The organism is Actinoplanes aureus (assembly GCF_015704865.1).
In the GTDB taxonomy this organism is placed as follows: domain Bacteria; phylum Actinomycetota; class Actinomycetes; order Mycobacteriales; family Micromonosporaceae; genus Actinoplanes; species Actinoplanes aureus.
Map to the genome: position 1 here is coordinate 55,702 of NZ_JADQTO010000029.1, position 55,526 is coordinate 111,227.

At 70.6% G+C, this 55,526-nt stretch carries 56 protein-coding genes and 1 tRNA gene (2 of these 57 only partly in view); 34 read left to right on the plus strand and 23 right to left on the minus strand.

Annotated elements, in window-relative coordinates:
* The 5 genes in view from I4J89_RS40210 to I4J89_RS40230 are tightly spaced (at most 57 nt apart) and all read right to left on the minus strand, a layout consistent with a single transcriptional unit that may run on beyond the window.
* Nucleotides 1-833, minus strand: partial view of a glycosyltransferase 87 family protein gene (locus I4J89_RS40210; RefSeq protein ID WP_196419460.1) — the 5' portion only. 343 nt of this gene lie to the left of the window's left edge; 833 of the gene's 1,176 nt are visible here — the first part of the coding sequence; the start codon lies at nucleotides 831-833; its stop codon lies off the left edge, out of view.
* Nucleotides 834-890: 57 nt separating this feature from the next.
* Nucleotides 891-2,045, minus strand: coding sequence for a hypothetical protein (locus I4J89_RS40215; protein ID WP_196419461.1), 1,155 nt, complete (start codon nucleotides 2,043-2,045; stop codon nucleotides 891-893).
* Nucleotides 2,046-2,085: 40 nt separating this feature from the next.
* Nucleotides 2,086-3,210, minus strand: a complete 1,125-nt coding sequence (locus I4J89_RS40220; RefSeq protein WP_196419462.1) for a sensor histidine kinase — start codon at nucleotides 3,208-3,210, stop codon at nucleotides 2,086-2,088.
* Nucleotides 3,207-3,863: a response regulator transcription factor gene (locus I4J89_RS40225; protein ID WP_196419463.1), complete on the minus strand. Its 657-nt coding sequence runs from the start codon at nucleotides 3,861-3,863 to the stop codon at nucleotides 3,207-3,209. The genes I4J89_RS40220 and I4J89_RS40225 overlap by 4 nt, the downstream gene beginning before the upstream one ends.
* 36 nt (nucleotides 3,864-3,899) lie before the next feature.
* Nucleotides 3,900-4,160: a hypothetical protein gene (locus I4J89_RS40230; protein ID WP_196419464.1), complete on the minus strand. Its 261-nt coding sequence runs from the start codon at nucleotides 4,158-4,160 to the stop codon at nucleotides 3,900-3,902.
* On the opposite strand from I4J89_RS40230, the gene I4J89_RS40235 reads away from it, so the two are divergent.
* Genes I4J89_RS40235 through I4J89_RS40250 form a run of 4 tightly spaced genes read left to right on the plus strand, consistent with a single transcriptional unit; the run spans nucleotide 4,159 to nucleotide 7,418 of the window.
* Complete coding sequence (locus I4J89_RS40235) at nucleotides 4,159-4,527, plus strand: hypothetical protein (protein ID WP_196419465.1); 369 nt, start codon at nucleotides 4,159-4,161, stop codon at nucleotides 4,525-4,527. The two genes, I4J89_RS40230 and I4J89_RS40235, sit on opposite strands and share 2 nt — an antisense overlap.
* Complete coding sequence (locus I4J89_RS40240) at nucleotides 4,524-5,576, plus strand: peptidoglycan-binding protein (protein WP_196419466.1); 1,053 nt, start codon at nucleotides 4,524-4,526, stop codon at nucleotides 5,574-5,576. The genes I4J89_RS40235 and I4J89_RS40240 overlap by 4 nt, the downstream gene beginning before the upstream one ends.
* Nucleotides 5,573-6,232 (plus strand): ABC transporter ATP-binding protein, encoded by a 660-nt coding sequence (locus I4J89_RS40245; protein ID WP_196419467.1) that lies wholly within the window; start codon nucleotides 5,573-5,575, stop codon nucleotides 6,230-6,232. The genes I4J89_RS40240 and I4J89_RS40245 overlap by 4 nt, the downstream gene beginning before the upstream one ends.
* A gap of 1 nt (nucleotide 6,233) precedes the next feature.
* The gene (locus I4J89_RS40250) at nucleotides 6,234-7,418 is read left to right on the plus strand and encodes an ABC transporter permease (RefSeq protein WP_196419468.1); all 1,185 of its coding nucleotides are present in this window, start codon (nucleotides 6,234-6,236) and stop codon (nucleotides 7,416-7,418) included.
* Here the strand turns inward: I4J89_RS40250 and I4J89_RS40255 are convergent.
* Nucleotides 7,415-8,164 (minus strand): class I SAM-dependent methyltransferase, encoded by a 750-nt coding sequence (locus tag I4J89_RS40255; protein WP_196419469.1) that lies wholly within the window; start codon nucleotides 8,162-8,164, stop codon nucleotides 7,415-7,417. The genes I4J89_RS40250 and I4J89_RS40255 overlap by 4 nt on opposite strands.
* Before the next feature lie 92 nt (nucleotides 8,165-8,256).
* On the opposite strand from I4J89_RS40255, the gene I4J89_RS40260 reads away from it, so the two are divergent.
* The gene (locus I4J89_RS40260) at nucleotides 8,257-8,895 is read left to right on the plus strand and encodes a winged helix-turn-helix transcriptional regulator (RefSeq protein ID WP_196419470.1); all 639 of its coding nucleotides are present in this window, start codon (nucleotides 8,257-8,259) and stop codon (nucleotides 8,893-8,895) included.
* A 219-nt stretch (nucleotides 8,896-9,114) separates the two neighbouring features.
* Here I4J89_RS40260 and I4J89_RS40265 read toward each other — a convergent pair whose 3' ends face one another.
* From I4J89_RS40265 to I4J89_RS40275, 3 genes are read right to left on the minus strand one after another with little or no spacing between them, the layout of a single operon-like run.
* Nucleotides 9,115-9,999 carry an SPFH domain-containing protein gene (locus I4J89_RS40265; protein ID WP_196419471.1) on the minus strand — a complete coding sequence of 295 codons (885 nt, stop codon included), beginning with the start codon at nucleotides 9,997-9,999 and terminating at the stop codon, nucleotides 9,115-9,117.
* A gap of 5 nt (nucleotides 10,000-10,004) precedes the next feature.
* Nucleotides 10,005-10,238 (minus strand): hypothetical protein, encoded by a 234-nt coding sequence (locus I4J89_RS40270; RefSeq protein ID WP_196419472.1) that lies wholly within the window; start codon nucleotides 10,236-10,238, stop codon nucleotides 10,005-10,007.
* Between the two features lie 28 nt (nucleotides 10,239-10,266).
* Nucleotides 10,267-11,091, minus strand: a complete 825-nt coding sequence (locus I4J89_RS40275) for an SAM-dependent methyltransferase (RefSeq protein WP_196419473.1) — start codon at nucleotides 11,089-11,091, stop codon at nucleotides 10,267-10,269.
* 347 nt (nucleotides 11,092-11,438) lie between these two features.
* Between I4J89_RS40275 and I4J89_RS40280 the strand changes: the two genes are divergently transcribed.
* From I4J89_RS40280 to I4J89_RS40290, 3 genes are all read left to right on the plus strand, one after another.
* Nucleotides 11,439-11,801 (plus strand): hypothetical protein, encoded by a 363-nt coding sequence (locus I4J89_RS40280; RefSeq protein ID WP_196419474.1) that lies wholly within the window; start codon nucleotides 11,439-11,441, stop codon nucleotides 11,799-11,801.
* Complete coding sequence (locus tag I4J89_RS40285) at nucleotides 11,798-12,784, plus strand: WXG100 family type VII secretion target (protein ID WP_196419475.1); 987 nt, start codon at nucleotides 11,798-11,800, stop codon at nucleotides 12,782-12,784. Before I4J89_RS40280 ends, I4J89_RS40285 begins: the two co-directional genes overlap by 4 nt.
* A 111-nt stretch (nucleotides 12,785-12,895) precedes the next feature.
* Nucleotides 12,896-13,180 carry a hypothetical protein gene (locus I4J89_RS40290; protein ID WP_196419476.1) on the plus strand — a complete coding sequence of 95 codons (285 nt, stop codon included), beginning with the start codon at nucleotides 12,896-12,898 and terminating at the stop codon, nucleotides 13,178-13,180.
* A 117-nt stretch (nucleotides 13,181-13,297) separates the two neighbouring features.
* Here the strand turns inward: I4J89_RS40290 and I4J89_RS40295 are convergent.
* Nucleotides 13,298-13,373, minus strand: a tRNA-Arg gene (locus I4J89_RS40295).
* A 13-nt stretch (nucleotides 13,374-13,386) separates the two neighbouring features.
* The gene (locus I4J89_RS40300; protein ID WP_196419477.1) at nucleotides 13,387-14,469 is read right to left on the minus strand and encodes an alpha/beta hydrolase; all 1,083 of its coding nucleotides are present in this window, start codon (nucleotides 14,467-14,469) and stop codon (nucleotides 13,387-13,389) included.
* Between the two features lie 179 nt (nucleotides 14,470-14,648).
* Between I4J89_RS40300 and I4J89_RS40305 the strand changes: the two genes are divergently transcribed.
* The 9 genes from I4J89_RS40305 to I4J89_RS40345 all read left to right on the plus strand — a co-directional run bounded on the left by I4J89_RS40305 (nucleotide 14,649) and on the right by I4J89_RS40345 (nucleotide 24,575).
* Complete coding sequence (locus I4J89_RS40305) at nucleotides 14,649-15,302, plus strand: single-stranded DNA-binding protein (RefSeq protein ID WP_196419478.1); 654 nt, start codon at nucleotides 14,649-14,651, stop codon at nucleotides 15,300-15,302.
* A 250-nt stretch (nucleotides 15,303-15,552) separates the two neighbouring features.
* Nucleotides 15,553-16,020 carry a hypothetical protein gene (locus I4J89_RS40310; protein ID WP_309238684.1) on the plus strand — a complete coding sequence of 156 codons (468 nt, stop codon included), beginning with the start codon at nucleotides 15,553-15,555 and terminating at the stop codon, nucleotides 16,018-16,020.
* Nucleotides 16,020-17,024: a cobalamin biosynthesis protein gene (locus I4J89_RS40315; RefSeq protein ID WP_196419479.1), complete on the plus strand. Its 1,005-nt coding sequence runs from the start codon at nucleotides 16,020-16,022 to the stop codon at nucleotides 17,022-17,024. The genes I4J89_RS40310 and I4J89_RS40315 overlap by 1 nt, the downstream gene beginning before the upstream one ends.
* Nucleotides 17,021-18,547: a cobyric acid synthase gene (locus I4J89_RS40320; protein ID WP_196419480.1), complete on the plus strand. Its 1,527-nt coding sequence runs from the start codon at nucleotides 17,021-17,023 to the stop codon at nucleotides 18,545-18,547. Before I4J89_RS40315 ends, I4J89_RS40320 begins: the two co-directional genes overlap by 4 nt.
* A gap of 115 nt (nucleotides 18,548-18,662) precedes the next feature.
* Complete coding sequence (locus I4J89_RS40325; RefSeq protein ID WP_196419481.1) at nucleotides 18,663-19,742, plus strand: M48 family metallopeptidase; 1,080 nt, start codon at nucleotides 18,663-18,665, stop codon at nucleotides 19,740-19,742.
* A 62-nt stretch (nucleotides 19,743-19,804) separates the two neighbouring features.
* The gene (locus tag I4J89_RS40330) at nucleotides 19,805-21,157 is read left to right on the plus strand and encodes a dipeptidase (protein WP_196419482.1); all 1,353 of its coding nucleotides are present in this window, start codon (nucleotides 19,805-19,807) and stop codon (nucleotides 21,155-21,157) included.
* 13 nt (nucleotides 21,158-21,170) lie between these two features.
* A complete protein-coding gene (locus I4J89_RS40335) occupies nucleotides 21,171-22,643 on the plus strand; it encodes an FAD-dependent monooxygenase (RefSeq protein ID WP_196419483.1) in 1,473 nt (490 codons plus the stop codon).
* 110 nt (nucleotides 22,644-22,753) lie between these two features.
* Nucleotides 22,754-23,002, plus strand: coding sequence for a hypothetical protein (locus tag I4J89_RS40340; protein WP_196419529.1), 249 nt, complete (start codon nucleotides 22,754-22,756; stop codon nucleotides 23,000-23,002).
* Between the two features lie 34 nt (nucleotides 23,003-23,036).
* Nucleotides 23,037-24,575 carry an ATP-dependent DNA ligase gene (locus I4J89_RS40345; RefSeq protein ID WP_196419484.1) on the plus strand — a complete coding sequence of 513 codons (1,539 nt, stop codon included), beginning with the start codon at nucleotides 23,037-23,039 and terminating at the stop codon, nucleotides 24,573-24,575.
* A 3-nt stretch (nucleotides 24,576-24,578) separates the two neighbouring features.
* Here the strand turns inward: I4J89_RS40345 and I4J89_RS40350 are convergent, their stop codons facing one another.
* Nucleotides 24,579-25,001, minus strand: a complete 423-nt coding sequence (locus tag I4J89_RS40350) for a hypothetical protein (protein WP_196419485.1) — start codon at nucleotides 24,999-25,001, stop codon at nucleotides 24,579-24,581.
* Nucleotides 25,002-25,072: 71 nt separating this feature from the next.
* Entirely contained in the window at nucleotides 25,073-26,020 is a 948-nt protein-coding gene (locus I4J89_RS40355) for an SURF1 family cytochrome oxidase biogenesis protein (protein WP_196419486.1), read from the minus strand.
* 137 nt (nucleotides 26,021-26,157) lie between these two features.
* Here I4J89_RS40355 and I4J89_RS51785 point away from each other — a divergent pair, with 137 nt between their 5' ends.
* Both I4J89_RS51785 and I4J89_RS40365 read left to right on the plus strand, forming a co-directional pair.
* On the plus strand, nucleotides 26,158-28,281 hold the full coding sequence (locus tag I4J89_RS51785) for a cobyrinic acid a,c-diamide synthase CobB (RefSeq protein ID WP_309238685.1): 2,124 nt from the start codon (nucleotides 26,158-26,160) through the stop codon (nucleotides 28,279-28,281).
* Between the two features lie 129 nt (nucleotides 28,282-28,410).
* Nucleotides 28,411-29,049, plus strand: coding sequence for a TIGR03086 family metal-binding protein (locus tag I4J89_RS40365; protein ID WP_196419488.1), 639 nt, complete (start codon nucleotides 28,411-28,413; stop codon nucleotides 29,047-29,049).
* An 890-nt stretch (nucleotides 29,050-29,939) separates the two neighbouring features.
* Here the strand turns inward: I4J89_RS40365 and I4J89_RS40370 are convergent.
* A complete protein-coding gene (locus tag I4J89_RS40370) occupies nucleotides 29,940-32,084 on the minus strand; it encodes a transglycosylase domain-containing protein (RefSeq protein WP_196419489.1) in 2,145 nt (714 codons plus the stop codon).
* Nucleotides 32,085-32,219: 135 nt separating this feature from the next.
* Here I4J89_RS40370 and cobC point away from each other — a divergent pair, with 135 nt between their 5' ends.
* From cobC to cobA, 3 genes are read left to right on the plus strand one after another with little or no spacing between them, the layout of a single operon-like run.
* Nucleotides 32,220-33,272, plus strand: a complete 1,053-nt coding sequence (cobC, locus tag I4J89_RS40375; protein ID WP_196419490.1) for an Rv2231c family histidinol phosphate aminotransferase CobC — start codon at nucleotides 32,220-32,222, stop codon at nucleotides 33,270-33,272.
* Nucleotides 33,269-34,321 carry a nicotinate-nucleotide--dimethylbenzimidazole phosphoribosyltransferase gene (cobT, locus tag I4J89_RS40380; RefSeq protein WP_196419491.1) on the plus strand — a complete coding sequence of 351 codons (1,053 nt, stop codon included), beginning with the start codon at nucleotides 33,269-33,271 and terminating at the stop codon, nucleotides 34,319-34,321. Before cobC ends, cobT begins: the two co-directional genes overlap by 4 nt.
* The gene (gene cobA, locus I4J89_RS40385) at nucleotides 34,318-35,526 is read left to right on the plus strand and encodes a uroporphyrinogen-III C-methyltransferase (protein WP_196419492.1); all 1,209 of its coding nucleotides are present in this window, start codon (nucleotides 34,318-34,320) and stop codon (nucleotides 35,524-35,526) included. Before cobT ends, cobA begins: the two co-directional genes overlap by 4 nt.
* Before the next feature lie 74 nt (nucleotides 35,527-35,600).
* Here the strand turns inward: cobA and I4J89_RS40390 are convergent, their stop codons facing one another.
* Nucleotides 35,601-37,010, minus strand: coding sequence for an alpha,alpha-trehalose-phosphate synthase (UDP-forming) (locus I4J89_RS40390; RefSeq protein ID WP_196419493.1), 1,410 nt, complete (start codon nucleotides 37,008-37,010; stop codon nucleotides 35,601-35,603).
* A gap of 126 nt (nucleotides 37,011-37,136) precedes the next feature.
* Here I4J89_RS40390 and I4J89_RS40395 point away from each other — a divergent pair, with 126 nt between their 5' ends.
* The 5 genes from I4J89_RS40395 to I4J89_RS40415 all read left to right on the plus strand — a co-directional run bounded on the left by I4J89_RS40395 (nucleotide 37,137) and on the right by I4J89_RS40415 (nucleotide 41,268).
* Entirely contained in the window at nucleotides 37,137-37,652 is a 516-nt protein-coding gene (locus I4J89_RS40395; RefSeq protein ID WP_309238686.1) for a hypothetical protein, read from the plus strand.
* Nucleotides 37,653-37,749: 97 nt separating this feature from the next.
* Nucleotides 37,750-39,426 carry an energy-dependent translational throttle protein EttA gene (ettA, locus tag I4J89_RS40400; RefSeq protein WP_196419495.1) on the plus strand — a complete coding sequence of 559 codons (1,677 nt, stop codon included), beginning with the start codon at nucleotides 37,750-37,752 and terminating at the stop codon, nucleotides 39,424-39,426.
* Nucleotides 39,427-39,478: 52 nt separating this feature from the next.
* On the plus strand, nucleotides 39,479-39,898 hold the full coding sequence (locus I4J89_RS40405; protein WP_309238687.1) for an acyl-CoA thioesterase: 420 nt from the start codon (nucleotides 39,479-39,481) through the stop codon (nucleotides 39,896-39,898).
* Nucleotides 39,895-40,554, plus strand: a complete 660-nt coding sequence (locus I4J89_RS40410; protein WP_196419496.1) for a DUF8185 domain-containing protein — start codon at nucleotides 39,895-39,897, stop codon at nucleotides 40,552-40,554. Before I4J89_RS40405 ends, I4J89_RS40410 begins: the two co-directional genes overlap by 4 nt.
* 129 nt (nucleotides 40,555-40,683) lie before the next feature.
* Nucleotides 40,684-41,268 (plus strand): type III secretion system chaperone family protein, encoded by a 585-nt coding sequence (locus I4J89_RS40415; protein ID WP_196419497.1) that lies wholly within the window; start codon nucleotides 40,684-40,686, stop codon nucleotides 41,266-41,268.
* A 10-nt stretch (nucleotides 41,269-41,278) separates the two neighbouring features.
* On the opposite strand, the gene I4J89_RS40420 is transcribed toward I4J89_RS40415, so the two are convergent.
* The 4 genes from I4J89_RS40420 to I4J89_RS40435 form a co-directional block, all read right to left on the minus strand.
* Nucleotides 41,279-42,550 (minus strand): delta-60 repeat domain-containing protein, encoded by a 1,272-nt coding sequence (locus I4J89_RS40420; protein ID WP_196419498.1) that lies wholly within the window; start codon nucleotides 42,548-42,550, stop codon nucleotides 41,279-41,281.
* A 66-nt stretch (nucleotides 42,551-42,616) separates the two neighbouring features.
* Entirely contained in the window at nucleotides 42,617-43,030 is a 414-nt protein-coding gene (locus tag I4J89_RS40425) for a globin (protein ID WP_196419499.1), read from the minus strand.
* Between the two features lie 29 nt (nucleotides 43,031-43,059).
* Nucleotides 43,060-44,439 carry an MFS transporter gene (locus I4J89_RS40430; protein WP_309238688.1) on the minus strand — a complete coding sequence of 460 codons (1,380 nt, stop codon included), beginning with the start codon at nucleotides 44,437-44,439 and terminating at the stop codon, nucleotides 43,060-43,062.
* A 201-nt stretch (nucleotides 44,440-44,640) separates the two neighbouring features.
* A complete protein-coding gene (locus I4J89_RS40435) occupies nucleotides 44,641-45,732 on the minus strand; it encodes a mechanosensitive ion channel family protein (protein ID WP_196419501.1) in 1,092 nt (363 codons plus the stop codon).
* Between the two features lie 189 nt (nucleotides 45,733-45,921).
* Between I4J89_RS40435 and I4J89_RS40440 the strand changes: the two genes are divergently transcribed.
* Nucleotides 45,922-46,467, plus strand: coding sequence for an HNH endonuclease (locus tag I4J89_RS40440; protein WP_196419502.1), 546 nt, complete (start codon nucleotides 45,922-45,924; stop codon nucleotides 46,465-46,467).
* A gap of 10 nt (nucleotides 46,468-46,477) precedes the next feature.
* Here the strand turns inward: I4J89_RS40440 and I4J89_RS40445 are convergent, their stop codons facing one another.
* Nucleotides 46,478-47,278, minus strand: coding sequence for a class F sortase (locus tag I4J89_RS40445; protein ID WP_196419503.1), 801 nt, complete (start codon nucleotides 47,276-47,278; stop codon nucleotides 46,478-46,480).
* 7 nt (nucleotides 47,279-47,285) lie between these two features.
* Nucleotides 47,286-47,789 (minus strand): hypothetical protein, encoded by a 504-nt coding sequence (locus I4J89_RS40450; protein WP_196419504.1) that lies wholly within the window; start codon nucleotides 47,787-47,789, stop codon nucleotides 47,286-47,288.
* Between the two features lie 228 nt (nucleotides 47,790-48,017).
* Here I4J89_RS40450 and ctaJ point away from each other — a divergent pair, with 228 nt between their 5' ends.
* On the plus strand, nucleotides 48,018-48,260 hold the full coding sequence (ctaJ, locus tag I4J89_RS52250; protein ID WP_444876226.1) for an aa3-type cytochrome oxidase subunit CtaJ: 243 nt from the start codon (nucleotides 48,018-48,020) through the stop codon (nucleotides 48,258-48,260).
* Nucleotides 48,247-48,642 (plus strand): DUF5130 family protein, encoded by a 396-nt coding sequence (locus tag I4J89_RS40455; RefSeq protein ID WP_196419505.1) that lies wholly within the window; start codon nucleotides 48,247-48,249, stop codon nucleotides 48,640-48,642. The genes ctaJ and I4J89_RS40455 overlap by 14 nt, the downstream gene beginning before the upstream one ends.
* A gap of 4 nt (nucleotides 48,643-48,646) precedes the next feature.
* Here the strand turns inward: I4J89_RS40455 and I4J89_RS40460 are convergent, their stop codons facing one another.
* Nucleotides 48,647-49,198, minus strand: a complete 552-nt coding sequence (locus I4J89_RS40460; RefSeq protein ID WP_196419531.1) for a Uma2 family endonuclease — start codon at nucleotides 49,196-49,198, stop codon at nucleotides 48,647-48,649.
* Nucleotides 49,199-49,328: 130 nt separating this feature from the next.
* Nucleotides 49,329-51,884, minus strand: coding sequence for an aminopeptidase N (pepN, locus tag I4J89_RS40465; RefSeq protein WP_196419506.1), 2,556 nt, complete (start codon nucleotides 51,882-51,884; stop codon nucleotides 49,329-49,331).
* A 101-nt stretch (nucleotides 51,885-51,985) separates the two neighbouring features.
* Here pepN and I4J89_RS40470 point away from each other — a divergent pair, with 101 nt between their 5' ends.
* From I4J89_RS40470 to I4J89_RS40485, 4 genes are all read left to right on the plus strand, one after another.
* Complete coding sequence (locus I4J89_RS40470; protein ID WP_196419507.1) at nucleotides 51,986-52,615, plus strand: mycothiol-dependent nitroreductase Rv2466c family protein; 630 nt, start codon at nucleotides 51,986-51,988, stop codon at nucleotides 52,613-52,615.
* 288 nt (nucleotides 52,616-52,903) lie between these two features.
* Nucleotides 52,904-54,100: a DUF1015 family protein gene (locus I4J89_RS40475; protein ID WP_196419508.1), complete on the plus strand. Its 1,197-nt coding sequence runs from the start codon at nucleotides 52,904-52,906 to the stop codon at nucleotides 54,098-54,100.
* 14 nt (nucleotides 54,101-54,114) lie between these two features.
* Nucleotides 54,115-55,017 (plus strand): alpha/beta hydrolase, encoded by a 903-nt coding sequence (locus I4J89_RS40480; protein ID WP_309238689.1) that lies wholly within the window; start codon nucleotides 54,115-54,117, stop codon nucleotides 55,015-55,017.
* A 28-nt stretch (nucleotides 55,018-55,045) separates the two neighbouring features.
* A protein-coding gene (locus tag I4J89_RS40485; protein ID WP_196419510.1) for a ribose-5-phosphate isomerase crosses the window boundary here: on the plus strand, nucleotides 55,046-55,526 show its 5' portion. It continues 5 nt past the right edge of the window; only the first 481 of its 486 coding nucleotides appear in the window; the start codon lies at nucleotides 55,046-55,048; the stop codon falls past the right edge of the window.

Here is a 55,526-nt window from a genome sequence, read left to right on the forward strand (position 1 = left end):
ATGACGAGCGCGGTCCGGGGGTCGCGGAGCCCGGCGACCCGCCACAGTGCGATCGCGGCGATCGTTCCGGCCAGGAGCGTGGCGAGCAGCGGGCGATGCGGCACGTCGAGGCGGAGCAGCGCGCCGTTGAGGGACTGGTTGCCGACCGAGGTGATGAAGCCCAGGCGGGACACGTCGTGGACCTCGGTGCCCCAGTATCGCCAGGAGTCCTGGGGGAGGAGGACGCCGGCGAGTGTGGTGCACGCGAGGAACGTGGCGGTGGCGACCGCGGCGGCGCGCCGGCGGCCGGTGAGCCAGAGCATCGGTATGAAGATCAGCGGAGTCAGCTTGACGGCCGCCGCGAGTCCGATCAGGACACCCTGGTGGCGGCTGTGCCGCAGGGCCAGTACGTCGGTGGTGACTAGGACGGCCAGCAGCAGACTGACCTGGCCGTAGCGGAAGTTCGACGAGACCGGCGCGGAGAGCATCAGCACGAGGGCGAGCCAGGGCGCTGCCCGTCGGTCGAACAGCCGGGCCAGAGCGACGGCGGCCAGGCCGGTGCCCAGTGTCCAGGCCGCATACAGCACCGTGAGCGGCAATTGGGCTGGGACGAGCAGGAACAGCGCGGCGAACGGCGGGTAGGTGAAGGGTGCGTTGCCGTTGCGGATGTAGTCGTAGAGGCTGCCGCCGTCTCGCAGGGTGTCGAGGGCGCCGAGGTACACCTGGAGGTCGGTGAGGCGCAGGGATTCCGGGCGTCGGAGTGCGATGACGCCCGTTGCCACCGCCACGAGCGCGGCCGGTGCCCAGAGGAGGAGGGGGTGGTGACGCTCGTTCCGGCGTGCTCCACTGATCATTGTTGTTTCCCTACATAGGGTGCCGCAAGGGGTGATTTCCGCGGCGCGGTCAGTGGGTCAGGCTCGCCGCTCGCGCGCGGCCAGGTGGTGTGCGATCAGCAGGGCCACGGCGAAGGCGAGCGCGGCGCGGCCGGCGGGGTGGGCGAGGAAGCCGAACCCGAACACCATCGAGTTGTCGACGAGCCGGGGCAGGGCCGCCTCGGCGGCGACGGCGCGTGGCATGTGCCCGGCCAGGAGCAGGACCGCGGCGGCAGTCCCGGAGGCAGCGACGATCAACGGATCGGCGCGGCCGTGAAGGCGTGCGATCAGGGGGCTCGCCGCGCGACCTGGGCGGCGGGAAGGGGTGAGCGCGGCCGCGCACAGGAAGGCTGAGCAGAGCAGCAGCGGCCCGCTGAGTGCCGCGGTGTTGGCCAGCAGGATGTCGGAGGCATGGAACGCCGGTCCGGAGCCGGGCAGGCCGCTGATCGCGGGCTGCCCGCCCGCGAAGTACGTACCGAAGCCGCCGGTGCCGCCGGGCAGCATGGCCAGCGGGAACCAGGCCGGCGCGGATCCGCTGGAGAGGCCCAGCGTGGCAGCCGCGTGCAGCGAGCCCGCGGCGGCGGCCGTGTGGAGGGCCAGCAGGCCGCCGCCGACCGCGACCACCGCGGCCCGGCGGGTACGTCCGGCGGCGCGGAGCCGGACAGCAGCCCAGCTGCTCATGGCGGTCACCGCGGTCCAGGTCGCGACCGCGGGAGTCACGTCCCGCCAGCCCATGAACGGCATGACCGGGGTCTCGTTGCCGGCCAGCAGGAACGCATACGCCGCCGCGCCGATCAGCAGTGTGGCCGGGACCGGCCGGCGCGGCCGCCAGCGCGCCCCGGCACCGGCCATGAGCAGCATCGCCACGGCGAGCAGGGCGCCGACCAGGGTCGCCTCACCGGACCAGGGCAGCCGTGTCTCGGCCCGGTGCAGGGCCAGATGGACACCGTTGAAGAGGGCCGCCGAGAGCAACACGACCAGCATGGCCGCCGTGCCGGCGCGAGCCACCGCGGCGGCACGCGGCATGCCGGACGCCGAAGTGATGGCGAGGCTGCCGGCGAAGGTGAGCATGCGCCACGGCCGGCCGCGCAGGCTCGCGAGCTCAGCGCTCCACTCCTGGTGCATGCCGGCCGGCCATCGCCGGGCGGCCAGGCGGAGCAGAACGTGGGCCACACGCTCGGCGACAACGGGCATGTCGGAACTCTACATAGCCTTGGCCAGCATCGGAAGACCCTCACAACGCCCGAGGCAGCATCACGGTGACGGTCAGGCCACCTTCCTCACGGGCGTCGGCATGGACGTCGCCTCCGTGCGCCCGGGCCACCGCCCGGACGATGGAGAGGCCGAGACCGACGCCGGGGGAGGCGAGGCGTTCCGCGCCGTACCGGTGGAACGGTTCGAACAGGCCGGGCACTTCGTACCGGGGGACGACCGGGCCGGAGTTGGCGACCTGCAACTCGACCCAGCCGTCGGTGCGGGTCCGGGTCGCCACGCTCACCCAGCCGCCGGCCGGGACGTTGTGCCGCACGCCGTTCTCCACCAGGTTCTGCACCAGCCGCTCCAGCAGAACCGGGTCACCGAGCACGGCGGCCTCGCCCGGCTCGGTCAGGACCTTGACCGATTCGGACTCCGAGACGGCGACGTGCTCCACGATGTCGGCCAGGTCCACGTAGGAGCGCTCGGTCACCTCCCGGTCCGAGCGGGCCAGCAGGAGCAGCCCGTCGATCAGCCGCCCGTGCCGGTCGTTGATGGCGAGCAGGGTGGCGCCCAGCTGGCGTACCTCGGGGGAGGCCGTCGACGGGGCGAGCGCGACCTCCAGCAGCGTCCGGTTCAGCGTGAGCGGGGTGCGCAGCTCGTGCGAGGCACTCGCGATGAACCGCCGCTGCCCGTCGAACGAGTGGTCCAGCCGGGCCAGCATCAGGTCGAAGGTGTCCGCCAGCTGCTTGATCTCGTCGTCCGGACCGGCCAGGGCGATCCGCTCGTGCAGGCCCCGATCGGCGGCCGGGGACTCGGCGATGCGGCGCGCGGTCGCGGTGATCTGGTTCAGCGGCTGCAGCAGCCGGCCGGCGATCAGCCAGCCCAGCGCGATGGTCGCGGCGCTCACCACGGCCAGGGCGATCGCTCCCTGAGTGAGCAGGGCATGCAGGGTGTCGGCGCGGGTGCCCTCGACGATCTCCCGGACGTACGTCTCCCCGTTGGGCGGCGGTGGTGCGGCGGCCTCGCCGGCGATGGAGGTCCGCATCGCACCGGGCGCGTCCCGGCCCAGCAGGACGTAGATGGCACCCAGCAGCACCAGGCCGGCGAGCAGGAACAACCCGCCGTAGACGAGGGTGAGCCGGCCGCGCACGGTGAGTTTCATCGGATCCGGTACCCCACTCCCGGCTCGGTCAGCACCACCGGCGGATCACCCAGTTTGCGGCGCAGTTTGAGGATCGTCATCCGTACCGCGTGGGTGAACGGGTCGGCGTTCTCGTCCCACGCCTTCTCCAGCAGCGTCTCCGCGGAGACCGCCGTGCCGTCGGCGCGCAGCAACTCGGCCAGCACCGCGAACTCCTTGCGGGACAGCGGCACGTAGCGCCCGTCCCGGTGTAACTCCCGCCGGTACGGGTCCAGGCTGATCCCGGCCCGTCGCAGAATCGGCGGCGCGGCCGGTCGGGCCCGCCGCCCGAGTGCCGCCACCCGCGCGGACAGTTCCCGGAAGGCGAACGGTTTCGGCAGGTAGTCGTCGGCGCCGAGGGCCAGCCCGGTGACCCGGTCGTCCACCCCGGCGGCCGCGGTCAGCATCAGCACCCGGATGTCGGCCTTGCGTTCGGCGAGCACCTGGCACACCTTGTCGCCGTGCACGACTGGTACATCCCGGTCCAGGACCACCACGTCGTAGTCGTTGACGTCGATCCGTTCCAGGGCGGAGCCGCCGTCGTAGACGACGTCGACCGCGTGGGCCTCGTGCCGTAGCCCCTGCGCCACTGCGTCGGCGAGCAGCGGCTCGTCCTCCACCACCAGGATCCGCATGCCCCCATACTGGCCCGCCGCGGTGTCAACTCGCCGTCATCGTTTTTGATGACGCCAGGGAAACCGGCCCGTCGCTTCACTGCGTTGCATGGACACGACGACGAGATGGAGAACGAAAGCGGCTCTCTGCGTACTGCTCGCGGCACTGGCGACGGGCTGCGCGAAGCCCGCGGAGAGCCCCGGCGTGGCGACCGCGGCGAGCGGCGACCCGAAGACCACCAGTACCGCGACACCGAAGCCGAGCGTCGATCCGGACGCGCCGGTCAAGTACTCGCGATGCATGCGGGAGAACGGCATGACCTGGTTCCCCGATCCCGAGGACGGCCAGCTGACGGTCGCCGTACCGTCCGATGTCGACCGGGAGAAGATGGCGGCCGCCGAGAAGGCGTGCCGGCAGTACGCGCCGGACGGCGGGGAGAGGCCGGAGCCGGATCCGGAGGCGATCGAGCTGACCCGGCAGATGGCCAAGTGCATGCGCGAGAACGGCGTGCCGAACTTCCCGGACCCGCAGCCGGACGGCGGCCTCGCGATCGACGGCGACAAGCTCGGCACCGGGCCCGGCGATCCCACCTTCGACAAGGCCGAGCAGGCCTGCTCGAGATACCGGCCGTCCGGCGCGGTGGAGCGCCACGTCGAGAAGCCGGGCGGGAGTGGTGGGGCATGAGACGGCGTACCACCGTGGGCCTGGCCGCGGTTCTGACGGCAGGGGCGGCGGCCGCGGCGGTGATCGTGGCCGGTCTGCCCGAGGCGGAGAGCGGCACTGGATCAGGCAGCACCCTGCCCACCACGACCGAGCAAGTCAAGAAGGAGACGCTCGTCGACACCGAGAGCCACGACGGGTCCCTCGGGTACGGCGACAGCACCACCCTCACCACCCGGCTGTCCGGCACGGTGACCGGCCTGCCGGCGACCGGCGCGACGATCAAGCGGGGCAAGGCGCTCTATCACCTGGACAACGATCCCGTGGTGCTGCTGTACGGCTCGCTCCCCGCATACCGCGACCTGTCACCCGGCGTGGAGGGAGCCGACGTCAAGCAGTTCGAGAAGAACCTGTGGGCGCTGGGCTACCGCGGCTTCGACGTCGACGACGAGTACACCTCGGCGACCGCCGACGCCGTCGAGGACTGGCAGGACGACCTCGGGCTGACCGAGACCGGCACGGTCGAACTCGGCCGGGTCGTCTACCGATCCGGCCCGGTACGCGCCGACGCGCAAACCGCCACGGTCGGTGAGGCGGCGCAACCCGGCGCCGAGATGCTGGAGGTCACCGGCACCGGACGGGTCGCCACGGTGGAACTCGACATGGGCGACCAGCGACTGGCGAAGAAGGGCGCCGCCGTCCAGGTCACCCTCCCCGACGGCAAGGCCGTCCCCGGAAAGATCAGCGATGTCACGACGTTCGTCGACACGTCCGACAACCCGAACGAGGAGGACACCACCAAGCTGCGCCTGAGCATCACCTTCGGCAAGGCACCGGGCGGCCTGGACGAGGCCTCGGTGACGGTCGCCTTCACCTCCTCACAGCGGGAGAACGTGCTGACCGTCCCGGTCAACGCGCTGCTCGCGCTCGCCGAGGGCGGGTACGGCGTACAGGTGGTAGAAGCCGCCACCACCCGCACCGTCGCGGTGGTGACCGGCCTGTTCGCCGACGGCCGGGTCGAGGTCTCCGGTGGCGGGCTCACCGAGGGCATGACGGTCGGAGTGCCGGAATGAGCCCGGTCATCGAGCTGGCCGGGGTCACCAAGACGTACCCGGGTGGCGTCACCGCGCTGCGCGACGTCGACCTGACCGTCGAGCCGGGTGAGCTGATCGCCATCGTCGGTCCGTCCGGTTCCGGCAAGTCCACCATGCTGCACCTGATCGGCACGCTGGACCGGCCGTCCACCGGCACGGTACGCATCGACGGCTTCGACGTGGCCTCGCTGTCCGACCGGCAGCTCTCCGCGTTGCGGGCCGGCCGGATCGGGTTCGTGTTCCAGCAGTTCCACCTGGCCCCGGGGCGGGACGCGGTCGCCAACGTGGCCGACGGGCTGCTCTACGCGGGAGTACCGAAGAAGGAGCGTGAGCGGCGCGCCGAGGCCGCCCTGGTCAGGGTCGGTCTCGGTGACCGGCTCGGGCACCGCCCGCACCAGCTCTCCGGCGGCGAGCGGCAGCGCGTCGCCATCGCCCGGGCGGTGGCCGGTGATCCGGCGGTGCTGCTCGCCGACGAACCCACCGGCAACCTGGACTCGACGGCCGGCGCCGGGGTGGTGCAGCTGCTGCGCGAGCTGAACGCGGCCGGCACCACCGTCCTGGTCATCACCCACGACCACGAGATCGCCGACGCGCTGCCGAGGCAGGTCCCGATGCTGGACGGGCAGGTGGTCTGAGATGCCTCCACCGCAACCCGCCCGACTGCACCCGGCCGACCTGATGCGCCTCGGTGGTACGGGTCTGCGTGCCCGTCCGCTGCGCGCCGTCCTGTCCGCCCTGGGTATCGCGATCGGTATCGCCGCGATGGTCTCGGTGGTCGGCATCTCCACGTCCAGCCGGGCGAGCCTGGACCGCACCCTGGCCGCGCTCGGCACCAACATGCTGACCGTCTCGCCCGGCAACACCATGTTCGGCGACACGGCGACCCTGCCCGACGAGGCCCTCGGCATGATCGAACGGATCGGGCCGGTGACCTCGGCGACCGCCACCGGCAAGGTCGAGGACGCCTCGATCTACCGTACGGACCGGATCCCGGAGGGCCAGACCGGCGGGTTGTCCCTGCTCGCGGCGCAGCTCGACCTGCTCGCCACGGTCGGTGCCGACCTCGCGCACGGGACCTGGTTGAACGCGGCAACGGCCCGGTACCCGGCGGTGGTCCTCGGCGCCGCGGCGGCCCGGCGGCTCGGTGACGTGCCGAGCGTCTACATCGGAGGCCGCTGGTACACGGTGGTCGGCGTCCTGGACGGCGTGCCGCTGGCCCCGGAGCTCGACAACGCGGTCCTGGTCGGGTGGGACGCCGCCAAGGCGTACCTGGACTTCGACGGGCACGCCACCACCGTCTACACCCGGTCCGTCGAGTCGCAGGTCGAGGCCGTCCGGGCGGTGCTGGCCCCGACCGCCAACCCGGAGAGCCCGGACGAGGTGCAGGTCTCCCGGCCCTCCGACGCGCTCGCCGCGCAGCGGGCCACCAACCAGACCTTCACCGCGCTGCTGCTCGGGCTCGGTGCGGTGGCGCTGCTGGTCGGCGGCATCGGTGTCGCCAACACCATGGTGATCTCGGTGCTGGAACGGCGGGCCGAGATCGGGCTGCGCCGTTCGCTCGGCGCGACCCGCGGTCAGATCCGCACCCAGTTCGTCTCCGAGTCGCTGCTGTTGTCGCTGCTCGGCGGTGTCGGCGGGGTGCTCGGCGGGTTCGCGGTGACGCTGGTCTACGCCACCACCCAGCAGTGGCCGGCGGTCGTACCGCTGTGGGCGGCCGGCGGCGGGCTGGCCGCGACCCTGCTGATCGGCGCGATCGCCGGCCTGTACCCGGCCATCCGGGCCGCCCGGCTGGCACCGACCGAGGCGCTGGCCGCGGCCTAGCGTGCCGGCGTCGCCACGACGAGGTGGGCTTCGATGGGCACGGCGACACTGCCGCCGATCCCGACGAAGCCCGCCATCGCGGCCCGGCAGGCCGCGGTGATCCGTTCGTTCGCCGTGACACCCAGGGGCAGCAGCTCACCGGTCACGAACGCGTCGATCGACGGTGCCCGGGTCGCGCCGACCCACGAGTCGAACCGATCGACGCGCAGCCCGGCCTGCTCCAACCAGCCGGCCAGCTCGTCCGGGTCACCGGCGGCGAAGTAGGCACCGATCAGCTCGGCGTGCTCGGGCACCGCCTCGGTGAACACCCGATATCCGGCACTGTGCGAGAGCCGCCCCGGCACCTGGACCGCGACCCGGCCGGCCACCCGGCCCATCTCCCGCAGCGCCGCCACCCGGTCGGCGAAGAACATCAGCGCCGCCTGCGACAGCGCCACGTCGAAGGCGCGGTCGCCGAACGGCAACGCGTGCGCGTCACCCGGCTCCCACCGCAGATCCGGGCGGATCCGCCGGGCCACCGCGAGCATCGCGTCGCTGCGGTCTACGCCGACGGTGGTGCCGGCCCGGTCGGCCGCGGTCCGGGCCACGATCCCGGTGCCGCACGCGACGTCCAGCACACGTTCGCCGGGCCGCACTCCGGCGGCCTCGACCAGACGCCGCGCCCACTCCCCGAAGAGCGCCGGCACGAACGTCGACTCGTAGAAGTCGGCGGCCTCCGCCGACAAGGCGTAAGTCTGTTCGGTCATGCCCTCAGACAAGCAGCGCGGATGCTGTCCGGAAAGTTCGAATAGTGGACCCGGCCTTGGCACGTCGCGCACCGCGGCCGGATCGTGGGGTGATGCGAGGTTACGGGCAGTACTGTCCGATCGCCCTGGCCGCCGAGGTCTTCGCCGAACGATGGACCCCGATCATCATCCGGAACCTGCACCTCGGCTGCGGGCGGTTCACCGAGATCCTGGACGGCGCGCCGGGGCTGCCGCGCAGCGTGCTCGTGCAGCGGCTGCGCCTGCTGGAACGCACCGGCGTCGTGTGCCGCACGCAGAACGGACGATCCACCGCATACGCCCTGACCGACTGCGGCCACGAACTGGCCGAGGTGTGCCTCACGCTGGGCGCCTGGGGCGCCCGCTGGCGTTCGGTGCGCCCCGAGGACCAGGACCCCTACCTCGCGCTCTGGACACTCTCCCGGATGATCACGCCGGAGCTGGTGCCGCGGCCGCGGGTGGTCGTCCTCTTCCAGATCACCGACCGGTCGCCGCCGAACCGCTTCTGGCTCGTCCTGTCCCGCACCGGCAACGAGGTCTGCGCCCATCCGCCGGGCTTCATCGAGGATGGGCAGGTGGTCACCGACACCGCCGGCGTGGTCCGCTGGTATGCCAGCGAAACCGCCCTGACCGGGCGAATCACAGCACCGCGCTGGCTACGCACGTCACTCACGGCATGGGGTCATTTAAACCCCTATGCCGGGTACGCGTAATTGCCCGTCCCCAACCCCATTTTGAACCGTCCCCGCTTGCCCGCGCGACGATGTGCCCGCTCGCGGCCCCACCGCGCGCGCCGGGCTGATCAGCCCGGCGCCGCGCGCCACCTTCCCGGTCCCGGCGGCCGCGTTGCGGCCGTGAGCGGGCAGGTGGCCGCGTGGTGAATCGGGGACGGCCCACGTTTGGGGACGGCCGATACGCGTACCGGAAAGGTGTTATTTGTCGGAGGTGACCGGGCGCGTCAAGGAAACGCTGTTGCCCATGCACAGGCCGGGTTCTTTGCCGAGTTTCTCGGCGATCTGCAGGCAGCGGGCCACCTGGTCGACGCTCGCGTCGGTCCGGGTGATCTCCGCCCGGGTCTTCGCGTTCGCCTTGTCGATCTCCAGGTTGCGGGCCTCGAGGATCTTCTGACCGTAGGCGGCGATCGCCTGCGTGGTCGGCTCGTCGTAGCGCGGCGACTCGAACGCCACCGACTTCACCACGATCTCATCGCCCAGCGCCGTGGTGAGCGCCTTGGTCAGCGTCTCCTTGTAGGTCTTGTTCAGGTCCGGCGCCGGCGCGTCACCGCTTGTCACGTCGACCGAGCCGAGCGGGTCGAAGGCGGCGAAGATCGACGTCATGGCCCCGTTGATCTGCGGGTTGACCCGGCGCTCGACGAACACCTCGAACCGGGTCATGTCACCCACCTCGCGGTAGGCGGCCCAGTTCTCCGGGGCCTTCTCCGACTTCGCCGACCACTCGATCTGCACCGGGATGCAGGCCCGCCGCTGCGCCGCGATGGTCACCCACACGCAGCCCTCGCCCAGGTGGGCGTAGGTCTGGCCGGACGCGTCCCACTCGTCGATGTCCTGCCACGGTGCTGTCCACTGAAGACCGGCGCCGGTGGTCCGCCCGGTGGGTTTGCCCCAGCTGGTCACGATGCCGACGTTGCGGGTCGGCACCACCGAGATGCACGACACCACGATGAAGGCGAATGCCAGAAAGAGCGAGCCGCCGAACGTCAGCCAGGCGTTGCGGCGGAACTTGTCGGCCTTGCCGACGAGAGCGGTGACGAGAGCGAACAGAGCGACGGCGCCGAGGATGATGCCGAGGACGAACAACGAGATCAGAACTCCTGCTCAGTATGGGCGGCGCGGTGCGCGGCCAGGATGCGCTGGGCCCGATCACGCAGATCGAGCGCGTCCGGCGTCTCGACGAGATCGGCCGCGAGCGCGATGGCATCGCGGTACCGGGCGGCGCGCAGCGCCTCCCGCGTCCGGGCGGTGCCGATGGAGAACCCGATCAGCACGCCGGCGGCCACCCCGAGGGCAGCCACACCGAACACCAGCACCGCGATCATGCTGGTCAGGATAGAGGAGTGGATCAAGTCAGCGCTTGCGCGCCACCCCGCCGATCATCGTGTAGTAGCTGTCCTTCTGCGCCGCCTCGGCCTCCGGGCCCGGCCGCCAGTCGGCCAGCGGCACCAGGCCCGGCTCCACCATCTCGAAGTCGCCGAAATACGCCTCGATCTCGGAGCGCCGCCGCCACCGGCCGGTGCCCAAGGTCTCGTTGAACACCCGCTCGGCGTCGTGCACCTTCGCCGAGATGTCCGGATGCTCCTCCGCCGGGTCCCAGAAGTGAATGATCGCCAGATGGCTGCCCGACGGCAACGCGTCCCGCAGCGACGCAGCGATCTTGCCCGGGTCCTCGGAGTCGTGCAGGTGATGCAGGATCGAGAGCAGCAGCAGGCCCACCGGCTCACGGAAATCCAGATAGTCCCGAACCACCGGATGCTCGAGAATCGCCGCCGGCGAGCGCACGTCACCCTCGATGATCGCGCTGCATCCTTCGTCGGTGAGCAGCGCCCGGCCGTGCACCAGCACCATCGGATCGTTGTCCACGTAGACGGTCCGGGCCGCCGGGTTCACCTCCCGGGCCACCTGATGCACGTTGGTCTGGGTCGGCAGGCCGGAGCCGATGTCGAGGAACTGGCGGATGCCCCGCTCCGCGGCCAGGAACCGCACCACCCGGCGCAGGAAGGCGCGACAGGCTCGCCCGGCCTCCTGGGCATCCGGCATGATCTCCAACGCCCGCTGCGCGGCCATCCGGTCGATCGCGAAGTTGTCCTTGCCGCCGACCATGAAGTCGTAGACCCGGGCGATGCTGGGCGTCGTGACATCGACGCCGGGAGGGATCGGTTCGTCGGCGGTCACGGTGTGTCCTTCCGGTGCATCCTCACGGGCGCCGCCGATCTTAATCGAGAAGTGTTCACTTTGGAGACCCGTGGGACCGGAAATGCGGTCCGGTCGCTTTCGCCGCTGCGGTCCCGCGCCGGGGACACACCTTCAGCCTGGTAGTTCGCGGGACGTCAGGCCTGGCGAAGCCGTTCAGCGACCTAGCCGATCATGTCGGCGCGTTCCGTCGCCTGGAGGATCGTTATTCGCGGTTGGATGTACGCCATGCAGGATCCGCCGGTTCACGCCTGCCAGGAAGTTCGCGGCACCTGACAACGAGGCGTCGGCGACGATAATGATCTTTGTCGATTGCTACCGTTCCGGCCATGGCGAGGAGGAACGACCCCAAGGGCCGACGCGGTACGCCGGAGGAGCGAGAGGCGATTGCGGCGAAGTACCAGGACGCTGTGGCTCAACTCCAGCGAACGGCGTACTGGAACCTGCGCTCGACCATCGCAAGTGTCTGCGTCTTCCTCGGGGTCTTTGCCATCCTGTTCATCGCCTGGGGTGAAGCCGACGGAGCACGGCTCGTGCCAACCCTGGCGTGTGCAATCGGCGGCGTCTGCGGCGCCGGCGTGTACTTCAGCAGGCCTTATCCGCTCTTGGTGCGGTGGCTTCTTCTGGCCGCGGTGTCTTTTACTGCCCTTGGCCTCGCTGGGCTGGCGATCGTCGCGGGAACTAGCTCATGACCACATTGAAGGTCGAGCCGCCGGCGCTGATCTCATATGTGAGTCAGGTAGACCGGGCTCGCGACGATGTCCAAGTCGTCAACGACTACATCGTTACGCATGCGACGAATGGCACGGGCGGCGAACTCTTCGCCATCGCTGAGGAGGGAAATCAGCACGCCGTCAAGGTAGTTGAAGGAGCCCTCAGCCGCCTGACGTGCCTGCTGGACTACTCGGCGCCGGAACTGCGTTCAGCGGCGAGCTACTACCAGGACACGGTTCTCGCGGCGGCGATAGATATAGATCGCGCCCTACCGCCGGGCATCAAGACATGCCCGACGCCCCTTGAGTACGAGATTGCCAACAACGCCTGCAAGCCGCCGCTGTTTGGCGACTCCAGGGCGCCGGAGAACCACCTCAAGCCGCCGCCCGAAGAGGTTGATGGCCCGAATAACAAACTCGGCTGGATGGACTACATCAGCCCCACGGCATGGGTCATGAAAGGTTTCGACGTAGTCCTAGGGTTCGACCCCATCCAAGAGGTACAGAACAGGATCTTCGGAGACTGGGAGATCATGGCCAGGATGCCGGCCGTGCTGGCGAACGCATCGGCCGCGCTGCACGACGTCTCCCTCAACATCCAGTCCGGAGCAACGTCCTTGCAGAGCTACTGGCGAGGCAATGCCGGGGACACCGCTTATCGGTACTTCACGGACCTGGCCACCTCCGTTGATGGCCTCCGCGCACCGCTGGTTGAGATCGGGGAGGCATACCGGACGATGGCCGATGCCGTCTGGGAAGCTGGAGACGCCATCGGCGGGTTGATCAAGGGGATGTGTGACGCGGCGTTGATCGCCGGGCTGCGGCCATCGGCGGCACCGTTACCGCGGCGACCGGCGTCGGTGCGGCCGTCGGCTATGGCATCGCGGCAGTTGAGACCGCCATCATTCTTAAGCACTGGGCGGAGGTCACGAAGTACCTGGCCTACGCGAACGCAGCGGTGATGGGCTTCCGAGCCGTTCTAGACCGTGGACTCAGCGACCTGGACTCCGTCGAGCTTCCCATCATTGGCGGCGGGGCCGGCTACGACCACCCGTTGATCGGGGCGGGTGCGCATGTCTGACGAGATTCTCGACATCGCTCGCGGTGACGCGAGCCTAGCCCGCGTACTGCGCGAGTTCCTCGAGACCCTGGCAGCACACGGGAGCGACAAGACGCGCGAAATGGCCCGCGACGTGCTCGACGGCGCATCGTTACGGGAGACGGCGACGAGCAGTGTCTACGGCGATGAGATCGGCGAAGCATTCGACGAATTCTGGACCAAATACCAGAAGATGTCCCCGTCCGGGCGCAATGAACTGGACGCTGCTGCAAGGCAACGACTTGGCGAACCCGAGTGAAGGATGCAGCCGGAATGACCTTCCGTTGCAGGCTGGTCACCTGGAGTGACTCGCTTTCGTGTATAGCGAGGGACTCCGCACAGCGCCAGCTCGGCTATTTCCGTAGGTCAGAGTGGATGGCGCGCCCGGCAGGATTCGAACCTGCGACCGACGGATTAGAAGTCCGTTGCTCTATCCGCTGAGCTACGAGCGCTGGCCAGCACATACTAGGCGGTCGTGCCGGTCTTGTCGTCCGCCTCGTCGGCGATCGCCGATTCCACGGCTGCTTCGGCCGCCTCCAGCATGGTGACGAGCTCCGCCTGATCCTCTGGCGCCGGCGGTACGACCATCTCCGGCGTGCCCGGTGCCGGCAGGAACGCGTCGACCCAACGGCCCAGCTCACGGAACACCTCGGCGCGTACCTCCTTGCCGGAGAGGGTGAGGTCGTGCATGCCGCCGTCGAAGCGGGCGATCGTCACGCGCGGGCCGAGGCCCGGCGCCCATCGCGTGATGTGATCCACGTCCAGTACCGAATCGGTCACCCGTACGTCCTCGTGCCACTGCCGGCCGCGGAACGTCCGACTGGAGCAAGCCACCAGCACCGGCGCGTCGATAGCCAGCCCGGCTCGCAGCCGACGCTGCCCGCGCCGGATCGCCTCCAGCCATCCCATCCGGACCGGGAAGCCCAGGATCGGCTTCCAGGCCAGGTCGTAATCCCATTCTCCGTGGTGCTCGGCGTGCAGGCTGCGGCCGTACAGGCCGAGCGAGGAGACCGGCATTTTTCGGTACGGTGACCGGCCGCTCACCGCCAGTATCGCGGCCATCAGTGGGCGCCGCATCAGCCACGGCAGGTTGAAGTCGAAGAACGGGCTGTTCAAAAACAGTCCGTCAACGACGCCCCGCCCCTTGCGGGTGTGCGCCCACAACGACGTGATCAGGCCGCCGGTGGAGTGGCCGGTGACCAGCAGCTGGTCATGGCCGTCCTGCTCGCGGATGATCCGGGCCGCCTCGTCGAGCTCCGGGAAGTAGTCGGTGAGGCTGCGCGCGAAGTTCGGCGTCTGGTGCGGCAGCAGGCTGCGGCCGTACTTGCGCAGGTCGAGAGCGTAGAAGTCCCAGCCCCGCTCGACGAAGAAGTCGGCCAGATGAGTCTGGAAGAAGTAGTCGACGAACCCGTGTACGTGCAGGACGGCCCGTCTTGTCGGTGTCTCCGCCCGCCGGCGTACCAGGGTCGCCACCACCGGGCCCTCGTCGTCGGTACCCAGATCGATGCTGTGCCGTTCGTACGGCCATCCCAGGACGTCGGTCTCCACCCGCCCAGGTTACCCACCGGTACATGACCGCGGGCCATATCAAACCCGTCCAAGATCCCGACACTCGTCCACATTCCGCCGCTATCCACAGGCGGCACCCGCAAGATCCCCGCGACCCGGCGCCGGACGGCCAAGCTCTGCCATCGACCGAAGCAGTCGAACGTCCGAGGAGAAAAGCCGTGTTCGAGACCAACATCGTTGTAGTCGGCAATGTGCTGACCGCGCCCGAGTGGCGGCGCACCAACAGTTCCAACTCGCTGGTCGCCAACTTCAAGATCGCCTCCACGGCGCGCCGCTACGACCGGGAGACCGGCCGCTGGGTCGACGGCAACAGCATGCGGGTACGGGTGTCCGCCTGGCGCAGGCTCGCCGAAGGTGTGGCGTCGTCGATCACAGTCGGCGACCCGGTGATCGTCTACGGCCGGATCTACACCCGTGACTGGGTCGACGAGGAGAAGAACCACCGCGTGTCGTACGAGATGGAGGCCTTCGCGATCGGCCACGACCTGGGACGCGGCCGGAGCCGGTTCTACCGCAACAAGCCCACTCCGGCCAACAGCATGATCGAAGGGCCGGACGCCGACGCCATCGTGGGCGGTGAGCCGACCATCACGGTCGGCGAGTCGGAGGTGCCCGTGGCGTACGGCGACGGGCTGCCGGAGCGGCACCCGGAGGAGGAGGCGCCCACCTTCCTCGAGGTGGTCGCCGACCTCGAGGAGGAGCCCGCCTTCACGGAGCCCGAGTCCGCACCGGCGGAGCCGGAGCCGGACGCTCCCACGGTCGAGACCCGCCGGTCGCGGCGCGGCACCCGGCGCGAACCCGTGCCGGCCTGAGGCCTTACCGATAGCCGCCGCCGGGAGATCAGTCTCCCTGCGGATCTCCGCCGGCGGTGGCGCCCGGCGGCCCGGCCGGGCTCGGGGTCGCCTGGCCGGGCTGCCGGTGCCTCAAGAAACCTGCGGGCTTGTTCGATGAGAAACCTGCGGGGTCGTTCGATCGGGTTGGGCCGATCGTGCCGACGCATCCGACCGCGAGGCGGAGCGGCCCGGTTGGGGAACCGGCACCGGCACGCGGCAGACTGAACCTGTGCTGCTGAAGGACATCCGTGCCATCGTGACCGAGCCGGTGGTGCTCTCGCCGGACAACCCGGCGGCCGAGGAGACCAACACCAACTGGTTCGGTGCACCTCCGCACGAACGCATAAGCCTCTCCGCCGACGAGGTGGTTGCCGCGTTCGAGGAGGCCGCGGTCGCACTGCGCCGGCGGGTGACCGGAGACGGTCACCGGGGCACGGCGACGTTCTACGTCTGGCACGACACCGTCGCCGGTCAGCTGCGCTGCTCGGCGGGCACCCGCAAACCGAGCGACCTGCCCTTCCAGGTCGACTACCGGGTCACCGAGGACCTGCGCGCGATAGTGGTCGAGTTCCTCGAGGACCGGGCGCCGGGCGCGATCGTCTGGGGCGAACTGGAGCCGGTGCCGTTCCCGGACGACCCCGAGACGGAGCCGGGACTCGCGGTGTGGGCGTACGACCTGACGCCGTTCGGCCGCTGATGTCACGACGGTGGGCCGCGGACGCGGGTGGCCTCCTCGCCGGATACCTCCTGGACGCCGCGTTCGGCGATCCGCGGCGGTATCACCCGGTCGCCGGGTTCGGGACGGCGGCCGCCGCCCTGGAACGCCGCCTCTACCGGCCCGGACGAGCAGCTGGGGCGGCGTTCACCGCGGTCGCCGTCGGGGTGCCCGCACTGGCGGGACTCGCGGCCGGGCTGGTTACCCGGGACCGGCCCGTTGCCCGGGCCGCGGTGACGGCGGCGGCCACCTGGATGGTGCTGGGCGGGCGTACCCTGCGCCGGGAATCGCGGGTCATGGCCCGTCATCTCGACGCCGGCGATCTGGCGGCGGCACGCGGGCGCCTGAACCATCTCTGCGGCCGGGACCCGGCCGCGCTGGACGAACCGGAACTCGCTCGCGCCACCGTCGAATCGGTCGCCGAGAACACGTCGGACGCGGTTGTCGCCCCGCTGTTCTGGGGTGCTCTTCTCGGGCCGGCGGGCCTGCTGGGCTACCGGGCGGCGAACACGCTCGACGCCATGGTCGGGCACCGGTCATCGCGCTACGCCCGGTTCGGCACCGCGTCGGCCCGGCTCGACGACGCGCTGAACCTCGTACCGTCGCGGCTCACCGGCCTGCTCACCGTGGCCGCCGCGCCGATCGCCGGCGGCTCGCCCCGCGAGACGCTGCGGGTCTGGCGGCGCGACCGCAATGACCACCCGTCGCCGAACGCCGGGCAATGTGAGTCGGCGATGGCCGGGGCGCTGGGGGTACGGCTGGGTGGCCGCAACGTCTACTTCGGACGTAGCGAGACCAGGCCGTTCCTCGGGGACGGGCCGCGCCCGTCCGCCGTGCACCTGCGGCGGGCGGCACGGGTGTCCGGTGCGGTGGGGGCTGCGGCGGTGGGATTCGCGGTCGTTGTGGCGGCGGCCCGCGGTAGCGGCTCCCGTCCCGTGGCGCGACGCGTTTTCGCGAAGGTCAAGGGCGAGAGGAAGCAGCGTTGACGGGTGGCCTTCTGATCGCCGGAACCACCTCGGACGCCGGCAAGAGCGTGCTCACCGCCGGCATCTGTCGCTGGCTGCACCGCAACGGGGTCCGGGTGGCGCCGTTCAAGGCGCAGAACATGTCGAACAATTCGGTCGTCGTGGTCGGCCCGGACGGCCGGGGCGGAGAGATCGGGCGGGCGCAGGCCATGCAGGCGGCGGCCTGCGGCGTTCCCGCCGACATCCGGTTCAACCCGGTGCTGCTCAAGCCCGGCAGCGACCGGTCGAGCCAGGTGGTGCTGCTGGGCGAGGCGGTCGACACGGTCACCGCCGGCAACTATCGGTCGCTGCGGCCGCGGCTGGCCGAGACGGCGTACGACACGCTGGCCGACCTGCGTACCGACTACGACGTGGTGGTCTGTGAGGGCGCCGGCAGCCCCACCGAGATCAACCTGCGGGACGGCGACTTCGTCAACATGGGCCTGGCCCGGCGGTTCAGCCTGCCCACCGTGGTGGTCGGCGACATCGACCGGGGCGGGGTCTTCGCGGCTTTCTTCGGCACTCTGGCGCTGCTCTCGCGAGAGGACCAGGAGCTCGTGGCCGGCTTCGTGATCAACAAGTTCCGGGGTGACCTCGGGCTGCTCCGCCCCGGCCTCGACATGATCACGGCGGCGACCGGCCGCCCGGTGCACGGCGTGCTCCCGTTCCACCTCGACGTCTGGCTCGATGCCGAGGACTCGCTGGCGTACGGTCGGGTGCTCGGCCGTCCGGGCGCGCCGCACGGCACCGAGTGGCTGCGGGTCGCGGTCATCCGGCTGCCCCGGATCTCGAACGCCACCGACGCCGAAGCCCTCGCCGCCGAACCCGGTGTGCAGGTCCGATTGACGATCGAGCCGGCCGAGATCGCGGACGCCGACCTGCTGGTGCTACCCGGGTCGAAGGCGACCGTCACCGACCTGGCGTGGCTGCGGGAAACCGGCCTGGCCGACGCGGTCCGCACCCACGCGGCGGCGGGCAAGCCGCTTCTCGGCGTCTGCGGCGGTTTCCAGATGCTCGCCGAGAGCATCCATGACGACGTGGAGAGCGGCCACGGCACGGTGCCGGGCCTGGGTCTGCTGCCGGTCGGGATCACCTTCGCCGCCCGCAAGACCCTCGCCCGTTCCGCCGGTTCAGCGCTGGGCACGGAGGTCGGCGGCTACGAGATCCACCACGGTCAGGTGACGGCGGGGGAGCCGGAGCCGTTCCTGCGTTACGCGGACGGGCGTCCGGAGGGAGCGGTGGCCGGCAACGTCTACGGCACGCACTGGCACGGGGCGTTCGAGTCCGACGAGTTCCGCCGGCGCTTTCTGACCAGGGCGGCCGAGCAGGCCGGGCGCCGGGGTTTCACCGCTGCACCGGATACCCGGTACGCCGCGGTCCGCGAGCGTGCCCTGGACGTTCTCGGTGATCTCGTGGCGGAGCACCTGGACACCGATGCTCTGTGGCGGCTGATCGAGAAGGGGTCGCCGCCCGGTCTGCCGTTCGTACCGCCAGGAGCCCCGTAGGGGATTTCTCCGGGTCGCCGGGTCGGGACAAGCGTTGCGTGGCGGGCGTACGTTGGGCGCGGGTATTGCCGGACGTAGCCACCACGCCGCGCCAGCGGCGAGAACGGGGTGATCCATGACGACCGAAGAGTCGAACCGACCGGTACGCCGCCGGGTGACCCTGACCGGGATCAGCTCGCGAGCCTGGGAGCACCCGGCCGACCGCGGCGCGCTCTCCGCCCTGCGCGAGCTGCGCGGGTTCGACGACATCGTGAAGACGTTCTTCGGCATGTGGAACGAGCGGGGTTTCCGCCTGACGTTCCTGGCCGGGGCGATCCGGGTGGACCACCGGCAGTATCCGCGGGTCTACAAGCTCTTCACCGAGGCGGCCACCTCGCTGGACGTCGCCGAGCTCCCGGAGATCTACGTCAGTCAGAACCCGCGGATCGGCGGGCAGGCGATCGGCCTGGACCGCCCGTTCATCGTGGTCACCACGGGCTCGGTGGAACGGCTCGACGACGACGAGCTGCGGGCGCTGCTCGGGCACGAGCTGGGGCACGTGCTCAGCGGCCACGCCGTCTACAAGACGATCATGATGATTCTGACCAGCTGGGCGGCGAACATCAGCTGGCTTCCGGTCGGCGCCTTCGCGCTCCGGGCGATCATCGCGGCGATGCTGGAGTGGTGGCGCAAGGCCGAGCTCTCCGCCGACCGGGCCGGCCTGCTGGCCGGTCAGGACCCGGCCGCGTCGCTGCGGCTGCTGATGAAGCTGGCCGGCGGTGGCGACCTCTCGCAGATCGACACCGCCGCGTTCCTGGAGCAGGCCGCGGAGTACGAGGGCGGCGGCGACCTGCGGGACAGCATCCACAAGATCGGCATGACCGCGTGGAGCACCCATCCCGTGCCGGTCGCCCGCGCGGCTGAGCAGCGCAAATGGATCGACTCGGGGGCGTACGCACGGATCGTCTCCGGGGACTACCCGCGCCGGGACTCCGACGGCGACGCGTCGGTCAGCGAGGACGTCAAGCAGGCCGCGAAGGCGTACCGGGAAGATTTCGCCACCTCGCAGGACCCGCTGGCCGGCCTGCTGCGCAGGCTCGGCGACGGTACTTCCGACCTAGCCGGTTCGGCCGCCGGCCGGGTGATGAACTGGGCCAGCGACGCGCGTCGCCGCAGCCGCGGTGACAACGGCGACGGGGGTACGCCGGAGGCCTGATCTCCGGCGCGAACGGGTCGCCCGGCCTGAGGTCGTCACAGGTGCGGCCTACGATCGGCGGCATGAGCTTGAGTGAATCCGATCTGCGCGCCGCGATCCGGCGCGAGTTGCCCGGTGTCCGTGCCGACCTGGAACGGTTGGTGCGGATCCCGGGCGTCGCCTTCGAGGGTTTCGACCACTCGCACGTCGAGCGGTCCGCGGAGGCCGTCGCCGAGTTGCTGCGCGGCTGCGGTCTGGAGACGCAGATCGTGCGCCACGGCGGCCAGCCGGCCGTGATCGGCCGTAAGGCGGCCCCGGCCGGTGCCCCCACGGTGCTGCTCTACGCGCACCACGACGTCCAGCCGGCCGGCGACCCCACGCTCTGGGCGAGCGACCCGTTCGAGCCTGAGGAACGCGACGGCCGGCTCTACGGGCGCGGTGCGGCCGACGACAAGGCCGGCGTGATGGCGCACGTCGCCGCGCTGCGCGCGTTCGGCGACCAGCTGCCGGTCGGCGTCGTGGTCTTCGTCGAGGGCGAGGAGGAGTACGGGTCGGACTCCCTCGACACGATCATCCAGGAGCACCTGGAGGAGCTCCGCTCGGACGTGATCGTGATCGCCGACTCCGGCAACTGGGACATCGGGCAGCCCGCGCTGACCACCTCCCTGCGCGGCCTGGTCAACATGTTCGCCGAGGTCAGGGTGCTGAAAAACGCCGTGCACAGCGGCATGTTCGGCGGTCCCGTGCCGGACGCGCTGATCACCCTGGTCCGGCTGCTCGCCACGCTGCACGACGACCGCGGTGAGGTGGCCGTCGACGGGCTGATCGGCCGGGAGGGCGCAAGCGTCGACTACCCGGCGGACCGGTTCCGTCTCGAGGCCGGGATGCTCGACGGCGTCGAGTTCATCGGCAAGGGCACGATCACCGACCGGATCTGGACGAAACCCGCCATCTCGGTGCTGGGCATCGACGCACCACGCACGCTGGAGGCGGCCAACGCGCTTCAGCCTTCGGCACGCGCGAAGATCAGCGTACGGCTGGCGCCGGGCGAGGACCCGAAATCGGCGTACGCGGCGATCTGCGCCCACCTGGAGAAGAACGTGCCGTGGGGCGCACAGCTCGTCCTCGAACTGGAGAGCGACGGCGCGCCCTGCGTGATCGACGCGACCGGCCCGGCCTACGAGGCCGCTCGGTCGGCCTTCCGGTCCGCCTGGGACGGCACCGAGCCGGTGGACATGGGTGTCGGCGGGTCGATCCCGTTCATCGCCACCTTCCAGGAACTGTTCCCCGGCGCGGCGATCCTCGTGACCGGCGTCGAGGACCCGCATGCGGCGGCGCACGGGCCGAACGAGAGCCTGCACCTCGGCGAGTTCGAGCGGGTCTGTGTCGCCGAGGCCCTGCTCCTCAAGAACGTCGCGGAGAAATTGACGAAGTAGAACGGGGTGACCGATGGCCGAGTTGTCGTGTGAGGTCCTGGTGGTGGGCGCCGGTCCGACCGGCCTGATGCTCGCCAACTGGTTGACCCGGCTCGGGGTGCACGTGCTCGTCGCGGACGGCAAGGACGGCCCGACGCGCGAGTCCCGGGCACTCGTCGTGCAGGCGCGCAGCCTGGAGATCTACGACCAGCTCGGCATCGGTGACCAGGCATTGGAGGCGGCACAGCCGGCCGAGGCGCTCGCACCGGGATTCGGTGCGCGCGCCTTCGGCCGGATCCCGCTCGGCCCGCTCGGCGCCGGCGTCACGCCATATCCGTTCATCCAGGTTCTCGAGCAGAGCCGGAACGAGGAGATTCTCTACGAGAACCTGCAGAAGCTCGGCGGTGACGTGTTCTGGGAGTGCCCGGTCACCGCGGTGGTGCAGACCGAGGAGGGCATCGAGGCGAAAGTCGGCAACGACACCGTGCGTGCCCGCTTCTGCGTCGGCTGCGACGGTTCCAACTCGACGGTGCGCAGGTCCCGGCGGATCGGCTTCGAGGGAATCACCAATCCGCACCGGTTCTTCGTGCTGGACGCGGTGGGCGCGACCGGCCTCGTGGTGGGCGCGGTCAACGCCCGGCCGGATGGTGAGGACTTCCTACTCGCCTTCCCGATGCGCGGCGAGGCGAACTGGCGGCTGATCGGGCTGGTCCGCGACGTGGACGGCAGCGGCGAGCTGGACGAGGACGACGCGCGGATTCGGATGCGGCGGACGTTCCAGGTCACTTACGAGCGGTCCCGCTGGTTCGCGACGTACCGGGTGCACCACCGGGTCGCCGCGGCCTTCCGGGACGGCCCGTTCTTCCTGGCCGGCGATGCCGCCCACGTGCACTCGCCGGTCGGCGGCCAGGGCATGAACACCGGCCTCCAGGACGCCCACAACCTGGCCTTCAAACTCGCCGACGTGTTGCGCGGCCGGCGCCGCGACAGCTGGCTGGATCGGTACGAGGCGGAGCGGCGCCCGGTCGCCCGGACCCTGGTGGCCACCACCGACCGTCTCTTCGGCATCGTCACGTCCACCCGGCTGCCGATCCGGTTGCTGCGGCGGGTCGCGGTCCCGCTGATCGCCCCGCTCGCCGTACGGCTGCTGCCGCGTTCGTCCGGTGGCTCCCGCCTCTTCCAGTACGTGTCGCAGACCCGCATCCACTACCGCCTCGACCCGGCGGCGCCCGGCGGGCGCCGCGATCCGGTCGTCGGCCGCCGCCTTCCCTGGGCCGGCGGCAACTACGCCGTGCTGCGCGCCGCTTCCTGGCAGATCCATGCGTACGGCGGAGTCGTCACCGAGGACGCGCCCGACCTCGGCATACCGGTTCACGTGTTCCCGCCCGCACCCTCCACCCCGTTGCGTCCGGGCCTGTTTTACCTGGTGAGGCCGGACGGCTTCGTCGCCGACCGAGCCGGTCCGGCCGAGGCGGAGGAGCGGTTCCGGCTCGCGATGGCGCGCTGATCCCGGTTGTCCACAGGTTGGATCACGAGGGTGGCGGCGGCGATCAATCCTGTTAGGATTCGAACATGCGTTCGAAGAGTGTTCCCGCCAGCAGCCGCGTGGTCCGGGCCATGCCCGCCGGCCCGCGAGACACCCTCGATCGGCTCCGCACTCGTGATCGGATCGAGTCGATCGCCAGGCTGCGGGTCGCGGCCCGCGCACTGGGGGACGTCGACGTCTCCGGGTGGGACGAGGCCACCCTCAAGGACCATCTGGAGGAGCTCTCCAAGGTGCTCTGTGCGCTCGACTCCGAGTTGACGCGGGTGGCTGACGCCGTGCGAGCCAAGGGTTTCCGCGTCACTGAGCCACGGGCGGCCTGAATGCCGCACCCGGATGTCGTACCCGGCTGCCAGGATGGGTCTCGTGCGCTTCCTCGACATAGCTGCCACCTCGGCGGCCGTCAGCGCGACCTCTGGCCGTAAGGCCAAGATCGAGCTGCTGGCCGATGCCCTGCGCCGTCTCGAGCCCGGTGAGATCACGGCCGGCGCCGCCTACCTGGCCGGTGAGCTGCGGCAACGACAGACCGGCGTGGGTTATGCGGGCTTGCGTGACCTGCCACCCCCGGCCGACGAGGCCACTCTGACGGTCGCCGCCGTCGACGCCGCGATCGCCGAGCTCTCGGTCGTCTCCGGCGCCGGCTCACAGGCGCGCCGGCGTGACCTGGTCGGTGCCCTCTTCGGTGCGGCCACCGCGGAGGAGCAGCGGCTGCTGGTCGGCCTGTTCAGCGGCGAGCTCCGCCAGGGCGCACAGGCGGGCCTGCTCGCCGAGGCGATCGCGGTGGCCGCGCAAGTGCCCGTCACCGCCGTGCGCCGGGCGCTGCTGCTCGCCGGCGACCTCAAACAGGTGGCTTCCGCCGCCCTCCTCGGTGGTGCCCCGGCCCTGGCCGAGATCCACCTGCGGGTGGGCACGCCGCTGAGCCCGATGCTCGCGCAGAGCGCGCCGGATGTCGCGGCGGCGCTGCTCGACACCGGCACCCCGGCGGTCGTGGACACCAAGCTCGACGGCATCCGCATCCAGGTGCACCGCTCCGGTGACGAGGTGGCGGTCTTCACCCGCAGCCTGGACGACATCACTGCCCGCCTTCCGGACGTGGTCGCGGCGGTGCGGGCGCTGCCGGTGCGCGAGATCATCCTCGACGGTGAGGCGATGGCCCTGGACGCCAGCGGGCGGCCCCGGCCGTTCCAGGAGACCTCCAGCCGTGCTGCCACTCGCGGCGCGACCTCCAGCGTCGCCCTGATGCCCTACTTCTTCGACCTGCTCCATCTCGACGGCACCGACCTGCTCGACGAACCCGGCCGGGTCCGCTGGGCCGCCCTGGCCGACACGCTGCCCGCCGACCTGACCGTGGGCCGGGAGACGGTGGAGACGCCGGAGCAGGCGGCGGCGGCGTTCGCGGCGGCGCTCGCCGCCGGCCAGGAGGGCATCGTGGTGAAAGCACCGGAGGCGCCGTACGACGTGGGGCGCCGCGGCGCCGCCTGGGTGAAGGTGAAGCCGCGCCACACCCTGGATCTCGTGGTGCTCGCCGTCGAGTGGGGCCACGGGCGCCGGCGTGGCTGGCTGTCCAACCTGCATCTCGGTGCCCGCGACCCGGGCACCGGCGAGTTCGTCATGCTCGGCAAAACGTTCAAGGGGCTCACCGACGAGCTGCTGCGCTGGCAGACCGAGCGGTTCAAGGAGCTGGCCGTCTCCGACGACGGCTGGGTGGTCCGGGTGCGGCCGGAGCAGGTCGTCGAGATCGCCTTCGACGGCGTGCAGACCTCGCCCCGCTATCCGGGCGGGGTCGCGCTGCGGTTCGCGCGCGTGCTGCGCTACCGCGACGACAAGAGGGCCGCCGAGGCCGACACGATCGACATGGTCCGGGCGATCGGCGGGCACCAGGCCCCCGCCGGCTGAGGTCTACAGAGCGGCCAGGCTGCGGACGTAGTTGACCTGCTGGTTGATCGAGGTCACATCGCCCTCGTGCCGGATCGGGATGCGGGCCACGTACTGGCGCGGGCCGCTGACGACGGTGACGTGCACCGTTCCCTGCGGCACCGACTCCTTGACCAGCAGGAGTAGCAGGCTCAGGCCGGCCGTCACGCAGATGCCGAGGAAAGCCAGGATTTTGGCCCAGAGCGGGGTCCGCCGCTGCGGAAACCAGTGATCGGTAACCTGCCAATGAGAGCCGGCCAGCGGGAGGTCACCGACCGGAGTGCGCACCGTCGTGGAGGTGACCTCGATCTCGGCGATCTCGACGATCACCGGGCCGGACGCCGCCGGAGCGGAGGGCACCGGAGCGGGCGTGGGCGCGCTCCACGGATCACCCGGCGGAAAGGTCATGCCCGCGACATTAACGGGCACCGACCGGCATCGCGAGACGACCTTCGCCTCTTCGGCTCCGGCTCGGCGGGCTACTCCTTCTCGTTGGCCGATTCGGCCGTCGCGGTGGAAGAGCGAGCAGCCGGGGCCGGCGAGGCGGTCGAGGCTGCGGCCGCTCGGCGTAGGTCTGCCTCCTCCACCCGGTCGCGAGGTCGCTGCGCTCGGCGTTCGGCCTCCTCGACCCGGTCGCGCCGGACCGGAGCGGGTGGTCGTTTCCCGGCGGTTTCGTTCACGCCGTGCGCTTCCCGGCGGGCCTGCCACCCGTACAGGAAGAAGGCCATCACCGCGAAGAGCCACCACTGGACGGCGTAGCCACCGTTCTGCCAGGCGTCCTCGTGCTCGATCGGCACCTGCACGAACGCCGGATCGGCGGCCGGCGTCTGCGACGTCAGGAGGACGTATGCCCCGTAGACCGGGAACGGCAGCTCGGTGGCGAGGCGGGGAAGGTGGAGTCGCCGGGTGTCCAGCCGGCCGTCCCGGCGTTCCACCGAGGCGGGTCGACTTTCCGACAGGTGAATCTGCCCTTCGACCGTCACCTCGCCGGTCGGCGCTGCCGGAACCTCGGGCGCGGCGAGGGCACCACCGGCCGGGGCCGGCACCCATCCCCGGTCGACCAGGACCGCGGTGCCGTCCTCCAGAACGAGCGGTGTGACGATCTCGAAGCCGACCTTGCTCCCGACCGTGCGGCCCCGGGCCTGGATCTCGTGCGCCGTGTCGTACCGACCGGTCAGCGTCACCTTTGTCCAGGCCAGAGCCTTGCCGGGTGCCGCTCCGGGGGTGCCGGGGGCGGTCGGTGCGGCCAGCACGGAGGTGATCGGAACGGCCTGCGCGCCGTTCGCCGAGTCGATCCGTTCATTGATGTCGGTGCGCTCGTGATACCGGCTCAGCTGCCAGTTGCCGAGCATCACCATGACTATCGCGGCGACGACGGTGAGCGCGGCCGCGGCCAGCCAGCGGGGCGTCAGCAGGAACCGGTACACGCCCCGAGGCTACCTGGCCAGGCGGTGCCGCCCGCCGCAGCCAGGTAGTGTGCGACATTCGGTGGGCCACTACCACGTGGCCGCCGTCTGCGGAATCCTCGGGGGAGACATTGATCACCGCCCAGCCTCGTCTGGTCGTGAGCGCGCCGTCGTCGGGCCACGGCAAGACCGCGATCGCTGTCGGGCTGCTCGCCGCGTTGACGGCGCGTGGCGTACCGACCGCGGGCTTCAAGGTCGGCCCGGACCACACGGACGCGGCGTACCTCGGTTTGGCCGCCGGACGCCCGGGCCGCAACCTGGACCCCCGGCTGGTCGGCGCGCAGCGCGTCGCGCCGCTGTTCGCGCACGGCGCCGCCGGCGCCCAGCTCGCCGTCATCGAAGGCGCGATGGGGCTTTTCGACAGCCTCACCGGCCAGCCCGAGATCGACGGCACCGCGGCCGTCGCCGCGACACTGCGCGCACCGGTCGTGCTGGTGGTGGATGTGGCCGCCATGGGCCACTCCCTCGCCGCGCTGGTGCACGGCTTCCGGATGTTCGACGAGATGGTGCACCTCGGCGGTGTCATCCTGAACAAGGTCGCCTCAGCGCGGCACGAGCAGATGCTGCGCAGCGCCATGGACGACATCGGCATGCCGGTGCTGGGCGCGCTGCACCGAGGTGACCTGCCGAACGTACTTCCGGCCCGGGTACACGGCCTGGTCCCGGTCGCGCATCGCACCGTCGAGGCCGGCCGGGCGGTGCGCCGGCTGGGCGAGGCGGTCGCCGGAATGCTCGACATGGACCGTCTGATGGCCCTGGCCGGCTCGGCGCCGTCGCTGCCCGGGCCGATCTGGACGCCGGCCGAGGCGATCGGCGGCGAGGCGTTCGACAAGCGGCCGTTGATCGCCCTGGCCGGAGGCCAGGGCGCACCCTTCACCTACGTGGAGACCGCGGAGCTGCTCGCCGCCGCCGGTGCGGACGTCGCGGTGGTCGATCCGCTGCGCGACGAGGCACTGCCGCCGGGAACGCGCGCGCTCATCATGGGCGCGGGTCTGCCCGAGGGGTACGCCGATGAGCTCTCCGCCAATCACCGGCTCAGCGCCGACGTGGCGCAGTTCGCCCGGGACGGCTGGCCCGTCGTGGCCGAGGGCATCGCCCTGTCGTGGCTCGGCCGGGAACTCGACGGCCGCCCGATGTGCGGCGTCCTGGACGCCACCGCGACCACCAGCGACCAGACCGTCGCCGGATACCGCGAGGCCACCGCCCCCGGCACCTCGGTGCTGGCTCCGGCCGGCGCCCGCATCACCGGATACAAGCATCACCGGGCGATCGTCGCCCCGCGTGCCGGTGCCAACCCGGCGTGGACCTGGTCCGGGGGCAATCCGGAGGGCTTCGTCTGGCGGCAGGTGCACGCGTCCCAGCTCGGCCTGCACTGGGCGGCCGCCCCGGAGATCGCGAACCGGCTGGTCGCCGCGGCGCTCACCGGCCCGCAGTCCGGGCCGGTTTCCGGCATGGCCGCCGGATCCAGCATGCCCGCGGGCCAAGCGATGCCGCCCGCTTCCGCGATGCCGCCCGCTCCCGCTCCCGCTCCCGCGATGCCACCCAGCCCGGCTGTGCCACCGAGCCAGCTGATGCCCGTCGGCTATTCCGGGCCGTCCGCCCACTCCGGCCCGCCGGCCGGCCACTCCGGGCCGCCTGCCCATTCCGGCCCGCCGGCTGCCCTCTCTGGGCCGTCCGCCCACTCCGGGCTACCCGGCCACTCCGGCCCGCCAGCCGGCCCGCCCGGCCACTCCGGCCCGTCCGCCAACTCCGGGCTACCCGCCTACTCCGGACCGCCTGCCGGTCCGTCCGGATCGCCCGGCCCGATGCCCCCGATGCAGGCCGCCCCGATGCCACCCGGTCCGGTCCCGGCGACGGCACACGGCCCGGGAATGCCTCCCGGCTCCCGCCCGGGCATGGGCCCCGGCCCGGCGCAAGGGATGCCTTCCGGTCCGGGGATGCCTTCCGGCCAGGGGATGCCTCTCGGCCCTGGAATGTCTCCCGGCCCAGGAACACCTCCCGGGCAGGGCCTCGACGCCGGTACGACTCAAGGAATCCAGGGTCCGCCCGTGATGCCCGGATCCGGTCCGGGGATGACTTCCGGTCACGGGCCCGGCATCGCCCCCGGCTCGGACGCCGGGGTGACGTATGTCCCCGGCCCCGGAGCCGCGCCCCGCTCCGGCCCGGGTACCCCTGGCATCCCGGACAGCCGACCGACCGAGGACATTCCGGTCCACTCTTGAGCCGCGCCCAGCCGCCCACGGGACCGATTTCCGCCGGAAGCCGCCCAGCGTGCGAAAGGCCGATTCGCCGTCCGGAAAGTGTCGTACCCCTCTCGTAACGTGAGGCGTACGACAACCGAAGGAGGGGCCGTGGCCGACCGTGTGCCGCTGGATTTCGACCCACCGGTTCGTCAGATCCGGGCGTTGCTGCTCGGCGTCGACGATGATGACCTAGCCGCTCCGACCCCCTGTCCCGACTGGTCGGTCGCGGCCCTGCTGGATCATCTGATGGGGCTGGCGTTCGCGTTCAGCCAGGCCGCGCGCAAACGCACCGACGCGCCCGGCACCAGCGGCCCGCCGCCGGAGCCGTCCGCCGATCATCTGTCACCGCACTGGCGCAGCAGGCTGCCCGTGCTGCTGGAGGATCTCTCCACCGCGTGGCGCGACCCGGCCGCCTGGACCGGGACCGCGCAGGCCGGTGGGGTGACGTTGCCGGCGACCGCGATGGGGACCGTGGCGGTGAACGAGTTGGTCATTCACGGCTGGGATCTTGCCCGCGCGACCGGCCAGGACTACGCCGCCGATCCGCGCGCGCTGGAGGTCCTGGTCGAGTTCCTCGCACAGGGTCCGGCCGAGGGCACACCCGGGATGTTCGGCCCCGTCGTGCCGGTCGACCCGGAGAACGATCTGCTGAGTCAAGCGGTCGCCCTGGCCGGCCGCGACCCCTCCTGGCGGCCACCCCGCAGCCGCGACGCGGCCGCCGCCCGCCCACACCGCACCAGCCCCTGATCAGCTGAGGGCCGCCGCCATAAACGGCGATCGGCGGCCACCCGCCACATCGCACGAGACCTTGATCAGCTCGGCAGCCGCTGCCACAGACGGTGATCGGCGGCCGCCCGCCACGTCGCACAAGCTCTTGACCCCTATCTGGGTCGAGGTCTGCCCGCCAGTCCCGGCTTTTCGGAGTACGCGTAACCGGCGTCTCGCCGAAGCCGACCCCGTGCCCGCTCTCCCGGCGCGAGCCAGGCTTTCCGTCCCGGCCTCAGCGCGACCGCCGGGAAACAGCATCACCTGACGGTTACGGCAGTCCACGGCCCGCCGCCCGGGTATGTCTACGGGTCGGCACCCGGGTGAGCGCACGACGAAAGCGCGCTCGGCCCCCGCCACCCCCGGGCAGGGAGCCCGGCCGTCGCGAGCACCCGCACCCGGCCCCACAAACCCCCGGGCAGGCAGCCCGGCCACGTGGCGAGCAACCGCGCCCGGGCATGGCGGGTGTGGTGTGGATCAGCTAAACAGCCACTGCTACTACCTCGGTGATCGACAAGGCCGGGTTTTGTGGGCCGGCTGTGCGCGAGGGCTGCTTCAACGGCCGGGAGGCAGCCCTGGCGTATAGCCGGGTGATCAAATAGGCGGAAAAGTCGGGCCCGGCTGTGCCTGATGGCTGTCACCGCGTCCCGCGCCGCGCCGCGCCTCCCCGCCCCGCCCCGAGCCGCCCCGAGCCGCGCCGCCCGAGCCGCCCCGCCCCGAACCGCGCCGCCCGAGCGGCGCCGCCCGAGCCGCGCCGCCCCGCAAGGGCTTCCTTCGTCAGGGCCCCCAAGCGGTGATCTTGCTTGGCCCACGCTCACTGCTGTCTCAACGGCCGCCAGACAGCACCCACGTTGGGCCGGACAAGAGCCGATTCACCGGACCATCTTGTCTGACGGCGGCTTGAACTTCGCCTTGGGCTGCCCCTCCAGGGCATCCCGCAGGGTCTGCGCGACGGTGAACTTAGAAATCGTCGACCGCCCAGACCCCACGAGATGCTTCGGATTGTCCGGGTCGGCGACGAACGCCGCCGACGCCAGCTGCGGCGTATATCCGCTGAACCACGCCGTCTTGTTGCCGTCCGTGGTCCCGCTCTTCCCGGCCACCGGCCGGTTCAGCGTGGCGTAGACCATCTCGGACGTGCCCCACCCGCCGCAGCTGCCGCGTTCCGCGCCGTACCCGGTGACGCAGCGGGCCGCGTCGGTCGCCGCCCGGGCGACGTTGACCTTCAGCTCGCGGTGGCAGCGTGGCGCCCCGATCAGCTTCCCGTTGTGGACGGCGTGGCTGCCGTCCGGGTTGCGGATCGACTGCACCGGCAGCGGCTGGCAGTACATGCCTTCGGCGGCGAGGGTGGCGAAGACGTTCGCCATCTCCATCGGGGTGGCGTCGCTGACGCCCAGTGTGAAGGCGCCCCAGCCGGAGGCGTGGTCCGGTCCGGCCAGTTTGCGGTCTACCTCGTTGCGCCACCGCAGCCCGAGCCGTTCCGCCATCTTGACCGCCTTCTCCGCGCCGATCCGTTGCTCGAGCTGCACGAAGTAGGTGTTGACCGATTTGCCGAATCCGCTCCACATGGTCTGGTTGCCGGTCATCGACGCGGTGGAGTTCTTCGGGCACCAGTGCACGCCACAGGTCGCCGGTCCGGGCGCGGTGATGTATTTCGAGACGAACCGTTGCGGAGCGTAGATCGACGTGGAGAGTGGCAGGCCCTCCTCCAGCGCGGCCAGCAGCGTGAAGATCTTGAACGTGGAGCCGGCCTGATATCCGGCCATGTCGCCACCGCCGAGCAGCGGGTTCACCGTGTTCGGATAGTTGCCTTTCACGTCCCGGCCGAGTGACCAGTCGCTGTGCCGGCCGTTGTCCTCCTGGTCCAGCGAGTACCGGCGGTTGACCGCCATGCTGAGCACCCGCCCGGTGCCGGGCTGGATGACCACCTGTCCGTGTGCGTACGGGCTGTCCCGCTTCTCCTTGTCGAGGACGTGCTCCATCGCGTACCGCTGGATCTTGGGGTCGATGGACGTGACCACCCGGTAGCCGCCGCGGCGCAGATTCTCCTCGCGCTCCTGCGGGGTCGCGCCGAAGGCGGGCTGTTCCCGCCACCAGGTCTTGAAGAAGTCGCAGAAGAAGCCCCAGTCGTTGTGTTTCCTCGCGACCGAGACGCAGTCGTTCGGCGGCGCCGTCAGCTTCAGATCGATCTTCGTCTTCTTGGCGGTTGCCGCCTCGTCCGGGGTGATCGACCCGATCTTCGCCATCTGGTCGATGACGTAGTTGCGCCGCTGGAGTGCCGCCCGCTGGTCCTTGGTCGCCGGGTCGTACGCCGACGGCGCCTTGACCAGCCCGGCGAGCAGAGCCGCCTCGGTGAGGGTGAGGTCCTTCGGGGCTTTGGAGAAGAACACCTGGGAGGCCGCGAAGATCCCGTATGCGCGGTGCCCGAAGTACGCGGCGTTCAGGTATCGCTCCAGAATTTGGTCCTTGCTGAGCCGCTGTTCCACCTCGATGGCGAGCCGCATCTCGCGCAGCTTGCGCGCGGCCGTCTGTTCGGTGGCTTCGAGGGCCTGCCTGGGCGTCCGGGCGCCGTCCCGCAGCGCCATCCGGACGTACTGCATGGTCAGCGTGGACGCGCCCTGCGAGACGCCGCCCGCCTTCTGGTTGGCGACGAAGGCGCGGGCCACACCCTTGGGGTCGACACCGTTGTGGTCGTAGAAGCGGGAGTCCTCGGACGCGATGATCGCCTTGGTGATGTAGGGCGACATGTTCCTGAGGGCGGCGTGTTTGCGGTGCTCCTCGTAGAACATCGTCAGCAGGGTTTCGCCGTCGTTGGCGTACACGTAGGTCGTCTGTGCCGGGGGGACCTCGGTGAGTTCTTCGGGCATGTTCTCGATGGCGTCGGTGCCGACCTTGACTCCCATGCCGGCCAGGGCGGCCAGCGGATAGGAGAGGCCGGCGATGACCAGGCCTGCGATGAGCCCGGCTCGAATCAGGAGGGCGACTCTTCCGGCTACGGTGAGGGGTCGGCTAGTCACTCTTCGAAGGTATGACAAATGGCTTCACGTTCCCCCGGAACGGCTGAAGTGAGGCATCCGGCATGCTGACCGCATGACTGACTGCACCGAGCGGCACCTAGCCGGAACGGGCGAGGGCCGGGAGGGCACCGTCGCATGACGTTCGACCTTGGTCATCACGGCGACACCGAGGTGGGCGCGGGCCTGATCGATCTCGCGGTCAACGTCCGGCACCAGCCCATGCCCGGGTGGCTGGCCGACCCGATCGCGGAGTCGTTGAGCAGGCTGTCCGCGTACCCCGATGGGTCTGCCGCGACAGCGGCCGTTGCCGCCCGGCACCGCCGCGACCCGGCGGAAGTGCTGCTCACCGCCGGCGCCGCTCAGGCTTTCGTGCTGCTCGCCCAGGCGCTGCGAGGTGCGAATCACCCGATCGTGGTACATCCGCAGTTCACCGAGCCGGAGGCCGCGCTGATCAATGCCGGTCATCACGTCGACCGCGTGCTGCTGCGTGCGGAGGACGGCTTCCGCCTCGACCCGGCGCTCGTGCCGGAGGACTCCGAGCTGGTCTTCGTCGGCAATCCCACCAATCCGACGTCGGTGCTGCATCCGGCCGAGGACGTGGCGAAGCTGGCCCGGCCCGGGCGGGTGCTGGTGGTGGACGAGGCGTTCGCCGACACCACCTACCGTCCCGGCGTCGCGGGCGAGCCGGAGTCCCTCGCCGAGCGCAGGGATCTGCCGGGCCTGGTGGTGCTGCGCAGCCTGACCAAGACCTGGGGCCTGGCCGGCCTGCGGATCGGCTATCTGCTCGGCCCGGCCGAGCTGCTGCCGCGGCTGGCCGCCGCGCAGCCGCTCTGGGCGGTCTCCACGCCCGCGCTCGCCGCGGCGACCGCGTGTGCGTCGCCGGTCGCGGTCGCCGCCGAACGCGAGATCGCGATTGAGATGGCGGCGGAGCGCGCCCACCTGGTGGACCGGCTGCGGCACGTGCCGAGCGTCACGGTTGCAGGTGAGCCGGCCAGCGCATTCGTGAGCGTACGCGTGCCCGGCGCCGACCAGATTCGACTTGAGCTGCGCAAACGCGGCTACGCGGTACGCCGGGGCGACACCTTTCCGGGGCTGGGCCCGCAGTGGCTGCGGATTGCGGTGCGCGACACTGCCACCACCGACGGATTCGTGCAGACTCTGACCGAAGTGATCGAGGAGCGACCGTGACCCTGGAGACCACCCTGGCGGCCATCCGGCCCGCCGACGAGCGGGCGATGACGGCTGCCCGCGAGTTGCAGGCACGCCTGACCAAGCCGGCGGGTTCGCTGGGCGCCCTGGAAGAGCTTTCGGTACGTCTCGCCGGCCTGGCCGGCGCCTGCCCGCCGCCGCTGCCCGACCCGGCCACGGTCGCGATCTTCGCCGGTGACCATGGCGTGCACGCCCAGGGGGTGACCCCCTGGCCGCAGGAGGTCACCGCTCAGATGGTGGCGAATTTCGTGGCCGGCGGCGCGGTGGTCAACGCGTTCGCCCGGCAGACCGGCGCGGACGTCATGGTGATCGACGTCGGTGTCGCCATCCCGCTGCACGGCGGCGCGACACTGCTGGACGCGAACGTGCGCCGCGGCACCCGGGACATGACCGTGACGGCGGCGCTGACCCGCGAGGAGGCCCTGGCCGCGGTCGAGGTCGGCATCCAGGTCGCCGAGACGCTCGTCGACCAGGGCGCCCGAGCCCTGCTCACCGGTGACATGGGCATCGCCAACACCACCCCGGCGGCGGCGCTGATCGCGGCCTTCACCGGTGCCGGCGCGGCTACGGTCACCGGGCGTGGCACCGGCATCGACGACGCGATGCTGGCACACAAGACGGACGTGGTCGGTGCCGCGCTGGAACGGCACGCGCCGGACCCGGCGGATCCGCTGGGCGTCCTCGCCGCCGTCGGCGGCCTGGAGCACGCCGCGCTGACCGGCTTCATCCTCGGCGCGGCGGCCCGCCGGGTCCCGGTGATCGTCGACGGCGTCATCGCGGCGTCCGCGGCGGTGGCCGCGGCCGCCTTCGCCCCGGACTCGGTGGCCGCGATGGTCGCCGGGCACCGCTCCGCCGAGCCGGGCGCGAGTGTCGCGCTCGCTCACCTCGGCCTGGAGCCGCTGCTCGACCTCGGTATGCGTCTGGGCGAGGGCAGCGGCGCGGTGCTGGCCCTGCCCGTCGTGTCGGCCGCGGTGCGCGTGCTGCACGAGGTGGCGACGTTCGATTCGGCGGGAGTGTCGGAGAAGTGAGTCTCTATCCGTTGGCCCTGCGCATCGCCGGGCGCCGCGTTCTGGTGGTCGGCGGCGGCACGGTCGCGACCCGCCGGGTGCCCGGGTTGATCGCGGCGGGCGCCCAGGTCGAGATCGTGGCGCCCGAGCTCACCCCCGCCTTGCAGGCGCACGTCGACGCCGGCCGGGCGGTCTGGACGCCGCGGCGCTTCGCGCCCGGCGACGTGGCGGGCGCCTGGCTGGTGCACGTCGCGGTCGATGACCCGCAGGCGGCGGCGCAGGTCAGCGAGGCCGCCGAGGAGCATCGGGTCTTCTGCGTACGCGCGGACGACCGGGACGCCGCCACCGCCTGGACGCCGGCCGTCACCCGGCACGGTCAGGTAACCGTGGCGGTGACCGACGGGGGCGACCGCCGCCGCGCCATGGCGGTCCGGGACCTGGTGGCCCACGCGCTGGAGGCCGCACCACCCGCCTCGCCCGAGTTCAAGGGCGTGGCCCTGGTCGGCGGCGGCCCGGGCGATCCCGAGCTGATCACGGTGAAGGGTCGCCGGCTCCTCGCCGCGGCCGACGTGGTGGTCGCCGACCGCCTCGTCCCCGGGATCCTCCTCGGCGAGCTGCGTCCCGAGGTCGAGCTGATCGACGCCGCCAAGATCCCGTACGGGCCGTCGGCCGCCCAGGAGGAGATCAACCGGATCCTGGTGGATCGTGCCACCCAGGGCAAATTCGTGGTCCGGCTGAAGGGCGGCGACAACTTCGTCTTCGGCCGGGGCGGCGAGGAGGCCCTCGCGTGTGCCCAGGCCGGTGTACCGGTGGTGGTGGTGCCGGGCGTGACCAGTTCGATCGCCGCGCCCGCGCTGGCCGGCATCCCGGTCACCCACCGCGGTGTGGCGCACGAGTTCACCGTGGTCTCCGGTCACATCCCGCCCGACCACCCGGATTCGCTGGTGGACTGGGCGGCGCTGGCCCGGCTGCGCGGCACCCTGGTGGTGCTGATGGGCCTGAAGAATCTGCCCGCCATCACGGCCCGCCTGATCGCCGAGGGCCGGTCCGCGGACACCCCGGTCGCCGTCGTCCAGGAGGGCTCCACCGCTCATCAGCGGTCGCTGCGCAGCACGCTGGGCGCGGTGACCGGCGAGACGGCCGCGGCGGGGATCCGTCCACCGGCGGTGGTCGTGATCGGGGACGTGGTGGCGGTCGCGGAGCAGATCACCCCCGCTCTCGGCTGAGCGGCCGGGCGGCGTGCTTCGCGCGTACCGCAAAAAGGCGCCGGACCGGAATCGGCCCGGCGCCTGACCGCGGGTTATTCCTTTTCGTCCGGCTCGCCGGCGTCGCCCAGCTCGTCCAGGAAGGTACGTGCCCAGCGCGCGACGTCGTGGGTCCGCAGGTGCCGCTGCATGACCCGCATCCGGCGCTTGAGCTCGGACGGCTCCGCGCCGACCGCGCGCATCAGCGCGTCCTTCACGCCGTCCGGGTCGTGCGGGTTGCAGAGGAACGACTGGCGCAGCTCGGTCGCGGCGCCGGCGAACTCGCTGAGCACCAGCGCGCCCCCGGTGTCACCGCGGCACGCGATGTACTCCTTGGCGACCAGGTTCATGCCGTCGCGCAGCGGGGTCACCATCATGACGTCGGCCGCAGCGTAGAGCGCGGCCAGCTCGTTCTTCGGCATCGACTGGTGCAGGTAGTGCACGGCCGGCACACCCACCCGCCCGAACTCGCCGTTGATCCGGCCGACCTCGCGCTCGACCTTCACCCGCAGCGTCTGGTAGTGCTCGACCCGTTCCCGGCTGGGCGTGGCGACCTGCACCATCACCGCGTCACCGACGTTGAGCTTGCCGTCGGCGAGCAGCTCGCGGAACGCCTTGAGGCGCAGCTCGATGCCCTTGGTGTAGTCCAGCCGGTCGACGCCGAGGATCACGGTCTGCGGATCGCCCAGCTCGGCGCGGATCTGCTTGGCCCGGGCCTGCACCGCCGGGTCGGCGGCCAGCTGTTCCATGTCCTTGGTGTCGATGCTGATCGGGAACGCGCCGGCCTTGACCTTGCGGCCGTCCACCTGGATCGACTGGCCCTCGTACCGCAGGCCGAGCAGGTGGCGGGCCAGCCGGACGAAGTTCTGCGCGGCGAGCCGCTGCTGGAAGCCGACCAAATCGGCGCCGAGCAGGCCGCGCAGGATCTCGGCCCGGAACGGCATCTGCATGAAGAGCTCGATCGGCGGGAACGGGATGTGCAGGAAGAACCCGATCTTCAGGTCCGGCCGCATCTCGCGGAGCATGGACGGCACCAGCTGGAGCTGGTAGTCCTGCACCCAGACGGTGGCGCCCTCGTCGGCCACCTCCGCCGCGGCCTGGGCGAACCGGTGGTTGACCACCCGGTACGTCTCCCGCCAGCGCCGCTTGTACACCGGCGTCTCGACCGCGTCGTGGTAGAGCGGCCAGATCGTGGCGTTGGACTGGCCCTCGTAGTAACGCTCCAGCTCCTCGCCGCTGAGTGGAACCGGATGGATGTGGATGCCTTCGAGCTCGAAGGGCTCGGGCGCCGGACCGTCCCCGCCGGCCCACCCGATCCAGGTGCCGCGATGCTCGGTCAGGACCGGATGCAGCGCCGTGACCAGGCCTCCCGGGCTGGGACGCCATTGCTTCTCACCGTCCGGCGCGGTCACCTCGTCAACGGGCAGACGATTGGCGACGACGACGAAGGAACTTCGTTGGGCCACGCTGAGTACACCTCCGAGTGGTTTCTGTTCCCAACGCGAGCCTACTGTGCGTAAGCTCCCGCTTTCTCGCACCCCACGTCTCGGACCGTTATGGACCGGGTGAGGCTCGGGTGCCATCCTGTGCCGGTGACTCCCCTCGATGATCATTCCCAGCGGCGGCGGCCATTGTTCTTCCCTGTGGTGATCGCCACGGCGCTGCTGACGATCATCGGGATGGTCGGCGGGTACCTGCTCGGGCAGGAACGCGACCGCGAGGAGTCGGACGGGGCCGAGCCGACTCCCAGTCCGGTGCTCATCGCCACCGGGCCGGCGTGCCCGGACCAGACCCAGAAGATGGGCGCCAAACAGGGTGCCGACGGCGAGTTGCGGCAGGTCATGTGGGTGCGTACGAATCGCAAGACCGAGGTGTGGATCTGCGAGGACCGGTCCGGGCGGCTCTTCTACCACGCCAACAAGGGCGGCACCGAGGCCGAGTGGATCGAGGGCAAGACGGCACTCTTCCTGACCGGCGTGTGGAGCGAGGGCGACGGCCGCTACGCGGCCCAGGCCTTTGACGGCAACATCTTCTCGGTCGATCGGAAGCGGCTGTTGATCTCGTACGCGGACGGCGATCGCGAGGAGCAGAAAGTGGTCGAAAGCTGACCGCCCGGGGTTGTTGTTCGCGACGGTGACGGCACCTGGAAAGATTGTCCTTTGATTCCGGCACCGATAAACCACGATCTCGGAGGTAGGGCACACCGTGGCCCAGTACATCTACGTCCTGGAAAAAGCGCGCAAGGCGCACGGCGACAAGGTCGTGCTCGACAACGTGACGCTGAGCTTCCTGCCAGGCGCCAAGATCGGTGTGGTCGGCCCGAACGGCGCGGGTAAGTCCAGCCTGCTACGGATCATGGCCGGGCTCGACACGCCGAGCAACGGCGAGGCCCGGCTCATGCCCGGCTACACCGTCGGCATGCTGGCGCAGGAGCCGCCGCTCAACGACGCGAAGACCGTCCTCGGCAACATCGAGGAGGCGGTCTCGGAGACCAAGGCCAAGCTGGAGCGGTTCAACAAGATCGCCGAGCAGATGGCCACCGACTACACCGACGAGCTGATGGAGGAGATGGGCAAGCTCCAGGAGGAGCTGGACCACGCCGACGCGTGGGACATCGACTCCAAGCTCGAGCTGGCGATGGACGCACTGCGCTGCCCGCCGCCGGACGCCGACGTCACCCAGCTCTCCGGTGGCGAGCGCCGCCGGGTCGCGCTCTGCAAGCTGCTGCTCGAGGCGCCCGACCTGCTGCTGCTCGACGAGCCCACCAACCACCTGGACGCGGAGAGCGTGTCCTGGTTGGAGCAGCACCTGGCCAAGTACGCGGGCACCGTCCTGGCGATCACCCACGACCGGTACTTCCTGGACAACGTGGCCGGCTGGATTCTCGAGCTGGACCGCGGCCGGGCGATCGGCTACGAGGGCAACTACTCCACCTACCTGGAGAAGAAGGCGGCCCGCCTGTCGGTCGAGGGCCGCAAGGACGCGAAGATGAAGAAGCGCCTCTCCGAGGAGCTCGAGTGGGTCCGGTCGAACGCCAAGGCGCGCCAGACCAAGAGCAAGTCCCGGCTCGACCGCTACGAGGAGATGGCCGCCGAGGCCGAGAAGACCCGGAAGCTGGACTTCGAGGAGATTCAGATCCCGCCGGGCCCCCGCCTGGGTAACACCGTCATCGAGGTCAACGGCCTGGTCAAGGGCTTCGACGGGCGTACGCTCATCAACAACCTGTCGTTCTCGCTGCCGCGCAACGGCATCGTCGGCATCATCGGCCCGAACGGCGTCGGCAAGACCACCCTGTTCAAGACCATCGTCGGCCTGGAGCAGCCGGACTCCGGTTCGGTGCGGATCGGCGAGACGGTCAAGCTGTCGTACGTCGACCAGAGCCGGGCCGGCCTCGACCCCACCAAGACGCTGTGGGAGGTCGTCTCCGACGGGCTCGACCACATGATGGTCGGCAAGGTCGAGATGCCGTCGCGGGCGTACGTGGCCGCGTTCGGCTTCAAGGGCCCGGACCAGCAGAAGCCGACAAAGGTGCTGTCCGGCGGTGAGCGCAACCGGCTCAACCTCGCGATGACGCTGAAGATCGGCGGCAACGTGATCCTGCTCGACGAGCCGACCAACGACCTTGACGTCGAGACGCTCTCCAGCCTGGAGAACGCCTTGCTCGAGTTCCCCGGCTGCGCCGTGGTCATCTCCCACGACCGGATGTTCCTCGACCGGGTCGCCACGCACATGCTGGCCTGGGAGGGCACCGAGGAGGAGCCGGACAAGTGGTTCTGGTTCGAGGGCAACTTCGAGGCGTACGAGAAGAACAAGATCGACCGGCTTGGTGCGGAGGCGGCTCGCCCGCACCGGGTGACCTACCGCAAGCTGACGCGTGACTGAGCCAGAAGAATCGTGACTGAGCCTGCCCGCAGCGGAAAACCGAAGAAGAATCGTGACTGAAAGCGGACGCTTCGCTTACGACGTGGCCGTGCGCTGGTCCGACATGGACGCGTACGGGCACGTCAACAACGCTCGCTTCCTCACTCTTTACGAGGAGGCCCGAGTGGCGATGTTCTTCGTCGGAGCCAAGGCGCACGGTCTGGGCTCCTTCGAGGAGGGCATCGTGATCGCCCGGCACGAGATCGACTACGTGCGCCCGGTCGACTTCGGTGATCCGGTGCGCATCGAGATGTGGGTCTCCGAGCTGCGGGCCGCCTCGTTCACCGTCTCCTACGAGCTGTTCGACGACGGCGTGCTGGCCAGCCGGGCGAAATCGGTGTGTGTGCCGTACAACCTGGTCAAGGGGCATCCGCGCCGGCTTTCCGAGGCGGAGCGGGACTTCCTGAAGCCGTACACCGAGGTTCGGTCATGAGTTCGCACGGCCTGCTCGGGGTTCCCGACGCGGGCGCGTTCCTGGCCCGGCTCACCCGGCTGGACCCGGCGGCGCCGGTGCGGTTGCGCTCGTCCGGGGGCCGCACCGCGCTCTGGGCCCACCTGCCCTGGGACGTCATGGTCACCCGTGAGGTGGCCGGCCCCGGGCCGGGCGACGCCACGGTTTCGGCGGCCCAACTGCTGGCGGTGCTGGCCGCCGGAGGCGAAGGGCTGCCGGAACGGCGGGACACCCAGTGGCGCTGGCCGTTGCCACCGGCCGCCAGCAAGGCGGTCGAGTCCATCTCCGGCGCCGAGCTGGCGCAGCTCGCCGCGGCGGCGGCCGGAACCCTGCGGGAGATCTCGGCCGGTGGAATGTCCGGCCGCGCGGTCGGGCAGCGGGCGGTACGCGACGCCTTACTGGATCACGTCGCCCTCGTCGTCACGCCGGAGAGCGGCGCCCCGGTGCAGGTGTCGCAGCGGCTCGTGCAGGCCGTCGCACGGATGGGATTCCTGGGTCCGCAAGACGCGGAACCCGCCGAGGCGAGAGTCCGGATTGCCGGCGGCTGGGTGGGAATTTCTGCACCATATGGAGTAGCTTGGCGACAGAGCGTTCATAAATTGACCGTTACGCCGATGGCGATTCACCCGAACGGGTGACGCCGCATCGTTCTTCCGGTCCCGCCCTCCGGTTGGGGGGATGACCATCCCGAACTGGACGGGTACCGTCGGCCCTCGGGTCCACTGCTACGTCCGGCGGGGGGTCTGTTCGGGAGTGAGGTGCACACGATGCCGTGGTGGTCATGGCGTCCGGGATCGGCTGCGGGCAACGAGCCGGATACCGGTGGCGAGGTCGCGGTGCAGAGCACCGTCCGCGTCGGTGTCCCGGCCCAACGTGAGCCAGGCCGTGCCGGCGTTCCATCTGATCTGTCCACGACCGGATCGTCCTCCGATTCGGTTACACCGGTCTCGCTGACGCGTATCGGCAAGGCGCTCGATCTGCTCGACATCCGATTCCTCGCCGATGGTGGCGGCAGCCTGCTGGCGATGTGGGAGCGGCATGCCGTCCTGTTCACACTCGAGGGTCCGGACGACGAGATCCTCGTCATGCGGGCACGCCCGCACGCGACGGTCCCGCCGGACTGGGCCGACCGCGCCTACCGCGTGGTGAATGAGTGGAACCACACGCGACGCTTCTGCAAGGCGTATGTGGGGGATCCCACCGAGCGCGGGCAGTTGCCGATATACGCCGAGCTCCAGGTGCCGCTCGCCGCCGGGGCGCACGACGCGCTCGTGGTGGAGCTGCTGGACTGCGGCGCGGCCGTCGCCACCTCGTTCGTCGACTGGCTGCACGACGAGGGTGCGCTGCTCTGAGTCGCCGGGCTCAGCCCCCGAGGGGGAACATGCCGACTCGGCCGTGGTATTCGCGGCCCAGCTGATCGGTGTCCGAGCCGACCAGCAGGCCCTCGGGTGCGGTGAGGAAGGCGCGCACGCCGACACCGCGGGAGCGGGTCGGGTTCCACGGCAGTGCCTTGCCGGTGCTGGGGTTGACCGCGCCGATGCCGGGCCGGGAGACGGCGCCCGGGCCGGGGCCGTTGCCGTCAGTGCCGTACGGGTTGTCGAACCAGCGCTGGTGTCCGCCCAGGTAGACCGCCGGACCGGTGATCGCGACGGCGTAAAGCGAGTCGCCGCCGGTGCGCTGCACCCAGGTCGGGTTCTGCCGCCCGCCGGCCCGGGTCTCGAACCGGGCGGCCGAGTCACACAGCTTCTGCGCCGAGGACGCCCGGCCGGTCGCGGCGATCACGATGTAGGACGCGTCCGGGGAGAACTTGACCTGCCGCAGGTAGGTGTCGAAGCCCGGCATGCACGCCGGCTTGAAGGCGTCGGTGTACCAGCTGGTCAGTACGGCCGGGGAGCCGCCGACGTCGAAGAGCGCGATCTGCGTACGGTCGCTGGTGCCCGACCGGAGGAACGCGCCGACCGCGATCAGCTTGCGCCCGTCGGGGGAGACGTCGAAGTGTTCGACCCGGACCCGCTTCAGGCCTGGGCCGGAGAGGCGGGCGTCGAAGTTCGGGTCGACCGCCCCGCTGATGGCGTTGAGCCGGGCCAGCCCGGTCCGCCGTACGCCGTTGATGGCCGAGAAGGTGCCGCCGGTATAAAGCCGTTCGCCGCGGACGGCCAGCGCGCGCACGTCGCCCCAGTTGGCTCGGGCGCCGAACGAACTGATCCGCTCACCGGTGCGGACCGAGACCCGGGCCAGCCCGCGCTGTGCGCCGCCGTTGACGGTCTTGAAGGCGCCGCCGATGTAGACCGTGTGGTCGGGGCCCGCCGCCAGCGAGTAGACCGCGCCGTCCACCTGCGGGGCGAAAGTCCGGATCGCGCCGTCGTGCAGGCCGAACGCGAAGATGTTCTTCCGGGCCAGGGTCTGCCGGCGGCTGCTGTCGGTCACCTTCGTGAAGGCCCCGCCGACCACCACCGTGTCGCCCACCAGGGCCAGCGCCCAAACCGTGCCGTCCAGAACGTGCGGTGTGTAGTCGACCGGGTTGGTCGAGACCACCGACGAATGGGCACGGTCGGCGACCGCAGGTGGTGTCGTGGCCACCGCCGCAACGGCGACGAACGCCACAGCGGCGGCAGCGAGCAGACGACGACGCATCAGACGGCTCTCCCGGGATCGTGAGTGACATCCCGATCAACGAGCCACCGGCGGACGCGACACGATTCAGTGAGTGGGTTCCGCGTTGTCCATCGCGTTCACCATGAAGTAGGCCGCTCGCTCCAGGTAGTCCCAGAGTGCGCTGTGGTACGGCGCGGCCAGCCCGAGCGAGTCGACCGCCTCCCGCATGTGACGCAGCCAGGCGTCACGCGCGGCGGGGTCGACCCGGAACGGCGCGTGCCGCATCCGCAGCCGCGGATGTCCGCGGGAGGCCGAGTACGTGTTCGGCCCGCCCCAGTACTGCATGAGGAAGAGCGTGAGCCGATCCGCGGCTGGTCCGAGGTCCTCCTCCGGGTACATCGGGCGGAGCAGCGGGTCCTGCGCGACGCCCTCGTAGAACTTGTCCACGAGGCGCCGGAACGTGGGCTCGCCACCGACGGCGGCGAACAGGCTGACCTCTTCCGGTTCGGGTGCACTCACCGTTCCATCCTGCCAGCCCGCGGATCGGTTCAACGGTTCGGCCGGTGCCGCTCCGGTGTGACGCTCGTCGTCGGCACCCGAGCCGAGCCCGGGCCGGGGGCCTGACGGGCCGGCTCGGTGGTGGCCGCCGCCTCGACGGCCGCGGTGAACGTCTTCGGGCTCGGCCACCTGAGCGCGAGCAGGATCATCGCGAGCGTGCCGCCGATGCTCCACAGGCCGACGACCAGCGGCAGCCAGAAGTGGTCGGCGAGCGTACCGGTGATCATCACGGCGCCGAACTGGCTCAGCTGGACCCCGCTGTTCACCACGCCGAAGGCGCGGGCCCGGAAGTGATGCGGCAGGGCCAGCACGAAGGTCGCGTTGAGTGTCGGCATCAGGGCGCCCTGGATCACGCCGGAGAACATCACCAGCAGGGCGACGACCGATGCCGGCGGCCCGGCGAGCGAGGGCACCAGGAAGAGCGGTGGAAGAACCGCGAGGTACGGGATCAGCCGGGCCCGGCGGGCAGCGGGCACGAGCCGGTTGAACAGGATGCCACCGAACACGAACCCGAACGGCCCGGCCGCCATGATCAATCCCTGGTCGAGTCCCCGGGTCCCCGGATCCGGGGTGCCCTCGGCCGCCCAGGCGGCGGCCAGGCCCTCCGGAACGATGGCGAAGACGGTCGTCGTGAACACCACGATGACGATCGACCGCAGCGCCGCGTGCCCGAAGACCAGGTGAAATCCCTCGGCGGTCTCCCGGAGCAGGTGGGTGCGCTGGGTGCGGCCGAAGGCCGCCGGCCGGCGGCCGACGCCGAAGGCGATGAGCAACGCGGACAGGGCGAACGTGGCGACGTCGATACCGAGCGCGATCCGGGGTGTCAGCGCCACGGCGAGGGTGGCGCCGGCCATGTATCCGATGACCTGGGCGGCCTGCCCGCTGGTCTGGTTGGTGGTGAGAGCGAGCGCGAGGCGCTCGCGGCCGACCACCGCCGGCAGCAGCGCCGAGCGCGCCGCCTGCGTCGGTGGCGCGCCGAGGCTGGAGAGGAACAGCAGCACCAGCATCACCGGCACGGGCACGTCGGGAATGAGCAGCAGCCCGATCAGCACCATCCGGCACAGGTCGGAGGTGATCATCACCCGCCGGTACGGGTACCGCTCGGCGAGCGCGGCCAGCACCGGCCCGAAGAACCAGGGCAGGTAGCTGATCGCGAAGGAGGCCGCGGAGAGCAGCACCGACTCGCTCTGGTGGTAGACGAGAACGGTGACCGCCGCCCGGGAGAGGTAGTCACCGATCCAGTTGACCAGCGTCGAGAAGTAAAGCGCCCGGTATTCCGGCAAGCTGAAGATGTCGCGGAAAGTAACCGCATCCTCACCTTGAGTCACCACGTCGGCCGCAGTGCTCGGCCGTTCGGGGTCTTCGGACACCAAGCCCTCCATCGATGTCGACGATCGTCGAGGGCCGACGATGGCCGGGCACGCCCACGGGCAGCCCGGACGTGAACGTGCTTGTATGTGCAGAATCTGTAGCGGATTCTGCCCGATCGTCCGAGTCAATGCTAGGGCAGTTGGGGTAAAAATCGGCCATTTGGTCGAGGGCGAAAGCCTGTCCCGTCGCGTATGCGCAGGTCAGGTGGCGCCGCCCGGGCGCTGGTCAGCGGCCGAAGATGAGGAACTCTCCGGTCCGGCGAGCCAGGCGGGCGGGATCGCGCTGCGGGGTCCCAGGCGCGACGCGGCGATCCGTTCGGAGATGCCGGAGGCGTCCAGAGCCTCGGTCAGGGCCCGGCGCAGCTCCCGCTGAACGATCGGCTGGCTGTCCGCGGTGGTCTTGGCGATCGTCCGGATCACCGCGCCGTCCACGGTGAGCTGCTCGACGCCGACCACCTCCGGCGGCTCGAGGAACTCGGTCTGGTGCTCCGGCTCGGCCGCGACAGCGGTGGCCGCCGCTTTCAACACACCGACCGCCTCCTCGGCGTTGACGAAGCCGATCGGGATGTCGATGACGACCATGGCCCAGCCCTGGCTCTTGTTGCCGACCCGGATGATCTCGCCGTTGCGGATGTACCAGAGCACACCGCGGGCGTCGCGAACCGTGGTGATCCGCAGGCCGACGCTCTCCACCACACCGGTGGCCTCACCCAGGTCCACCGTGTCGCCCACGCCGTACTGATCCTCCAGCAGCATGAACAGCCCGGCGATCAGATCCTTGACCAGGCTCTGCGCGCCGAAGCCGATGGCCACGCCGACGATGCCCGCGCTGGCCAGCAGCGGGCCGAGGTTGAAGCCCAGCTCGCCGAGCACCAGGAGCCCGGCCATGGTGAAGACCACCGCGCTGACGAAGCTGCGCAACACCGAACCGATCGCCTCGGCCCGCTGCCGGCGCCGCTCCGGGATGAACTGGCCCTCCTCGGCGGTGACCGTCACCTTCTCCTTGAGCGGCTTCAGCAGCGCCGGCATCGCGGCGCGCGAGGTGCTCTGGGTGAGCCGGTCGATCGCGCGGTGCAGCAGCCAGCGGATGAGCAGCGCGACCAGGATGATGCCGAGGACCCGCAGCGGTTTCACCACGAACACGTAACTGCTCTTGGCCAGCCACGGGCTCACGTCATTGTTGATCAACCAGGTGCACAACGTGTCGGCCTTGCAGGACGCGGAGATGTCCGGCGTCTGGTAGACGTCGACCGAGCCACTGGGATTGGGGGTGGGGGCGGCAACAAGAAGCACGGGAAGTCAAGGTACCGGGTTCGGCTGGCCGAAGACCTCAGACGTTTACCCCAAGGCCACAGATTGTGCTCGCAATTTGGTTATTCATCAGGGACTATTGGCGCACGGGCCTCGGCAACGAGGCGCGGATCACACACGCATGGGCTACGGGAGCGGTAAGCAGCACCTGACACCGGAAGGGTGATCGCGATGCCTGACATACGACCCACAGTGGGCTCTTCCGCGTTAGTGCTGAACGCTACCTACGAGCCGCTGTGCGTCGTATCGGTGCGTCGGGCGACCATCCTGCTGCTGACCGCCAAGGCGGAGTGCGTCTCCGACGGAGACGGCATGCTGCACAGTGCGCACCAGACACTCCCGGTCCCCTCCGTCGTCCGCCTGACCAGGTACGTGAAAGTGCCGTACCGGACGCATGTCGGACTTTCCCGTCGGGCCATCTTCGCCCGTGACGGCGGCCGCTGCGCCTACTGCCGCGGTTCCGCCGAGACCATCGACCACGTCTTCCCGCGCAGCCGCGGTGGCTTGCACGCCTGGGAGAACGTGGTCGCCGCTTGTGCCAAGTGCAATCACAGCAAGGGCGACAAGACCCCGGCCGAGCTCGGCTGGCGGCTGCACGCCCTGCCGGCCGCTCCCCGGGGCGTGGCCTGGCGCGTCCTCGGTCACCGTACGCCCGATCCCCGTTGGATGGACTGGTTGGACCTGCCGTCCTCGACGGTCGCGGCCGAGGCGGCGTAAGCCGCCTTTTTCACCCCTCCCGGGCGTCGATGAGGGAGGCGAAGACGATGATGTTGTCGGCGTATCCCTCCCGGCCACCGAGCCACTCGCCGCCGCACGTCAACAACCGCAGCGAGGGCCGGCTGTAATCGGCGTAGACGCGGTCAACGGGTAACCGGTCCTTGTCGAACGTCTCCACCGAGTTCACCTCGAAAACGGCCACCGAGCCGTCCGCGCGGGCCACCTCGATCTCCTCACCCGGCTTCAGCTCGTCCAGGTCGTGAAAGACCGACGGCCCGGTACGCGTGTCCGCGTGCCCCACGATCAGCGCGGGCCCGAACTGCCCCGGCGTCGGCCCGCCGTCGAACCAGCCCGCCTCGTCGTGCCGTTTCAGCGGCGGCACGCCGACCGAGCCGTCGTCCGCCCGGCCCACCTCCAGAACCGACGCGGACACCCCGATCGACGGGATCTCCAGCCGCTCGGGCCGGCTCGGCTCGAGCACCGGGAAGGCGCGAGCCGGCGGCTTGTCCGGACCGCGGAACAGGTCGCCCAGGTCGAATCCGGTCGCGACGCCGAGCCCCATGCCGACGCAGAAGAGCCCGACGAAGAGCAGCGCCAGGGCGATCAGGCCGACCGTGCCGGACCGGCGCCCGCGCAGCGGCCGGGGCGACGGGCGCCGCCGCGGTTGGGGAACCCGAAAGGGGGAACGCCCCGGTGTGCTCGGCGTGGGCGGCAGGGGACCGGTCACCACACCGGGCGGCGGCGCGGCGATCACCTGTGCCGGCCGTTTGTGCTGCACGGACTTCGGCACGCGGCCGGTTCCGCCGGTCATCGCGGCCTCAGCCGACTCGCCGGCGGCGGAACGACAGGACAGCGAGCGCCAGACCGGCCACGATGGCCGCCAGGCCACCCCCGACCAGGATCGACGCGGTCGGACCCGGCGCGGTCCCGCCGCCGCCGGTGGCCGGGCCTCGGGTCGGCTCCACCTTGGCGACGACGTGCAGCGTGGCGGTCGCGGCGCCGCCCTTGGGGCATCGCAGGGCGGCCGGGTAGTCGCCGGGCTCGGTGTCCGCGGGCACCCGGACCGTCGCGGTCAGGAACCCGAACTCGGGCTGGACGGTGACCTCACCGAACGGCTCGGCGGTCACGGTGGCCGGCTCCAGGTTGTCGTCGCAGGAGGCGCGCAACGACAGCTCGTCCCCGGCGGGCACGGTGCTCGGATTGAGCTCCACGAAGACCGCCGCGGCGGCGTGCGCGGCCGGGACCTGCACCAGGGCCGGTACGCCAGGGACGGCCAGGCCCACGGCCAGGGCCGCCGCAGCGGCGGGGACGGAGATGCGCATGAGACCCCCTCCTGCCGTTCGCGGCGGAAAATACGCGGACGGCGCGTGAGGGTGATTTTCGCATCTCGGAGCACATTCCGCGTAGATCCCGACGGCGTGAGACGCCGGTTCGAGACCCGACGGTCCGACACGACTCGCGCTCCGCTACCGTGATTGTTGTTCAGAATCCAGGATTACCCGGCGCCTGGGGGCGTTCAGTTGACAGTAATCAGCACCGTTCTGGTCTTTGTGATTATTCCGGCCGCGGTCATCGGGGCGGTTGCGGCGCTCGTGCTCAGCAGCTCCGACAAGTCGAAGCCGTCTCGCCGTTACCGGCCGGGCCGGCCGTACGAGTTTCCCGCGATGTGGCTGACCGCCGCGCCGGAGCGGGTCGCCGCCGCCACGAGCGAGCACCATGGACTGGTCATCGAGGACAGCTCCGGTGCCCCGGTCCGGCCCGGTCCTACAGGAGGCGCAAGTGACAGTTGGTGAGGTCACCCCGCTGGAGCAGCCGGCGGACGGTCCGTTCACGACCCGGCAGCTGCTCCGCCTCGACGAGGCGTTGCGGATCGCCGATCAGGCGACCGGCCTGAGTTTCAGTGTCTACCTAGGCGACCTGGACGAGCCGGTCCGGGCCGCCGCCGAGGAGCTGCACCGCCGGACCCGGGACCAGCAACGGTCGGTCCTGATCGCGGTCTCGCCGAACCAGCGCAAGCTGGAGATCGTCACCGGCGCGGAGGCGCGCAAGCGGATCTCCGACCGGGACGCGAAGCTGGCCGGGCTGTCGATGGCCGCCTCGTTCTCCGGTGGCGACCTGGCCGGTGGCCTGCTCATCGGCATCGACCAGCTGGCCACCCACGCGGGCCGCTCCTAGTCGCTCACCGCCACGAGGCGGGCGTGATCCGCATCGGATAGGGGGCGTCGAGCCGGCACTGCTCGGCGCCTTCAACGTCGCACTCGGACCGGTACTCCGTGCCCTCCAACGTGTAGGCGCGCAGGGCGGGACCGGACTCCACACGCCAGTAGGCGGGGATGCCGGCCGCGGCGTACAGCGCCGGTTTGAGCAGCCGGTCGTAGTGCCGGGTCTCCTCGGCCTCGATCTCCACCACCAGCGCCACATCGGCCGGGTCCACCCAGATCGCGCCGGACGAGTGCGGGCGCAGGACGGTCACGTCCGGCACCACGTTGCTGGTACCGATCTCGATGCCGAGACGCGCGCACACCCACCAGCCGGGTGGTGCCGCCGCTCGCAACGTGCCGACCACGGCCTCCACCAGGGCGTCGTGCCGCCCGTCCATCGGCGGGGTGACGTGCAGGCAGCCGTCGACGATCTCGTAACGGTGTCCGTCCTGAGGGAACAGGTGCAGATCCGGTTCGGTCCACCGGCCCTCCGGTGCGCTCCACCGCACCGGGGCACCCTGGCTCAACATCGTCACAGGCCACCTCCATCACCGCGGAGTGCCAGACTACTTACTCACAGTGGTTACCGGCGAGTTATGCCTGAGTAAAAGACGAAGGTCCCCGCTCCGGATGACCGGAGCGGGGACCTTCACACAACCATCAGGCCGCGGAACGGTCCTTCGCACGAGCCTTCATGGCCCGCAGGATGCCGTCTCGTCCCTCGGCCACCAGCCGGCGCAGCGACGCGGGCTGCCCGTCCCGGCTCAGCCAGGCGTCGGTGAGGGCCACCGTCTCCTCGCCGATCTGGTACGCCGGGTACGCCAGCGTGGCGAACTCCTGCGCGGGCTCACTGTCCGAGCGGGCCCACACGTCACCCACCACCTCGAAGAACTTCGCCGCGTACGGCGCTGTCAGGGCCACCTGACGGGTGCTCTGGAAGCCCTGGAGCAGCGACCGGTTCAGCCAGTTCGGCGGTGCCTGCGGTCCGGTCAGCTCGGCCCAGACCCGCGCCTTGTTCTCCGGCGTCGGCAGCAGCGCGCGGGCGATCGCCGCCTCCCGCTCGCCGCTGGCGGTCCGGTCCGAGGCGAGCTCGGCGTCGATCTCCGCCTCGGTCGCGGCGCCGAGCGCGCTGAGGGCCTGGAGCAGACTCCAGCGCAACTCGGTGTCGACCACGAGACCGTCCGGCCGGGACTCGCCGGTCAGCCAGCCGCGCAGCTCGGCCGCCTGCTCGGCGGTACGCGCCGCGGTGATGAACGCCCGCGCCCAGGTGAGCTGCCAGCCACTGCCCGGCTCGGCCGCGCCGAGCTGGGACTTCGCCAGGCCGGCCAGCATGCCCCAGCCGGTCGGCGCCCACTCCGGGTCGGCGAAGCTGGTCAGCGCCATGCCCGCCTGCCGCAGCGTGGCCGTCGTGAGGTTGATGTCGGTCTCGGCCGGCAGGCCGGAGACGACCAGGGCCACATAGTCCCGGGCCGCCATCTCGGCGTCGCGCAGCATGTCCCAGGCGGCCGCCCAGCACAGCGCCCGCGGCAGCGACGACTCGAACCCGGCGATGTGATGCACCAGGGTGCCCAGCGACCGCTCGTCCAGGCGCAGCTTCGCGTACGTCAGGTCCTCGTCGTTGACCAGCAGCACGTCCGGTGCCGGTGCCCCGGCCAGCGACGCGATCTCGGTACGCTCCCCGGCCACGTCCACCTCGAGCAGCTCCCGGCGCACCAGCCGGTCCCCCTCGAGGTCGTAGAGCCCGATGCCGACCCGGTGGGTACGCAGCGTCGGGTAGTCCGCCGGCGCCTCCTGGTGCACGACGACGCTGGTGTAACGGCCCTCGGCGTCCACCTCGACAACCGGGCGCAGCGTGTTGACCTGCGACGTCTCCAGCCACTGCTGGGCGAACTTGCGAAGCTCCCGCCCGGACGCCGTCTCCAGCTCGGTGAGCAGGTCGTCGAAGGTGGCGTTGCCCCAGGCGTGCTTGGCGAAGTACGCCCGCAGACCGGTCAGGAACGGGTCCAGCCCCACGTACGCGACCAGCTGCTTGATGACGCTGGCGCCCTTGGCGTACGTGATCCCGTCGAAGTTGACCTCGACCGCCTCCAGGTCCGGCATCTCGCAGTAGACCGGGTGCGTGGAGGAGAGCTGGTCCTGCCGGTATCCCCAGGCCTTGCGGATGGACAGGAACGTCGACCAGGCGTCGGTGAACCGGGTGGCGTGGGTGTTGCACCAGTGACTGGCCCACTCGGCGAACGACTCGTTGAGCCACAGGTCGTTCCACCAGCGCATGGTGACCAGGTCGCCGAACCACATGTGGGCGAGCTCGTGCAGGATCGTGTTGGCCCGCTGCTCGTACTCGTAGTCGGTGACCTGCGAGCGGAAGATGTAGTGCGACTCGGCGTGCGTGACGCAGCCGAAGTTCTCCATCGCACCGGCGTTGAAGTCCGGCACCCAGAGCTGGTCGTACTTGGGCAGCGGGTAACGCACCCCGAACTGCTCGTGGAAGAAGTCGAAGCCCTGCTTCGTGATCAGGAACAGGTCGTCGGCGTCCAGGTACTGCGCCATCGAGGCCCGGCAGAAGACGCCCAGCTCGATGCCGTCGTGCGAGTCGCGGACCTCGTGGTACGGCCCGGCACAGATCGCCGTGATGTAGGTGCTCATCCGCGGCGAGGTGGCGAAGTGGACCGTCTTGGCGCCGCCGTCGGCGTCCTCGCGGTCCACGGGCATGTTGGAGACGACCTTCCAATGCGCCGGCACCGTGGCACGCCACGTGAAGACGCTCTTCAGGTCGGGTTGGTCGAAGCACGCGTACGTCCGCTGGGCGTCCGCGGTCTCGAACTGGCTGTAGAGGTAGACCTCTTTGTCGACCGGATCCAGGCTGCGCTGCAGGCCCTGGCCGCTCGCCGAATACTTGAAGTCGCCGTCGACGACCAAAGTGTTCTCGGCGGCGAGGCCGGACAGCGGCAGGCCGTTCTCGGGCGACCAGGCGCCGAGGTCGACCGGGGCGCCGTTCAGCGTCGCGGAGCGGATCGTCGCCGCGGCCGCTTCGACGAACGTCGCGGCGCCCGGTTCGGCGCATCGGAATGTGATCACTGTGGTGGACCGGAACGTGTCGGAGCCGGGGTTGCCGTGCCCGTCGGTCAGGTCAAGGGTGATGTCGTACCCGGTCACCTCGAGCAATCGACCACGTTCCGCCGCCTCGACCTGGGTCAGGTTGTGAACACCGGCCACGTGCACTCTCCTTCGAGCTGACTGCGTTTGTCCGAAGCCTATGCGCCAACGGCGACCTAACTCACCCCGACCGGGTACCGATCAGGGTGGAAGATCGAGGCATGACTGAACGCGCCGCCGTCGACATGTGGTTCGACCCCATCTGCCCGTGGGCTTGGATGACCTCCCGCTGGCTGCTGGAGGTGGAGAAAGTCCGCCCCCTCGACGTCCGTTTCAACGTGATGAGCCTGTCCGTGCTCAACGAGGGCCGAGACGAGCTTCCGGAGCGCTACCGGGAGCTGATGGAGAAGGGCTGGGGCCCGGTACGGGTCTGCATCGCCGCCGCCGAGGCAGCCGGACCGCAGGTCCTGCGTGACCTTTACACAGCCCTCGGCACCCGCATTCACCTGCAGAAGTACGAGCTGGACGAGAAACTGTTCCGGGAGGCGCTGACCGAGGTCGGCCTGGATCCGGAACTCGCCGCGGCGGCCGGCAGCGACACCCGCGACGAGGCGCTGCGCGCCAGCCACAACGCCGGGATGAAGCCCGTCGGCACCGACGTCGGCACCCCGGTGATCCACGCTCCGGGCCCGGAGCAGGGCGAGACCATCGCGTTCTTCGGTCCGGTCGTCACCCCGGCGCCGAAGGGTGAGGCCGCCGGCAAGCTCTGGGACGGCGTCGTGCTGGTCGCCGGTACGCCGGGCTTCTATGAACTCAAGCGGACTCGCGACCTGGGTCCGATTTTCGATTGAGGCGACTCCCGGCAACCTGACCGTCGTTGGATGGGGTGACGTACACCTCATCCAACGCGGAGGCGGGCATGCCCGAGAGTGAGCCGATCGGATCGAGCTTCGGCGTTCAGCGAGGTGTCTGGGGTGATTTGCCCCCGGATGTGGCAGTGATGGTGGCTCCTCCGGTGACCGTCACGGCAAAGCCGGTGGAGCGGCCCATGAATCCGCATCGGAAGGCTCAGTTGAGCAGGTCACGCGGGAACATGCCGGTTGGTAGGCACCGCAGGCACGCCGGGTAAGTTGCCCCCCATGACGGTCGTGCACCCGATCAGCCGGGCCTGGATCACCAATGGCGGTACCGGGGCCCAGAATTATGACGAGTTCGCCGACGACGCCGAAATCACTCAGATCATCACGGCCAACCCGCACAGCGCGCTGGCCGTCGAGATGCCGCACCTCGCGCCCGACTCGCTCGGGAAGTCCTTCACCGACTCGCTCCCGGACGCCGTGGTCCGGCTGGAGCGGGAGAAGGCCGAGGGCCGGTACCGTCCGGCGGAGCACGTCGTGGTGCTCTACCGCATCAGCGCACCCGGCGAGGCGCCCGCCTACGGCCTGTGGAGCATGGTCGAGACCTCGCAGATCTCGACCAGTGCCGACGAGCCCGGCCTGGTGATTCGCAACGAGGACGTGTTCATCAGCAAGGTCCGCGAGCGGGTGGCCCTCGCCGGTGCCCTGCAGACGTTGCTCTCACCCGTACTCCTGCTCCAGACCGGCAAGGGCGAGGAGCTGCACGCCGCTCTCGCTGACGCCGCCGACGCGGCGGGCGAGCCCGCCGCGACCGACCTCGATCCGACCGGGCGCACCCACGCCATCTGGGAGATCGGCCCGGGCGAGCTCCAGGATCGGCTCCTCGACCTGGCCGGCGGCGGTGAGCTGGTGGTCGCCGACGGCAACCACCGCAGCCTGGCCGCGCAGACCGGCGGCCTGCCGCGCTTCCTGGCGGTCGTCACCACGCCCGCGTCGGTCGCCATCCAGCCTTACAACCGCCTGGTCAGCGAGCTGCCGACGTCGCTCGACGAGCTTCTGGACCGGCTCCGCGCGGCCGGCGCGACGGTCACCGAGCTGCCGCGCGCCGCGCAGCTTCCGGCCAAGGGCACGATCGAGATGTACGCGCAAAGCCGCTCCTTCGCGGTAGGACTGCCGTCCGACCCCGCCGGGACCTCGGTGGAGAACCTCGACCACGCCCTGGTGGAGCGCGTCCTGCTGCGCGACACGCTGGGCCTGGACCCGGGGGACAAGCGGATCGCCTACATCGGCGGGGACTACCCGGTCGAGTGGCTGCGTGACGAGGTGGACGCGGGCCGGGCGGAACTGGCCGTGCTGATCGCCCCGGTCACCGTCGACGACTTCGTCGAGGTGAACCTGGAGCGGCTCAAGCTGCCACGCAAGAGCACCTGGTTCACGCCGAAGGCCCGCGGCGGTCTCGTCCTGGCCCAGCTTGACTGATGCTCCATCCACAGGTGAACGCTGCTGCTCAGCTGCGGCGGCGCCCCACGGCTGAGGGACTCGCCGCCGACCCGTACCAGCGTCTGCTCGGTGCCCGGGCGGCGATGGAGGAGTCGAACGAGGCGGAGACCGGCCCGGCACTGCCGCTGCCGGTCGTCGCCGACCTCGACGCCGACGGCGTGCCCTGTCGCCTGTACGCGACCAGGGCCGGTGCGCCGGTCCTGGTCTACCTGCACGGCGGAGGCTGGTGTTACGGGAGCATCGAGACCGTGGACCGGTTCTGCCGCCGGGTGGCGGACCGGTCCGGCTGTGCCGTGGTCTCGGTCGACTACCGGCTCGCCCCGGAGCACGTCTTCCCGGCCGCCCTCGACGACACCGGGACGGTTCTCACGTACCTGCGTCGCGAGGGCGGCGGCCTGGGCGTTGACGTGTCCCGGCTGGCGATCGGCGGGGACAGCGCGGGCGGCCAGCTCGCCACGGTCACCGCCCGCCGGCAGCGCGACGCGGCCACCCCACTCGACTTCCAGGTGCTGATCTACCCGGCGCTCGACCCGCTCACCTCCGCCGAGTCCTACGACGAGGTCGGCGGGTACGGGCTGGACCGCGCGTCGATGAAGATGGCCTGGGAGACCTTCGTGCCGGATCCGCTGCTCCGGCTCACCCCGGACGTGTCACCGCTCGCAGTGGACGATCTGTCCGGAATGCCGCCTACCTTGCTGATCACCGCGGAGTACGATGCCTTGCGCGACGAGGGCGCGGACTACGCGAACGCGCTGATCGCCGCCGGCGTACCGGTGGTGCACACCCGCTACATGGGCGTGAACCACGGCTTCGCCCGTAAGTTGGCCACCATCGACGCCGCCCGGGCCGCGGCGGATCAGGTGGCGTCCGCCCTGCGCTCGGCCCTCACCTTCTGACGGCCCTCACTTCTGAAAGACTCCCGATATGCGCCTCTACCTGGGTTCCGACCACGCCGGCTTCGAGCTGAAGAACCACCTCGTCAACCACCTGGTGAAGCAGGGGCACGACGTGGTGGACGTCGGACCGCACGCATACGACCCCGAGGACGACTACCCGGCGTTCTGCTTCCACACCGGCGTCAAGGTGGTGGCCGACCCCGGTTCGCTCGGCATCGTGATCGGCGGTTCCGGCAACGGCGAGCAGATCGCCGCCAACAAGGTGCCCGGGGTCCGCTCCGCGCTGGTGTGGAAGACCGAGATCGCCGAGCTGGCCCGGCAGCACAACGACAGCAACGTGATCGCGATCGGTGCCCGGCAGCACACCCTGGACGAGGCCACCGCGTTCGTCGAGGCGTTCATCGCCACGTCGTTCTCCGGCAACGTCCGGCACGCGCGGCGGATCGCCCAGCTCGCCGAGTACGAGGTCGCCCGCGAGCTCCCGGAGCTGCCGGAGAGCACTCCCGCCT

Excerpts from the sequence above, each read along its gene's own strand:
- I4J89_RS40215 (WP_196419461.1), bottom strand. The coding sequence starts at position 2,045 with ATGCCCGTTGTCGCCGAGCGTGTGGCCCACGTTCTGCTCCGCCTGGCC.
- I4J89_RS40470 (WP_196419507.1), top strand. The coding sequence starts at position 51,986 with ATGACTGAACGCGCCGCCGTCGACATGTGGTTCGACCCCATCTGCCCG.
- I4J89_RS40270 (WP_196419472.1), bottom strand. The coding sequence starts at position 10,238 with ATGATCGCGGTGCTGGTGTTCGGTGTGGCTGCCCTCGGGGTGGCCGCC.
- I4J89_RS40350 (WP_196419485.1), bottom strand. The coding sequence starts at position 25,001 with ATGACCTTTCCGCCGGGTGATCCGTGGAGCGCGCCCACGCCCGCTCCG.
- I4J89_RS40235 (WP_196419465.1), top strand. The coding sequence starts at position 4,159 with ATGACCTGGTTCCCCGATCCCGAGGACGGCCAGCTGACGGTCGCCGTA.
- I4J89_RS40220 (WP_196419462.1), bottom strand. The coding sequence starts at position 3,210 with ATGAAACTCACCGTGCGCGGCCGGCTCACCCTCGTCTACGGCGGGTTG.
- I4J89_RS40340 (WP_196419529.1), top strand. The coding sequence starts at position 22,754 with ATGCCCGCCGGCCCGCGAGACACCCTCGATCGGCTCCGCACTCGTGAT.
- I4J89_RS40420 (WP_196419498.1), bottom strand. The coding sequence starts at position 42,550 with ATGCGTCGTCGTCTGCTCGCTGCCGCCGCTGTGGCGTTCGTCGCCGTT.
- I4J89_RS40245 (WP_196419467.1), top strand. The coding sequence starts at position 5,573 with ATGAGCCCGGTCATCGAGCTGGCCGGGGTCACCAAGACGTACCCGGGT.
- I4J89_RS40260 (WP_196419470.1), top strand. The coding sequence starts at position 8,257 with ATGCGAGGTTACGGGCAGTACTGTCCGATCGCCCTGGCCGCCGAGGTC.
- I4J89_RS40230 (WP_196419464.1), bottom strand. The coding sequence starts at position 4,160 with ATGCCGTTCTCCCGCATGCATCGCGAGTACTTGACCGGCGCGTCCGGA.
- I4J89_RS40250 (WP_196419468.1), top strand. The coding sequence starts at position 6,234 with ATGCCTCCACCGCAACCCGCCCGACTGCACCCGGCCGACCTGATGCGC.
- I4J89_RS40475 (WP_196419508.1), top strand. The coding sequence starts at position 52,904 with ATGACGGTCGTGCACCCGATCAGCCGGGCCTGGATCACCAATGGCGGT.
- I4J89_RS40345 (WP_196419484.1), top strand. The coding sequence starts at position 23,037 with ATGGGTCTCGTGCGCTTCCTCGACATAGCTGCCACCTCGGCGGCCGTC.
- I4J89_RS40225 (WP_196419463.1), bottom strand. The coding sequence starts at position 3,863 with ATGCGGATCCTGGTGGTGGAGGACGAGCCGCTGCTCGCCGACGCAGTG.
- I4J89_RS40450 (WP_196419504.1), bottom strand. The coding sequence starts at position 47,789 with ATGCGCATCTCCGTCCCCGCCGCTGCGGCGGCCCTGGCCGTGGGCCTG.
- I4J89_RS40335 (WP_196419483.1), top strand. The coding sequence starts at position 21,171 with ATGGCCGAGTTGTCGTGTGAGGTCCTGGTGGTGGGCGCCGGTCCGACC.
- I4J89_RS40460 (WP_196419531.1), bottom strand. The coding sequence starts at position 49,198 with ATGTTGAGCCAGGGTGCCCCGGTGCGGTGGAGCGCACCGGAGGGCCGG.
- I4J89_RS40255 (WP_196419469.1), bottom strand. The coding sequence starts at position 8,164 with ATGACCGAACAGACTTACGCCTTGTCGGCGGAGGCCGCCGACTTCTAC.
- I4J89_RS40440 (WP_196419502.1), top strand. The coding sequence starts at position 45,922 with ATGCCTGACATACGACCCACAGTGGGCTCTTCCGCGTTAGTGCTGAAC.
- I4J89_RS40325 (WP_196419481.1), top strand. The coding sequence starts at position 18,663 with ATGACGACCGAAGAGTCGAACCGACCGGTACGCCGCCGGGTGACCCTG.
- I4J89_RS40410 (WP_196419496.1), top strand. The coding sequence starts at position 39,895 with ATGAGTTCGCACGGCCTGCTCGGGGTTCCCGACGCGGGCGCGTTCCTG.
- I4J89_RS40290 (WP_196419476.1), top strand. The coding sequence starts at position 12,896 with ATGTCTGACGAGATTCTCGACATCGCTCGCGGTGACGCGAGCCTAGCC.
- I4J89_RS40445 (WP_196419503.1), bottom strand. The coding sequence starts at position 47,278 with ATGACCGGCGGAACCGGCCGCGTGCCGAAGTCCGTGCAGCACAAACGG.
- I4J89_RS40240 (WP_196419466.1), top strand. The coding sequence starts at position 4,524 with ATGAGACGGCGTACCACCGTGGGCCTGGCCGCGGTTCTGACGGCAGGG.
- cobC (WP_196419490.1), top strand. The coding sequence starts at position 32,220 with ATGACGTTCGACCTTGGTCATCACGGCGACACCGAGGTGGGCGCGGGC.
- I4J89_RS40330 (WP_196419482.1), top strand. The coding sequence starts at position 19,805 with ATGAGCTTGAGTGAATCCGATCTGCGCGCCGCGATCCGGCGCGAGTTG.
- I4J89_RS40285 (WP_196419475.1), top strand. The coding sequence starts at position 11,798 with ATGACCACATTGAAGGTCGAGCCGCCGGCGCTGATCTCATATGTGAGT.
- I4J89_RS40315 (WP_196419479.1), top strand. The coding sequence starts at position 16,020 with ATGTCACGACGGTGGGCCGCGGACGCGGGTGGCCTCCTCGCCGGATAC.
- I4J89_RS40415 (WP_196419497.1), top strand. The coding sequence starts at position 40,684 with ATGCCGTGGTGGTCATGGCGTCCGGGATCGGCTGCGGGCAACGAGCCG.
- I4J89_RS40280 (WP_196419474.1), top strand. The coding sequence starts at position 11,439 with ATGGCGAGGAGGAACGACCCCAAGGGCCGACGCGGTACGCCGGAGGAG.